This is a genomic window from Leptospira perolatii, assembly GCF_002811875.1.
In the GTDB taxonomy this organism is placed as follows: domain Bacteria; phylum Spirochaetota; class Leptospiria; order Leptospirales; family Leptospiraceae; genus Leptospira_B; species Leptospira_B perolatii.
The window spans coordinates 1-57,671 of sequence record NZ_NPDZ01000012.1 but is presented as its reverse complement, the minus strand read 5'-3'; the positions used below and the strand labels follow the sequence as shown (position 1 = coordinate 57,671).

The following is a 57,671-nucleotide window of genomic DNA, read 5'->3' as shown; positions in this document are numbered from 1 at the left end:
CGCGATGACTATAATCGCGGAGAGAAGAATCGTAATTGTTAAAAGAAGAACTCTTTTTTGATTCACGATTTACTCCATCTCAAAGAACGGAGAAGATGCTAACTTCAACGGGACCTGAGTCAACGGAAATTTAAAGAAGAGTCCTGAAATCGCTCCTTTACGAACCATTTATTGATTGCGGCCTAAATCCAATCCCGAATAACCTACAATCCAGGTTATCAAGGTATTAATCTTTCCTAAGACGATGAAAATTTCGGAAGAAATGGTTCAAAAACACGGGATTCGTTTTCAGGAATCCATGATTATTTTCGATGAGAATGAGCCAGCAGATCAAATGTATCTGATTCTTTCCGGCAAAGTAGGAATTCATAAGAAAGTAAAAGAAGCCTTCAAATTATTAATCGAACTTAAAGAAGGTGATATGTTCGGAGAAATGGCTCTGGTAGACAAAAAGCCTAGAAGCGCCAGAGCGATTGCAAGAACAGACGTCTTATTATTCGCGATTACCGAACCTGTCTTTTACTCTCTAATTCAAACTAACCCATCCTTTTCTTTAAAAATGGTAAAAATGCTCTCTTCTAGGTTGAGAGAAACAAATCAAACTATAGCGAGTTTATTGCGAGCAGACAGAAAGAACTTGGTTACATCTGCTCTTATCACATTTTCTCAAACGAGAGGGGAAAAAGAAGACGGAGTTTATAAGATTCACCTGGCTTCGTTTATCAAATGGGCAATCTTAAGAGTTGGTTTGGAACACCACGATCTAGTGTCTTCTATCAATTTACTGGTTCGGGATAAGTTGGTTGAACAACCCAAAAATGATCCAAGCAGTATTTTAATCCGAGAAACCCTCTTCAAATATACGGTGGATATTTAGCCTTTGGTTGGTATCTCTTCCACCTACCGCAGCTCGGAACGGTTGGATTATTTAGACAATCTCCGATCCTTCGCTCTGTTACTTGGTTTAGCTTTTCATGTAGCGATCGTATATGCAGCAGAGCTAAAGTATCCGCTCAGAAACGACGATCGATCGGTGGGCTTTGATGTATTTGGCGAATGGGTTCACCTTTTCCGTATGCCATTATTTTTCTTTCTTTCGGGATACTTTAGCGAAAGGACTTTTAGATCTAAAGGATTTCAGGACTTTTTAAGGCTTCGGGGATTTAGAATCATTATCCCTTTATTTAGTGGAGTATTATTATTCGCCCCCATGCAATATTATATTCCAGCTATACAGAATGGGTACACAGGATCTTATCTAGAATTCTTTTGGTACGAATTTCTTGCCGGTAACATAAGGCCTTCTCATTTATGGTTCTTACTCTATCTCGTGCTATATACTTTTTTGTACGTGGGTGTGAGACCGACCATTGTTAAATTCGGATCCTTGATTTTACCAGAGAGACGATACGGATCTTCGGATATTTCTGCTCTGTCCAGAAAAAGATGGGAAGCACTCTTGATACTAAGCATTTGGAGCACATTTTGGACTTGCCTAGTAAATTACTTTTTCCTAAAAGATGATCACTTCCTAACGATCGAGCCAGTGCAATTCATTTACGACCTAAGCTTTTTTACTGCAGGTGCATTTTTCATTCAGAAAGAAAATATATTCCTAAAAGGTAATACAAATATCTTTGAATTGGCTTTACTTGGATTCTGTGCGATACTAGTATTCGGAGCTTTTTTTTGGATCAGCAGAATCGATCCCTTTTGGTCCTACTTCGGATATACAGGAGCCTGGAGAAGAATCCTTCATCTTTTCTTAAAATGTTTGGGCGGATGGCTTTGGATTTCCTTTTTCGTACGATTATTCCAGTCCAACTTTTACAAGAAGAACGATTTTACTATTTATCTGAGAGAATCGAGTCTTCCGGTTTATTTACTGCACCACCCTATTTCTCTTTCAGTCGGCTATATGATTGTTCAGTCCGATTGGCAGATTTCCGGAAAGTTCCTACTCCATCTATTTCTGACCTACTTTTTAACTTTTTCAGTTTATCACTTGATGATACGAGATTCTAAAATCTGGAACACGGTCTTAGGAAATGCGAAGCCGAAAGCTCCTCCAGTTGCTCCTACTTAAAACTTGAATTCGAAAAACGAAGTGCCCAATTTAAAAAATCCCTTGCCAACGATTGGTTCAGCAAAATCATGTCTCTTACCGGGCCTGTAGCTCAGTTGGTTAGAGCACACGCTTGATAAGCGTGGGGTCATGTGTTCAAGTCACATCAGGCCCAGGGAATGGGGCGTTAGCTCAGCTGGGAGAGCATCTGATTTGCATTCAGAAGGTCATCGGTTCGATCCCGATACGCTCCAATTTTTTCTTCCATTCCCTCTTTCCAACCTAAAGGTTTCTTTTTTCTCAACAGAAGCCATTCCTTCCATTTGTTAAGAGCCTATTTCGTAGGAACTCCTACAAAAATCTCACAAAACGAATTTCAGTTGAAAACTAGAGCACTTTCTGATATCAGCTTTTTGATCTGAAACGGCGGTTCGGTTTGCAGTACCACCGCACCGGCCCCCGCCCAGTGTGGGTGGGGACTTTCCAAGTACCGCACATGGCTCGCAATTTTCTCGCTTGTATTCTACTCCTCGGCATCGCTCTTCCGAATGAGTTGCTCCCTAAAACGCAGACTCTGAAAAAGCATAGGCGAGATAAAATTCTTAAGACACCCACGATTATAAAAATCGATACAAAGGAAAAGTCCGTTCATCTAAACGGAGTAAAAATCATGGATCTAAATATCCAAAGCATCACTCAAATACTCGGAAAGTTTGACCGGACCAAAACACACCAATACGATTCTTATATAGAGGAGTTCCCGCTTGAAGACGGAGATTCTCCTTCTATCTACCCTATCAAAATAACAGATTATTATTATATATACGATCGACTCGGCATCATGCTTTATACTTCCAATGGTGAAGAAAAAAATAAAAAGCCTAGCTGCATGGCGATCTTTTTCGGTAATAAAAGACTCTTCACGCACCAAAAGGAACCACACTACAAACCGAGAAATCCCTTTACCGGAGAACTTGTAATCAACGGAAATCATGTAAGCGCCGAAGCGAAGATTTTACCTACGGACGTGGACTATCGTTCTCGAAAATTCGAAAGATTCGGATTACTTTTTTCTCCTACTTCGATCGCGATGATGATTGATTCGTTATATTCGGAAGGCTCTGAACCCTATATGCAATTGTTCTTAGACAATCAATCCCAGCAAAGATTGAGCTACTTTAAACTCTTTTTGTAAGATAGAGAGCATATCTAAAAAAGGCTGGATATATTGCCAATCTGTGTAGGAATTCCATCTTATGGTTAAATCCTTTTTCTTTTTCAGGTTGTTCCTTTCAATCTCGGTTCTCACTCTATTTGCAAACTGCGAAGATGTCAGACGTATACTCGTTGCCAAGTTAGGAGACGCAGGTAAATACGAGGCGGAAGGAAAGGAATCGGGTTTAAATCCGATTTATACCCTCAAAGACGAGAAAAGAAAAAGAATCAAGATAAAACTAACGACAGTAGGCGAAGGGTTAATCCAACCTACTGATTTATTGTTCGTACCAGAATCGGAACTTTTTCTTGTGGCGGAGAAAACTGGCGACTTGAAATGGTCGGACCCTAAAAACGGAAGCTCCGGCACTCTATTAAAACTTTCCAATGTAAAAACCGATGCCGAAGAAGGATTTTTGGGAATCGCTTTGCATCCATCTTTTCCGAACCATCCAAAAATCTACTTCAATTATGTAATCGAGAAAAACGGAAAAGATATGAGTATCGTTTCCGAATGGATTGTTGAAAATCATAAAGACATTAAACATGCAAAAATTATAAATGAGAGAATTATAATGGAGCTGGAGCAACCCTACTCCAACCATAACGGTGGTCAACTTGCCTTTGGCCCGGACGGAAAATTATATATTGGCTGGGGAGATGGAGGTTGGAAAGGCGATCCAAAAGGAAATGGGCAAAACCCGAAAACGATGCTAGGCTCGATGCTAAGAATCAGTGTGGATTCCAAGGATCCGGGAAAGCAATATTCCGTTCCGAAGGATAATCCTTTTGTAGGAGATCCAACAAAACTCCCAGAAACTTTTGCCTACGGTTTCCGAAATCCTTGGAGATATTCTTTTGATCCAGCCGGAAAGCTAATCCTAGCCGATGTAGGTCAAGATCTGTATGAAGAAATCGATGTTGTAGAGGCCGGCAAAAACTACGGGTGGAATAAAATGGAAGGCCTTCATTGTTTTGAACCCAAAGATAACTGCGATTCGAAAGGATTGACGGATCCAATTTACGAATATGGTAGAGAAGACGGTAGTTCGATTACGGGCGGTTACGTGATTACGAATGATCGAATTCCTGAACTACAAGGACACTATATTTTTGCGGATTTCGTTTCAGGAAGAATTTGGGCGATCGCCATACCGAAAGTAGGCGAATCCAAAGCACAAGTCGATGCTCTTACCTTGGGCAAATGGCCAATCTTAGTTTCTACTTTCGGAAAAGATTCTCGAGGAAACGTTTACGCGGCAGACTTTGGATCCGGAAAAGTTTATCGAATCGATCCTGATAAATAGAATCTCTAAATAAGAAAACCAAAGATGTATACACCCGAAGCATTCAAGCTCGAAAAAACAGAATGGATCCAAGAAATCGTTCAAAACTATCCTTTTGCATTAGTTATATCCACGATAGGCAAAGGACTCGAGGCCACTCACCTGCCCTTGTTAGCTGATGAGCAGTTGGAGTGCCTGCTCGGTCATATGATAGACGAAAATCCATTGTTGCAGGAAAATTCAGAAGTACTCTGCGTCTTTTCAGGTCCCCACGCATATATTTCGCCTAGCTGGTACGAAACAAGCAAAGCTGTTCCAACCTGGAACTATATAAGCGTTCATATCAAAGGAACCATGAATATTTTGAATGCAGAAGAAACGGAAAAAGTTTTAAAACAAACCGTGGAGCATTTCGAAAAAGCAGATTCACCTTACAAATTTGATACTCCCGATGCAGAATATAGAAAAGCTTTGGCGACTAGAATCAAAGGCTTTAAGATTAGAATTCATTCGATTGAAGCAAAAGCAAAACTGAGCCAAAATCATTCTCCGGAAAGACGAAAGCTCGTGATCCAAAAATTAGGAGAAAATCCTACTAGCGAAAATCTTGATCTAGCTCGGTGGATGAATCGCTTTAAAGAATCATGATAATGAAATGAAAATCGCAGAACATAAAACATCAGATAGCAAAGTCGAAAAAGCATTCTTCGCGTCCATTAGCCTACTCTTCTGCGTTCTATCTCATTTGAATTGTCTGACTTATGCAGTCGCCGAGAAAGTAAAAAAATCCGATGTAATGGAGTCCGTAAAATTCCCCTTTGATACCGATCGTTTTTATATCGATCAGGGCTCGCAAAATAAGCTTTTCGTAAAGTCTGCACAGGAGGGGGTTTGCCAACTATCCGAATTTAAAAAGGAAATATCTAGTAGTTCGAGCTGGTTCGATTCTTTCCTTACCACTTTGGATAAAACACAAAACTTGGAAAGCTGCTCAAAGAGCGGCTTTTTGGAAGTTAAGTTGCAGGAGTTTCGACGATCTTCCGGAATACTAGTACTCGGAAGCCCGAGGCAAATCTTGATCCTTCCTAGGCCCCTGTCGTCTAAATCTTCTTTTCCTTTAGGCTATTGCGAATGCGAGGAACTCCAAAATTTAACAATAGAGCGAATCTACCAAGATCCAAACGGAGATATTTTCCTGATGAACCGAGAAGAGGTCATCGGGATTTTGGAACTCCAAGGAAATCCACAATTCGAGATGGAAAAATATATTTTTCGATCGAATGACCGCCCAATTCAATACTCGATCAATCAAAAAAGAATCCACCAATATACTACGGCGGACCAAATTCAGTTTTACCGTAAACCGATCTTTATTTTACAAAATAATGATTCAGAACAACGAATTTATAAATTTGCTATTCCTGATATAGCAGAGTATAATGGCAAACTTATAATCAAACTCTCTGTAGAAGATAAACAGAGCACTACTATGCCTGAACCATTTCGATATAAGATTTATCGTGGAGCATTGTATCCATTTGCAGTCATTGGAGATATCGTGCTTTCTCCCATTTATCTAGTCGCTGGAATTTTCTTTCTACTCATGATTAAATAGATCTTTGGGTTAGTGGGACAAATGCAAACAGTCCCAGCAAATCGGCACAGTCACATACAACTCACTTATTTTTTTATTAATTTCTTATATACATTCAATTTTCCGAATAACTACTACAGAAAATCTAGTCTATTCAAATTAGCGCAAAGTATGCCTATTTAGAAAAGTGCGTTGACTGCAAAAAAACCATCCGATAGAAACTCCCATGCTTCAGGTCGGCATATCGAAACGATCACAAAAGTCTCGATGTCGATCTGAATTATTTAAAAAAGTGAAGAGTGAAGAATAACATGAAAATCTGGAGCAATAGTAAATCAAAGCTCAGAACAAAAATCAAATCCTTCGATAGGTCAGGTTTGATACTAGTAGCAGTAGCTTTGACAATAGTCGGGTGCGAGCAATCCAAGAACCAAACAGGATTCCTAAATGGAAGCGGACAGGAAATAGAATCGACACGGATAGGTAGAAATAATTCCGTATTGCAGATTGTCGATGGAGGAGTTCCCGCTTTCAAAGGCGGCGGTTACAAAGGAAAAAGTAGTCGCAGTCCAATACCGGTTTCCACGCCGAGATTAGAAATGAATCCGGAACTTTGGATGACCTCTGGTTATTCAAGTAAATCTAATATACAGTTGCGTAATATTTGTATACCCGGAACCCACGATTCCGGAACTTACGGAATTCAGGGGGTGGACGAGAACATATCTCAAACTCAGGAATTAACAATTGGAGAGCAACTTTCCGCGGGTTATAGATACTTTGACCTAAGAATCAAGAAAAACAACGGACAGTTCGTGCTGCACCACGGACCGAGTATTTCTGTTGCGGCATCTGTAGTTTTCCAAGATTTAGCCAATTTCGCAAATGCGCACCCTCAGGAAGTCCTGATTGTTCATATTCAAAATGTGGATAGTATGAGCGACAGCGAACATTACGAATTAAAAGACCAATTAGTGATTCCGTATCTGGGAGCAAGGATGGCTCCTCGATCCTTAGGAAACGGAGTTACCTTCCAGCAACTTTGGAGCTCCAACAAGAATGTGATGCTTCTCTGGGGCGGAGGTAATTACGCTGATCTTTCTAGTCTGTATTGGAACCAAGGCGACACCATGAATTCGGACTGGCAGAATACGGGAAGCGAAAGCACTTTGATCAGCGGGCTACGAGATCGTATTAAGGACAATCGAAACGGTAAATTCTACGTCGCCCAAATGATTCTGACTCCGAACGCAAGCCAGATCATTTTCCCACCATACTTCGGAAGTATCGAGGATCTTACAAACGACAAACTGGACCACGCGAGCCTTGTGTATGATCTCGACATGTATGCAAAAAAATCGGGACAAAGAATCAATATCGCAATGGTCGACTTTGCAGGACACAGATTTGGTCAATATGCATTCGAAGCGTGCATGGATGTGAACGATCTAGAACCAAGATTTTTCTCGCTGCACAACAAGCTTGCACCAAGTCTTTGTTTGGACGTAAACCAAGGCAGCACGGAAAATAATGCAAGAGTTCAGCTTTGGACCTGCAATAATACCAGCGCTCAGAAATGGTGGTATGAACACGCATCTAGCAGATTTAGAAGTAAATTAAATACTAATAAATGTTTAGATAATGGAGGAGAGAATTGGAATACAGGTAAAATAGTGCTCTATGATTGCTTAGATTCGGATAATATGCGATTCGATTTTATGGATGATACAATTCGAGTCAGGCAGAATTCCAATTTTGCAATTGATGCGAGTAGCAATACTAGCGGCTCAATAGTTTACCAATACAGTTTCCACGGAAGGGATAACCAGCGCTGGGACAAAAGCTACGAATCTCCATACTTTGCTTTGATCAATAAGGCGAGCAATCTTTGCTTGGATGTCAATCAAGGTGATATGACAAACAACAACAAGATTCAGGTCTGGAACTGCAACGGCTCGGATGCACAGAGATGGTATTACGATTCTTCCAACAAATTCATAAGAAGCAAGGTGAATCCTTACAAATGTTTGGATAATGGCGGTGAAACTGCAAACGGCGGAAAAATTGCGATATGGGATTGTTTGGATATGGATAATATGAGATTCGATTTTATCGATGACACAATTCGAAACCATATTAACAATACGTATGCTGTGGACGCGAACGGAACTAGCAGTGGCTCGAAAGTGAGTCAATGGCAATTCCATGGTGGAAACAACCAGCGCTGGAGCATAGGATACGATCAATAAAATGATTTTTAGTGGTGCGGTCTAAAAAAGATCGCACTACTTCATATCACCTAAATTTCTTTCACAAATAAATTAGCCCGACCCTAAGGCATTCGCCTTTCTTCTTCAAAACCGCTCCATTTTGTAATCGTTGAATTAACCATAAACCTCTTCGAAAATTTACATTTTACCAATAATCAAAGTTGAAAGATTCTCTGAAGAATCGAGACTGGAACCTCCTCGTTTGGATCATTTCGAGTAAAATGATTCGCACTTATTTGTTTCTAAACAACGCTCTATGAAAAACATAATTTCCCGCTATTTCGAATGGCTCAGAAACGACGCTCCGGAAGGGAGTGTTGAAATTTATCCGGAAACCGATTCTGAATATCGTAGTAGCATAGACGGAATTTATATCATCGGAGATTTAACAGGAATCCCTTTGCTAAAGTATTCGGTAGACAGTGGCTCGAAAGTAATTTCGTTATTAGATCCACCTTCTGTCAGAGCAAATACATCGACTTATGACCTAATCATTATAGGAGGAGGTCCTGCAGGAATCTCAGCTGGAATAGAGGCGAAAAAGAGGGGTTATAAATTCGTAATATTCGAAGCGAATCGTGTATTTCATACTGTTTCAAGTTATCCAAAAGGTAAACCAATCTTTGCGGAACCGGAAAACCTTGTCACACATTCAGAATTGCTAATTAGAAATGGAACAAAGGAAAGCCTGTTAGAGGATCTAAACAGAACATTCAACGCATTTCAATTGCCCTTAAAAGAAGGAAAACTAGTAACCAGAATATCCTCGGTTTCCTCATCTTCCGGAAGATTCGAGATCGAAACGGAGGACGGTTCACGATTTGCGTCTAACAATATCATTCTTGCGATAGGAAAGTCAGGAGACAGCAGGAGACTCGGCGTCCCCGGAGAAAATCAGCCCAACGTTTTCCACCGTCTCTTAGATCCTGCGGACTTCGAAAACAAGGACGTACTCGTAGTTGGCGGAGGTGATTCGGCTGTAGAGGCATCCATTTCAATTTCCGAATATGCAAAATCAGTAAATCATTCGTACAGAGGAGATAGACTCGCTCGAGTAAAATCGGAAAATCTTAAAAGATTCAATGATGCTACTCGTTCGGGAAAAATTAAATATTTTCCTGAAACAATAGTTTCAGAGATCAAACAAAACGAAACGATTCTGAAATCGAATAAACTGACAAAATCGGTCGGTGTAACAGACAATTTAGTGCTCATCGGTTCCGAACCTCCGATTTCCTTTCTCAAGAAAATCGGGTTGAAGATACAGAATGCTAGCTCTTTGAAAGATTGGATCGGATTTTTCTCGATGATTTGCTTTTCCCTTTTGGTATATTTCGGCAAAGCGAGTTTTTACGCCACGGGTTGGTATACAATTGTCGCGAATGCAGGACTTGTAGGACTTACCTCGGGCCTTTTAGTTTATTTATTCTTAAAATTGAAAAATGGAACCATTCGATTCTCTCTAGATTGGAAAACCGGGCGCAATGTTTATTTAGGATTTGCTTCCTTATATTTCGCCTCGGTTTATGTGTCTTCGAAATATTTTTCTTGGAATCTGTTCGGTAAGTATCCAGGCTTTCACTATACGTTACTCTATTCTTTGACAATCCTAGTATTCGGAATTCGAAGAGTCTTCGTCCGACCTACGCAATATATCAAACTCCAAACGACTACTTTAATCCTGGTCCAAATGATTCCGTTATTTCTCTTACCGGAAATTATTCTTCCGGTATTGGGAGAGAATGGCCTCTTAGGAAGTTCGGATAGTTTTTTACTGACTCAAGTATTTCCAGGAGGAGCGTACTGGAAATCATACGGATTCATACTAGCATGGCCTTTGAACATGGGAGTTCTTTACGACGGATCGATCACGGATTTCTGGTTGATATACGGTCTGACCTTTACATTTATCGTGATTCCTATATTAGTGATTCGTTATGGAAAGGGTGCATATTGCGGGTGGATCTGTTCATGCGGCGGGCTTGCAGAAACTTTAGGCGATGAATCTAGGACCAGAATGCCCCACGGAAAACTAGCTTACAAAATCGAGCATTCTGGCCAATGGATCCTTTGGATCGCTTTTCTACTAACTGCCGGCAAGCTTTTCGGAAGTCGAATTCCGGAATTGCATTGGTTATCAATCAGCGTAGACCGGTTTAAATTAGTGTATGATATCATAGTAGATATAGGGCTCGCTGGAGTTATTGGATTGGGGGCTTACTTTTTTCTTTCAGGAAGAATATGGTGCAGAATGTTTTGCCCTCTAGCCGCACTCATGCATATTTACGCTCGGTTTTCAAATTACAGAATCTTTGCGGATAAAAAAAGATGCATCTCTTGTAATATTTGCACGAAAGTTTGCCACCAAGGTATTGATGTAATGAGCTACGCAAATCGTGGGAAGCCGATGGATAGCGTTCAATGCGTTCGATGTTCTGCTTGCGTAGTGAATTGTCCCACAGACGTTTTGTCCTTCGGAAGGCTAAAAAAGGGAACTCCGATTTACGAAAAAATATCCGCAAAGAAATGAAGAGAATAGAATAATAATTTTTTATCTAGTATTTGGTTAAAAGATTCCGATTCTTTAGTATGAGCTCTTTTTTAGATCATGCATTAGATAGATTGAAAGTATGCGGCCCCATCACTGCGAAAGGGATGTTCGGAGGCCACGGACTATATTCCGGTTCTATAATTTTCGGTATGGTAGCTAACGATTTACTATACTTTAAGGTCGGTGCCGGTAACCAAGCAGAGTATGAATCCGCAGGAATGTCTCCTTTTACGTACGAAGGAAAGGGCGGCAGACCAGTTCGCATGTCTTATTGGCAAGTCCCCGAAGAAGTATTAGAAGACAACGATGATCTGCGTTTTTGGTTCAAAAGGGCTGTCGCCGAAGCTCAAAAGGCTGCTTCCGAAAAAGCCAAATCCGCAAAGAGCAAAATTCAAATAGGTAAAAAACCCGCAGTGAAAAAAGCTTCCACGGTCTCTAAGAAGAAGGCAGCGCCTAAGAAAAAGGTTACCGCAAAGAAAAAAGCCGCTCCAAAGAAAAAGGCGCCACTGAAGAAAAAACCTGCTCCGAAGAAGAAAAGCGGATCACGTAAAAGATAACGTCGAAAACATCGAATAACGCAGAAATTTGACATAAAGCGCCGACCCACTTGGGAAGGCGCTTTTTTAATGTAATGCTCTCATTTTGATTTACGTCTATTAACAACTAGTATTATACAATGTGGGCTATTGAATCCATTTTAGTAGCTTAGTCTTTGATCCTGTATAGCTAAAAGTTAAAAGGAGTAAGGTATGCACCGAATCCACGGAACGTTTCTGCTGATACTTTACTTTACACTAAGCTCAGTTCTCTCTGCTTCAGACTTACTAAAAATTGGATCTGATTACCGACAATCCGATCTAACCGACTTCGTGCAAAAGTACGAAGATAAATCGCTCTCGCTCACTCTCGCAAATATTTTGAGACAAGGCGAAAGTCTGCCTTTTGAAGAAATGCAGAAAAGAAATTTGGGCTACACCAAATCTGCATACTGGTTAAAATTTCGCGCACAAAACGAAGACGCAAATGCAAAGCTCTTCTTTTTAGAAATCTCCTATCCATTGTTAGACGAAATCGAACTTTTTCAAAGAAATCTTGAATCGGGCAATGTTCAGTCCTTCAGAGCAGGCGACTCCATTCCTTTTTATCAAAGAGCTATCTTGCATCAAAACTTCGTTTTTCCAATTTCTCTTCGGCCCGAAACCAAATATGAATTTTTTTTGAGAGTCAAGACAGAAAGCACGATGCAAATTCCAACCACACTCTGGTCAGAAATAGGCTTCGTCGAACACACAATCGCTGAACAAAAAACTTTCGGGCTTTATTACGGAATTATGCTAGCAATGCTTGCATATAACCTGTTTTTATTCTTTGGAACCAGGGATCGATCCTATGTATATTACGTTTTATTTTTAGTTGGATACGTAATGTTTCAGGCCTGCCTAAACGGTCTTGCGTTTCAATATTTATGGCCTGAGCTTACTTGGTGGGGGAACGCCTCTCTCCCTTTCTTTATGTTTTTTGGTGGCTCATGGGGTTCGCAATTTTCCAGAGAATTCTTGAGGTTGCGAGCGGACTCTAAATCGTTAGACCGTGTGCTTTTTTATTACTTTATCTTTGGTCAGGTTATGGCGGTGATTTCACTGTTCCTTAGCTTTGCGGTGGGAATAAAAGTAGCGATTGCATACGTCGCGTTAATGGTCGTGCTTTTGATTACTTCTGGGCTGGTCTCCATCTGGAAGGGATATCGAGCCGCACGATTCTATCTGACTGCCTGGATTTTTCTCCTTATCGGAATTGTAACCTATATCATGAAAACGTTAACAGTTCTTCCTTCTAACTTTGTAACAGAGTATGCAATTCAGTTTGGATCCTCCTTCGAGGTTATTCTGCTATCTTTGGCGCTCGCAGACCGAATCAACATATTAAAGGAAGAAAAAGAAAGGGCGCAAAAAAGCCTGATTCAGAATCAAAAGGAGGCGCTCGAAAAGCAAACCTCCATGTCCAAATCCTTTGAACGATTTGTCCCTAAACAATTCTTAAATTTTCTAGGAAAAGAAGATATTATCGAGATAAAATTGGGCGACCAAGCCAGACGAGAAATGACAATCGTGTTTTCGGATATTCGACATTTTACAAGACTATCCGAAAAGATGGATCCAAAAGAAAATTTCGATTTCTTAAATTCGTACTTAAAGCGAATGACTCCTATCGTGATTCGAAACGGCGGATTTATCGATAAGTATATCGGTGACGCCGTGATGGCACTTTTTCCTGAATCAGGCGAGGATGCCTTGATGGCCGCCATCGAAATGCAATCGGAAATACGTCTCTATAACCATCACAGATTGAAAGTTGGATACGAACCCATCCGTATCGGAGTTGGAATGCATTCAGGATTACTAATGCTCGGAACTATCGGCACCGAGGAGAGAATGGAAGGCACCGTAATTTCAGATACAGTGAATCTCGCCTCGCGAATCGAAGGGATCACGAAAAAGTTCGACGCTTCCATTTTAATCAGCGAGAAAACATTACACTTGATTCCGGATCCTACCAAATACGCGATGCGATTGATCGGTCGAGTTAGAGTCAAAGGAAAGGAAGAGGACGTTGTAATTTACGACGTCTACGAAGGACTTTCGGATTTTATAATGGATTTGCGGCATTCTACAAAATATGAGTTTGAAAAAGGAGTAACCAATTTCCTAATTAAGAATCTGCCCGAAGCGGAAAATTGCTTTGAAAAAGTGATTTCAATGGATCCCACCGATTATGCTGCGGAAGCTTACCTAAAAGCGATTCGAAAAGTTTCATCGCTAAGAAAATAGTTTTGCTTTTAACATTTTTGCGGCCAAGGCATATCCTCCATCTGCTCCGTCTACAAAATGAACTTCTTTTTCTGATCCGGCATGCAATAAACAAGTAATCAAAGCACGATCGGACACGTGGATTCCAAAGAATAGGCTTCCTTTCTTTTCTGCCTCTTCCAAGAACGCCTCCAACTTGACTCGGTCTCCAGTCGCGCTGGCAAAAACCATCTTGAAAGTTCCGTCAAATTTTCTGTAATCCGATGAAATGACTTGATAGTCTTTCAACTTATTTAGTTTATAATGAAATACTTTTATTGGCAAATTCCATTTCATTGCCAAATTCGCTCCCCAAACCTCGAATCGAATCTTCCACAACAGTAGCTTTGAAAGTAACCAATTCCCCTTTGAACTCGCCACAGCTTCCTTTATCAATTTTTTGGGAGAACTTTCTACACTCAGATTTTCAACTCTTAATGGATGGTAGTCTATTTCCGAACCATAAACCGAATTGAAAAATGAAAGCAATTCTGAGAGCATTTTAGTTTGTTTTCCCTCAGCCAGACGAACGATTAAAGAAACGGTCTCTTCCTTGGGACTCGGGATGTCTTTCCAGCGGCAGGTAAATCCGGAAAAATCCGCAGGTGTTTCTACTATTATCTCTTCTCCCAAGAGGTACCTAGAATTGGGTTTCTTAATCTCGACTTCGGCAAACTCAGATCCTGATCCGGACAAAATCGCTTGAGTATAATATTCTGAAATTCGCACCTTACCGAGAGAAAGATCGTGACTTTGATCGTAGATCTCCCGCACAGGAACGATACCGACACGTAGATCGAGATTGAAATATTGTTTCACGAAATTTCTAGTATCCGCAAGGACTTCGCGAATCGGTTTTTCCTTTTCGCCTGGTAGTAAAATAGTCACACCATCACCACCGAAGAAAAATGGGTACTCCATGTCTTTTAACAAATTGGAAATTCCCATAAGAGTAAGTCCGCCTGCGATATTCACGTCCTTATATCTACCTTCGGAAATCGCACGAGTTGAATTCACAATGTCCGTAACAACCACGAGCCAATCTTTTGGAACCGGGTTCAGTTTTGTCGAATCGGTCACTTCCAAAAAGTTTTGGATTTCCGGTAATGATTTATAAAAATTCAAGTTAGTCTCCCCACGGTTAGTCATAGTACTAAATTTTTGACTATCTTAGAAAGACTTGAGTTTCAAAATACTGTGCTTTCTGCTAATCTATACCAAAAAAGCGAATTTGTAACCATAGAATCACGAATTTTGTTGGTAAGTAGAAGTGGTTTTATGATGATTCGGGACAAAGTGCAAATAAATCGAACAAGTCTACAATCGCGTCTCGATTCAAATGGATACTCAGAAATCTCGCATTATAGGCGTTAAATGCTCACTTCGGACAGCAGATTAAATTCTACTTTCAGTAAATTGAATGTTACGAAGCATCCTTTGGAATTCGAATCCAAGGTGATTGAAAAAGGCTCCCATTTATTCTCATTGAGCGACAGATATGAGTCAAAGATTTTTAGTAGGATCAGTTTCTTTACTTTTTTACTAAAAATATTGAACAATAAACCAAGATTAAAGGTGCAAGCCTTTCGATTTGCCGACTTATTTCCTACACTTAACTCCAATCGGTCTCTGCTTTTACATATTCGTTATTACTTTGTAGATTCTTCGACTGAACTCTCCTCTCTCGCTCGAATCCTATTAAAAGTAATGATCAAACTTCCGATTCTTTCCTTTTTTGTAGCAGTAGTTACCAGACTGATGATGCGGATTCTTTCTGGATTTTTTATTATTGGAAGGGATTATAAACATTCAAAAACTAAAATATTTAAAATGTTAAATAAGGGGATAACCAACACAATCGATATTTTGGGAGAGGCGGTTCTATCAGAAATCGAATCCGTCCATTACAAAGATAAGTATCTTAAACTACTGCACGATTTATCGGGAGATCCGCAAATCAAACCTCTTTCCAAGAGCGATGCCTACCCCACTGCAAAAGGTAATATATCCATAAAATGCTCTTCTCTATATTCACAAATTGATTCTTTCGCCTTCGAAAAATCTGTGGAAGAACTATCGAATCGCATTACTCCGATCCTGGACTTAGCGGTTAAGAATGATATATTCGTAAATTTTGATATGGAGCAGTACGATTTCAAAGAAATAGTGCTCGCAACGGCAAAAAAACTTTTCTCAAAAGAAGAATACTCCAAATACCCATTGTTCGGCTTAGTAATCCAGACTTATCTAAAAAGCTCGTACGACGATTTGGTTCAAGTGATCGATTTTTCCAAGAAACGAAAAACTCCGATTACCGTCCGATTGGTGAAAGGAGCTTATTGGGAATACGAAATTATACAAGCAAAACAAAAGGGCTGGCCAGCACCAGTCTTTGAAAACAAATATGAAACCGATTTAAACTACGAGAAATGCACGAAGTTGCTTCTTGAATCCAGACCTTTTATCATCCCTGCCTTTGCCACTCATAATATTAGAAGTATTGCATACGCAATCACTATGGCGGAAAGTTTAGGAATATCAAACAAAGATTATGAATTTCAAATGCTCTACGGAATGGGAGATACTTTCAAATTTGCGCTTAAGAATATCGGGGCCCAAGTCAGAGAATACGCACCGATCGGCGAAATGATTCCAGGAATGGCCTACCTAGTCAGAAGATTGCTAGAGAACTCCACAAACGAAGGTTTTTTGAGGAATATTTATTCTAGTCACTTAAATCGCTTAGAACTTTTGCGATTGTACGAAAAAATAGAAGAAGTGTAATCAATGTTAAGAGAAGCGTTTGAAAACGAACCACTTATAGACTTTTCCAAAGAGGAACAGAGAATTTTGATTTTGAACTCGGTGCAAAATCTAAGAAAATCTTTTCCGATTAAAGTAAAGCCGGTTGTTTCCGGTCGATCTTACAGCTCAGGTCAATCCATAAGTGTTCCTAACCCGGCGAAATTAGGAGAAATTGTTTCTAGTATTGAATACGCGGATCGTGATTTGACAGAGAAAGCGGTCCAAGCGTGTGAGGCTTTCTCTGAAAACTGGAAATTAACTTCGGCAAAAAACAGAATCGAAATTATCATGAAGGCCGCGGACCTCCTTCGAAAAAACAAAGCAGAACTGATTGCCTTATTAATACTGGAAGTAGGAAAAGGAGCAAAAGATGCAGACGCTGAAGTTGCCGAAGCAATCGATTTCTGTACTTTTTACTCCAAGGAAATGGAATCACTGTCAGGTCCCCGGACAAGAAATTTTCCTGGAGAAGATAACTCTTATATTTATCGGCCCAGAGGGACAACCGCAGTTATCGCACCATGGAATTTTCCCCTAGCAATATTATGCGGAATGACCGTAGCTCCACTTCTGGCCGGAAATACTGTGATAATGAAGCCAGCAGAACAATCTTCTGCGATTGCATTCCGATTATATAATATATTAATTGATGCTGGAGTTCCAAGCGAAGTTCTGCACTTTCTACCTGGGAACGGGGAAGTCATCGGAGCTTATTTAGTCACTCATCCAAAAATTCACACTATCAATTTTACTGGTTCAAGGGCAGTCGGCCTAGGGATGCTGCAGAGCGCCTCCCAAACAAACGCAAATTTTATAAAACGTGTCGTCGCCGAAATGGGGGGAAAGAATGCGATCATCGTGGATGAGGATGCCGATTTGGATGAAGCTGTTATTGGTGCCTTAGTTTCAGCATTCGGATTCCAAGGGCAAAAATGTAGTGCGCTTTCCAGACTTATTGTATTAGAACAATGTTATAAAACCTTTATAGAACGGTTTAGCGAGGGATTGAAATCCTGGAAAATCGGTATGCCAGAAGATCCATCCGTCAAGATAGGACCGGTGATAGATAGAGACGCCAGAACTCGTTTAGAACAAGTGATCGAAAAGAATAAATCGAAAATTTATTCTCAGCAATCCATCCCCCAGGAAACGGCTGATTCGGGGTTTTACGTAAGTCCTACAATTTTTACGGAGGAAAACACGCGGTCCGAGTTGGGCCAAGTCGAATACTTCGGTCCGATCGTTACCGTGTTTAAAGCTAAGTCCTTCGATGAGGCTTTGCATAAAGCAAACGAGGTCGACTATGCTTTAACGGGAGGAGTGTATACCCGAAATCCCAATCACATTGAGAAAGCAAAGAAATTCATGCAAGTGGGTAATCTCTATATCAACAGGCAGATCACGGGTGCAATAGTCGACAGACAACCGTTCGGAGGATTTAAACTTTCCGGTGTGGGTGCAAAGGCAGGTGGCCCCGACTACTTGAAGCAGTTTTTAGAGCCGATTTCTATAACCGAAAACACAATGCGAAGAGGATTTGTTCCAGAAGAATGATTGTCGGTCACCCACGTGCCAAAACCTTGTTAAAATTCCTTTTTTGTAATCCTATTGGATCTGATCGTTAATCGAATTAGATTCCATTAATATAGGAATTGAGGAAACAAAATCGGCACATACTATCGCAATGTCATCCTCAGGTTTTCGACCGGCAGTAAACGTATGAAGGTCAAGCATCATCGCATCTAGGAATTCCTCAGCTGGCAAATTTGCTTTTTCTAAAATAAATTGATAAAAACGGGCATCCCCATAACAATCCCCGAGTTTATTTTTTGCTTCTATTAAACCGTCGGTATACAGAAGGATTTTATCATTGCCGTGAAGTCTGAACGTATCAGCGCGATATTTCCAATCGGGCTCTACTCCTAAGAAAAAGGTGTCCACAGTGCTTAGCCCGAACACTTTCCCTTCCTCTTTTCGGATGATCAATATCGGCTGGTGACCGGCACTCGAAAAATGTAATGTACCTTCCCCATCCAGAATGCAGTAAAACGCAGTAACAAAAAAATCCTGTCTTTCCAGCATTCCATGTAATGCAGAATTGATTTCTCTTAATAATTGATCCGGTCTCTCGCATTCAAAGCAATGATTTCTAAATGCGGTCTTGGTCATCATCGTAACAAGAGCTGCCGCTACTCCGTGTCCGGAAACATCAGCAATAAATAATCCTGTTCTACCATTTCCGAGATCGACTAGATCATACAAATCCCCTCCTACGGTTTCAAGAGAAAGATATTTTGCAGCGACCTGCAATTCTCGACTATGGAAATGACTGATATTCGGAAGAGTATCGAGTTGTAGTCGTCTAGCCAGAGTCAGGTCTATTTTTAACATTTGATGAAGCTTACTTAAGTTACGTTTATGTTGTTTGGTTTCTACAAGATGCCTGGTCAACTGAGAGCCCATTCTTTTTACGCTATTCGATGCCCTTACCAACCAAAAATGCAAAAAGAAATAACCTGCCATGAAAACGGAAAGTTGCACCCAGTGAGCTTGAAGGTAATCGTATTTAAAAAGAAATAACGGTACTAAGAAAACCGAATAGTATGTTACGATCCATATATTCAAAAATAGACTTGTTGCAAGCCCAAGAACAGGGAGTTCAATCCCTAAAACAAAGATAACGATCACCGCAAAATAATCTGGATCAAGATAAGAAAAATATCCATAAAATATGGGCAATGGCATTGCGAAGGCAAGTGACCGATTTGCCCACCTAACAGCTGTCCAACGACCTGTAATCATTTTATAATTACAGAAAAAAGTAATAAAGACTGTATAAGTAAAGTTAGCGATTACGAACGCTGGATGCGGAGTGTTACTCTTTACCAGGTACGTTAAAACCAACCAGAAAAAAACTACACCGAAAGAGCCTTGCAAAAGAGATCTTGTGACCTCGCTCCGGGCAGTTTTCTTGATATTGTGAGCAAAAGTCGGCATATTCGCCTGAGTGATCCTAGTAATAACCTAACACAGCATTCCATGATGCCGAACACTTTAAATGACGGCCGGAATGACAGAAAGCCCACAAATATTCTGGTTTCCGAACAAATCTCCTCTATTTGACGAAATAATTCTGATATGCCGGAGAATTTTATCATCATAGCGAACAAGTGTTATAGAAAGTAGGAACTAGCAAGAGATCAAAGATCTTCAAAGCATTTTTGCGGATATTCAAGGTCGGAATATTCGACTTGATGAATATCTTACTATTTCAGTAATCTCCTGACGTGGAGAATCATCCGATCGAGAAAACGAAATCGAAGTTAAGCATCTTTTTTTCACTGGTTTCACTAATTGCTTTTATAATAAGCCTCGGGAATATAGCTCAACATTCTGAAATTGCTGATTCTTTTTACAGTACAGATTCGTTTTTCTTTAACAACGTGTTGGAAGAACTCTACCAGGCTTTCCAAAACGGAAATCTTCTTTCTGGATTCGAGGGATGGACCTGGACACCAGCGCCATATTTTTTTCCCGATATACTTGTTTATTCAGTTCTTTGGCTAATCGGTAAGCCTTTCGGCGCTCCCACAGAACTAATTTTTCTCTCGTACGCATTTGTCCAGTGGACATATCTAATTCTAGGCTGGTTTTTTCTATTTAGAATATTATTAAATACGAAAATAGAATTAACTGTTTTTCATTTTCTTTCTTTTGGATATTCCTTAGGAGCAATTTTTTTAATTCAGGGAAAGGATCTGTACTTTTTTTTGCCTGGCTTTCACACTGGAACCTGGGCCATTCTACCCTGGGCGTGGGGAGTTTTTGTTCTGGCAAAAGAACGTAAAAGGCTCCTGCTTTATTTCTTTGAATACGTATTAGTTAGCCTTTCCGCAACCTCAGATCCCCTCTTCTTTTCTGCCTACTTTTTGCCCATTCTGGCAGGATCTATTCTTTTACATCCGAGTAATTTTTTCACTCTCACCAGATCTAAATTCATCAAAGAAACAAAGAACTTTATTCCATCCTTATTAGGGCTACTGACAGCCCTATGGATTTATTCTTTATTAGAGAAAAATAAAACAATCTTCTTCCCTCTGCGCTATATTAGCAGAAGCTCGAAGGAGCTAATCAAGTCACTATGGAATCACCTTGTCCCAGTATTACAGGAAAGTTTTTTTCCCTTTTTCAGCTCTCAAAAGGGATTCATTATCGTATCGATTTTTGTGATCGGCATCTTCTTACTTTCCCGAATGAGAAAACGAAACCATGAAGAGGAAAACAAGAAATACCTGATTTACCTAGCGGTATTTTCAGGTGTCGCCTATCCTGTATTACTAGTAATTATGGGAATTGCCATAGGGGTAGGAAGGGCCGAATGGCTACCAGATCGATATTTTGGAATTTGCATAGGTTCACTTTATGCCTTAGTAATGTTTTCTTTGAGAACCAGCAGAGTTCTTTTAACGATCATTATGAGTTTATTCACCATACTGTCTGTTTCCACAATCGTACTAGACGTAAAATCGCATCCATTGAAGTTGCAATATTACCCGTCCTGGGTGCAATGCCTGGATGAAAATGCAAAACGAAAGAATTGGCAAAAAGGTATGAGTGGCTTTTGGGAATATGGCCCAGGCGGCAATTTTAGCAAGGCACATTTGGAAATAGACCCTTTTCATACCGATTTGACGGTAAGGCCTTGGCAGAACACGTTTAGATGGTATGAAGGGAAAGGGCCGTATTCATTCGCGATATTTAATGAACTCGAGTATAAACGCCTCGAGTATTACTTTGGACCACCGAAAGCAATCCTGAATTGCGAAGATAAAAAAATATTTGAAATACAGGATCCAGCAGGAGACAAAAGTAGCCGCTTTTTAATGGAGAAAAGGAATGAGATACAGCTTTGGAAAAAATTAACGGGAAGACTATAAAAAGGACTGAATATGGACTGCGAGACAAATTTAAAAAGGATAGAAGATATTCAGACTAATTTCCGTATCGCCAGGTAATCCTCTTCTATTCGCGTGCGTCAAATATATGTGAAATTATACATTCATATAATGTAATGTTTTTTCTTACGCCAAAGCACAAAATTGCCCTCATTTTTTCAATAGGTCTCTTTCTTTCGATCTCGTGCTCTGGAGATCGACCTGAAGAAACCCCAAGAGTCGTCAATGGAGTCTTAGACCTTCGAGGAAAAGGTTTAAAAGCTTTCCCTTTGATTTCGTTGGATGGAAATTGGGAATTCCAGAATGGATTAATAAAACCTGAAGAATTCGATGCAAAAATCGGAATAAATGTCCCGAGATTCATTAAGGTCCCCGGTGCCTGGAACTCCTTTCTAGTGAACGGGCAAGAGCATGGCGGAGAGGGAACGGGCAGCTACAGACTTACCATTTGGCTAGACCCGGGCGACGAAATCTTTGCAATTCAGGTAAACGATGTCTCGACAGCATATCAAGTCTTTCTAAATAACAAACTTATCTACGAAAATGGGAAAACTGGAGAAAGTCGGGAGAAAATGACACCCTCCTATAAACATCCTGTGATCGTTTTTCCCTTAGAAAAAAGAGTAAATTCGGAAAGTATAATACTCCAATTTAATGTATCGAATTATTATCATATTACGGGAGGACTTAGGAAATCGATTCAGTTTGGTCAGGCAAAGTCTATCATATCAGCCAAAGAATGGGAGGCCTCCCTAGGGTGGTTGATATTTGGCTCTACGTTCGTGATGGGGTTATACCACTTGGCTCTCTTTTTTATGAGAAGAGTAGATCAGTCGGCTCTATGGTTCGGTCTGTTTTGTATGGATGTGAGCATCCGAACCTTTTTCACAGGTAGTGTTTTTGCCTATGAGCTTTTCAGCGATTCATACTGGATATTAATTCACAAACTCGACATACTAAGCTTTGTATTCGCCTTACCTCTTTGCACACTTTTTCTGAGCAGCATTTTCCCTCGCGAGTTTCATAAGAACGCACTCCTGATTTTCATATTTCTCGGCTTACTGTTCACCGGAATCGTGGTGGTCTTCTCCTCCTCTACATATATGTTTCTTATCCAAGGCTACCAGCTGATTGTCGGATGCTCAATTCCGTACATGCTCTACGTAATCATTACAGCCATCGTTAGAAAAAGAGAAGGCGCGATCTTGTTCCTCCTCGGTGGTTCCATTCTTTTAGTAACCACCGTTAATGACATTCTGAACCAAGGTTTAGTCATCAAGACTGCATATCTTGCAAACTGGGGGCTACTAGGTTTTCTCTTTTCCCAAACTACTTTGCTTTCCATTCGATTTACAAACGCTTTCATTCGATTGGAAGAATTACAGAAATCCCTTGAACACAAGGTTATGACTAGAACGCGCGAACTCGAAGAAGCTAAAAAAATCGCCGAGAACGCAAACTCGTTGAAGGATACTTTTATTTCACTAGTCACTCACGATCTAAGATCGCCAATTGCAAATGTCATCGGTGTTCTTCAATTGATTCAGCGAGATTACGAAACCTTGGATGACGAATCATTGCTTGGATGGTTGGAAAGAACTGAAAAAATTTCCATCCAATCTTTAGAAATGATTTCTACCTTACTAGATTTGAACAGGCTTAGATCAGGATCCTTTCCGATCGAAAGAGCAACCATTTACGTCTATCCGGAAATTGAAAACGTTTTGAGTAAATTATGGAGTCAAGCAAAATCAAAGAATATTAATATAACAAACCATGTGCCGGTCGACTTGCAAATGTACACCGATAGAACTCTTTTCGCAGAGATATTCGTGAATTTGCTATCCAATGCAATCAAGTTCTGCAGAGAAAACGACAGTATAAAAATCGAGTGTACTCAAAAATCCGATTCAATGGAATTCTTAATCTCGGACACCGGTGTCGGAATACCAGGGGAACTAATCCCGGTCTTATTCTCTCCGGAAGTTAAATCCACTAGATTAGGCACCAAGAACGAGACTGGAACTGGCCTAGGATTGCCATTGGTTTATAGCATCATTCAAGCTTTTAATGGAAAGATCTCCGTTCAATCCGAAATCGATCGAGGCACAACTTTCCTTTTCTCAATCCCGCAACACTACTAATGTCTCGCGTGGGTCACCCAAAAGACCAGGCTTCACCACCGGTCCAGCTATTCGTCCCAAAACTCTTTCACCAGAAATAAAAATTCTAACAATGGGCGCAAAAACGCTTGCTTTACTTTTTATATAACTATATGGTTATATAATCAATGAATCATGTATTTATCGTCTTTGATGAGCCTAAATAAACACTGAGGAGCATAACAATGAATCGGGAATCTTTGAAAGTCGTAGCTAAAGGTGAGCGAGAACTAGAGATTACACGAGTCTTCAACGCGTCCAGAGACTTGGTTTTTGACTGCTTTACAAAACCTGAACTATTGAAACGCTGGTTTTACGGACCTGACGGATGGTCTCTTTCGGTTTGTCAAATCGATCTAAGAGTCGGGGGCACCTATCGTTATGTTTGGCGTTCGGAACACGATGGAACTGAAATGGGAGCAGGAGGAGTATACAGAGAGGTGCAAGCTCCGGAACGTCTCGTATGTACAGAAGCTTTCGACAAAGCTTGGTATTCCGGAGAATCTCTTCTTACCTCGATCTTCGATGAACAAAACAATCAGACTTTTTATACTCTAACGATTCTCTACGAATCGCAAGAAGCTCGTGATCAGGTTGTACAATCTCCAATGGAAGAAGGTCTTTCTCAGGGATATGACCGATTGGCAAAACTTCTGACTCATTTGGTAGCCGAGAAAATGGGGGGAGAAAGATGAACCTATCGGCATTGCTATCGAAGAATACGCTTCAGAGTACTGGAGCAATTCTTGCAGGCTTAGTAGCGATATTCGTTCTTTCAATGGGAACGGATATTTTGCTACATAGCGCCGGCATTTATCCAGCGTTTGGCGAGAGAATGTCCGATCCTTTGTTTGTGCTGTCCACTGCTTACAGAATATTATTCGGAGTGATCGGAAGTTACTTCACGGCTAGACTCGCGCCATCTCGACCAATGTTTCATGCGCTTCTACTTGGAGGAATTGGAGTAGTAATCAGTATCGCTGGTGCAATCGCAATGTGGGAAGCAGGACCTCCTTGGTACTCGATTGCTATCATTGCCATTTCTTTACCGTGCGCATGGGCAGGAGGAAAAATCGAAGAGGTCTACGGCGGAACAAAATAGGCTTTATGACAATCCATTGCCTTTATAAAATTACCTAGCAAAGGTCTTTGGATGAGCGATTTTAAGATAAAGGAAAAGGTATGGCTTTTTGCTGGTGAGGCCGCGTGGCATTTCGTGACCTTGCCCACCAAGATTGCTCCAGAAATAAAATTGCGGACAGAATGGTCAAAAAAGGGATGGGGCTCGGTCCGTGTAGAAGCAAAAATCGGAGATATAATTTGGAAGACTTCCATTTTTCCTGAAAAAAAAACTGGAAGTTACGTATTACCGATCAAGGCAGAAGTAAGAAAAAAAGCAAAAATAGAAGCAGGAGATACTGTTACAATTCAGCTTACCTTAATAGAATCTTAAACTTAGAATTCGTCGGACCAACCAATATCATTTAAGAAATCGTCATACGTTCCATCAAAAAACCGGATTGCATCGTTATCAAAAATGATCAATTTGGTGGCCACGGCTCTCAAGTGCATTTCATTGTGCGTTACCATGATAACTGAACCATCAAATTCATCGATTGCTTCAATCAAAGAGTCACAGGATTGCATATCCAAGTGGTTCGTCGGTTCATCCAAAAACAGTAAATGACAAGGAGTCACTAAAATCTTTCCGAGCAGAACTCGGCTCTTTTCTCCACCCGAAAGCACTTTGATCTTCTTGAGAGCTTGGTCGTCCGAAAACATCAGACCACCTGCAATCGTCCTCGCTAACCATTCCGTACAGGACTTGTCGGCGCTCATGATTTCTTCCACAACAGTGTAGTTCTCGTTCAAATTCAGCTTATTCGTTTGGCCAAAGTAACCTTCTTTTAAAGCAGGATGCTTTTGCACTCTTCCAGAGCTAGGCTCTAATTCACCTGCTAAAAGTTTTAGCAAAGTAGACTTTCCTTTTCCATTCTTTCCAATAATGCAAATCCGATCTCTTTTACCCACGCTCAGTGAAAAGTCCCGGATTAAAAACGGCTCTTGTCCATTATAGGAAAAAGTAAGATTCTCGGCGGATAACATCTGATTGGCGGAGAACTGAGCTGAGTTAAAGTATAACTCCAAATCTTGAATCGTTTCCAGGGCTTTCATCTCACCTTGCTTCTCGAGCTTCTTTACCCTGGATTGTGTTCTGCTCGCAAAACTTGCCTTCGCTTTGAACTTAGCGATAAAGATCTCTTCTTGTTTTCTCTTTTTCGCTTCGTTTAATCTGGTTCTTTCGTAGATTTCTTCGGCTTGGTTGATCTGGTTATAAAGCTTATCGGTATCGCCTTGAACTTTGATTGCTTTGGTTCTATGAATTGCTGCAGTGTGAGTCACCACGCTATCCATAAAACTTCTATCATGAGTTACTAATATGATTTCTCCTTCCCACTCTCGAAGGAATTCCTCCAACCACCGAATCGTAACGATATCCAAATAGTTGTTTGGCTCGTCTAACATCAGCATGTCAGGGCCAGAAACAAGAAGCTTTGCCAGATTCATTCGAATCTGATATCCGCCGGAAAATTCATTCGGATTTCTCTCCATATCGGCTTGGGAAAATCCCAAACCGGAGAGCACTTTTTCCACCTGCCAAGTCTCGTACTCTTCTCCTTCTGGAAGTCCGAGAGAACATTCCTCCAAAACCGTAGGTTTAGAAAATTTCAAATGCTGTTGCAGGTGTCCGATTTTATATCCTTTCGGAACTGAAATCGTACCTGAGTCGGGCTCTACCGAACCTAAGATCATTTGGAAAATTGTGGATTTTCCGTGTCCGTTTCTTCCGACTAATCCTAACCTCTCCCCCCGATTTACGCTGAGATTCAGGTCGTCGAACAGCACGTTAGAAGTATAGGATTTATAAAGATTTGAAATTTTGATCATGACAGAAACTACGCGATTGGATGGATAAAGCCAGGTTTGGAAAAAGGGCCAGGATTTCACTCAAAAATAAAGACGTTTCACGCCCTTCCTATCCCTAACGCAACGACTGCAAGAAAATCTATACTAGTCCAACGGACTCCCGATCTTTTGCGAAGAATCTTCGTTTCTTAATTTTACAAAAATGCGATATGTAAACCATGCTAAAACTCCAAGAGCCGCGAAGAAGCAAACGCGTATGATCCAGGTGGACACAGGTGGCTCACCTATGGAATATCCAAAATTTTCGTTCTCTTTCTCTGAGCCAAGAGTAGCATTGTTTTCGATAATATTTTCCGGAAGCGTGCTAGCAAAATCGAACTGAGGAGGAAATGCGTATGGATTTCCGTAAAAGATTTTCAGATCTTTTGCAGACTCTAATTCTTCCTGCTTCAAAGGAAAAACGATTTCTTCCTGCAAAATAAACACCTCTATCTTTTCCAAGGTTAACGGAGAATCGTCACCTTCTGCGATTTCCAATTTAATCTCCGAGGATAACGGATTAGAGAAAACTAGATTTACATTAGAATCGTTTTTACCTTTTCTAAAAATCATTTGTTCAGCAACCCATTCGAATTTTTTGGAATCGCTTTTGGAAGAAACCTCTACCTTCCTTTCGAATTTATCTTCTTTAATAAAAAGAAGCATTCTGTGAATCGGAACCTTCATCGGATTTCTAAAGTAATAGATACTAGATTTCGTATCGCTATCATAACCAGTTTCTATTTCACTTCTTTCTATCGTCCTTTTGAATTCTACTCTCTCGGAGATAGGCGAATAGACCGCTTTAGAAAACTTTAAATCTAGATCTGAAGTCACTTCAATTCTTACGTAAGTTTCTTCCTGGGTTTCGAATCGAATTTGATTCGATTGATTCAGTTCGTCGTTTCCTGAATAACGATAAATCGTGAAAGTAGAATCATATCTCCAATGCTCAGGACTCTTTCCTAGAGAAATCTGCCCTCTAACCTCGTACTCGCCTAGGCCCTCCGCAAGAATAGCAGTATATTTTGTTTTAGGCGGTAGATTCGGTAACTTTAGAACATAAGTGTAATTGAATGATTGGTTAGCAGGATTTTTTTTCTTGAACAATAGTTTCGCTCCGACCTCTCCACCTTGGTTCACCTCCTCCACAGTTCCTCTCGAAAAAAATGGGACTGCACGTCCGTTCAAAACGACTCTCCGATCGTTCACTCCGGAATGTCTCACTATATCCTCATCCAACTTGATCTTTCTATAATAAATTCCGTCTGAATCAGTTTTTTCCTTCGGAGACTTAATTTCCGCGGTCTTGATATCCTTATAATATTTGTATCCTTTGGTATTAATCTCCTCTGCATACAAAGAAGGGGAGCCGAAAAGATAAGCTGAGAATCCTAGGATCAATAAAGGAGATCCTATATTTCTAGAAAAAGATATCTTGTCCCTGAATTTCTGATAAAAGAGGCTGGTCAGCACGAGAGCGGCTCCGAGAGAAAAACCCGCAATAATTCTAACGAGCAAACTCATGGTCCAAATATCATAAAAATATAACTTTAGAACCAAAACAGAAGTGATCACGATCCCTGTAACTCGAAAAGACTTAAACGAATACTTGAATCCGGAAAAAAGAAAACAGAACGAATATACGCCAAGAACATAGGAATAACTTAGATTTCGATAGTGCTCGTCCTTAACAGTATATCGGACATCAACTAAAGTCCCCAGAATCAGAGTAAATATTCCTACATAAACCAGCACTATATCAAACATCGAAGTTGTTTCCTTTTTTCGAATATAATACGAACCTAAAAGAAGTAGAGACGCAAAAAAGTATAAACTGAATCTCTCGTTTAGCAAAAATAAACGATCCAGATCTTCCAATTCAGTCTCAAAGTATAGCCGGTACAAAGCCAGTACCCATAACAAGACGGAAAGGATTTTTACATGCAAGCGTTGCACCTGCGCGCTCAAAATAGAAACTACACCGGCTGATGCAATCCAAGAAAGGGTCAACCAGTAACCTTCCGAAAAATCCGTCAGCCCCGCCAAGGTAAAGCCGCACAAAAAATAAAGGCTCATTAATTCAAAAACATTCTTCCCTGGAAAGGAAACAGAAAGATCTCGATTTTTATAGAAGTCCAGAAGTACAGCCAAGGCTGCGGCTGTAACCAGATAGAAGTGCGGAGTCAGGTTAGGATGAAAAGTTTCCACTTGGAAATACCCCATCAGACCGTAAGAAATATGATTTACCAAAGTAAAAATCGGTAGAAAAATCCAGTTCAATCTTGGAAAAATCGCTCCGGATTGATCTACACGATCCTGCAGATTTGGGAATATAAAGAAATCACGATATATGAATAGAAAGTAAGTAAGAACAATGAATAAGAATGGAATCTCAAAACTACTCTTGCGAAGATTTTCAAAAGCCCAAAAAGAGTATAAAATAAAGTTAGAAAGTAGTAGCAGAAAGGAAGAAACTCTCCACGGAAGCTTTCTACCGATCGCAAAAAAAACCACGTTGATGAATAGCAGATACAAGAAGAGGAACTTATACGAATTCTCTCCCTGTGAAATCAGAACGGGAGAAAATAGAGAACCCAATAATCCAAAAACATATAATATCTCTTTTCGAATCCAGTAGGCTAAACCGGAAGAAAATAGACTTAGTACGATAAGATAGAGAAATGTCTCGGAAAGAGAAAATAGATCGTAATAGTAATAAGCTGCGAAAATGCTCAGATAAAGAACTGAAAAACCAGTCCCCGTCACAGATTCAGGCAGAACTCTATATCTCTTTTTAAAAAGTTGGAGCCCAAAAAAAGAAATTAAACTACCGATCGCAATTCCGATCAAAATCCTACCGGATTCATTTACCCAGCGATTGTCGAATGCATATTTTATGAACCATATGCTCGCCAATAAAATGGCGACCAAACCCGCCTTTCCTAAAACATTCCCTCCCAGAAAAAATTCCCACTCGGGACCTTTGACCTTTGCTCGAATTTTCTGAACAGGACCAGTCCAAATTTGTTCCTTTTCTTTTAAGGTCGTTTGTATAGCTTTTGGTTCGGCCTGGATGCTTTCTTCCTGTTTAAGAAATTGTAGGACCTCCTTCTTTAAGGAGACAATTTCCTCCTGCAACTCTTCCAGACGCGCCAGTACCTTTTCTAGTTCCAATTTCTACCTTCCCGCTACGGTCAAAGATTAGGAAATTTTTTGCCTATAAATATCTAGAGAATTTCTAGGTCATGTCTATGAGAAAAAGATAGATTCGGTCGCTTTTGGCCGATTTTTTAAAATGGGCTTTGTTCTAAACTGCAGCCTTGTGATTTTCTAAACCTAGCCTTTGCTTTTCTTTTTGAAAAGTACGAATCAAATTCTACTTGGAGAGAGTCTTCTTCAAGGATCCAACGGTCAGGAGAAAGAACCTGGTGGACGTAATCTTTACAGTAAGCTTCCGAAGCATTAACTACGAAGATACAAGAGCAGCCTTCTTTTGCTGCAAATGAAACATACAGATTACTTAAAGAATCCGGAATGATCCTAAAATGGAAAATTCCATAAATAGAAGCGATGCAAACTAAGGAAGTAATGCTAAGCAAAGCAAAAACGCGAAGCAATATTGAACTTTTTTTTCTATAAAACATTCTTAGCTCGATGAAAAAATACTTAAAAGAAACTTGAAGAATCTGTTACTGAAACCAAACGATTTAGAAATTCCTTCATAGGAAAAGTTCCTCCTCTATCATTTCCGTATCTGATTACCACTAGTTTTCGGATCGGATCGACTACCAAATATTGTCCCCAATGTCCCGAGGCAAAAAAAGATTCGGGAGAAAGACCGGAATAATAGAGCTTAGATTCATCTTGATCGAATCGATTCAAATAAACATGCCCACCCATCGACGGAAATCCGATCCAACGTAAAAACCACGAGAGCTTTATTCCAGGTTGAATTCGAAACGTATCTTGGATCCAGTTTTTTGGAAAGAGACCAGAGGACTTCCCCCAACCTTCTCGAATATAGAATTGGCCGATTTTTGCAAGATCTCTTGGAGACAAGAAGGCATAGGAAGAAGCGATCGGAACTCCCCTCCCGTCAGTTTCCCAAATGAAAGAACTGATATTCATAGAACGAAAGAACTTTGTCGGGTAGTCTTTCCCCACTGCGCTTGCTAGCAAAGAAGATAAAAGATTGGAATCTCCGCTTGAATAGGAAATATTTTCCCCCGGAAGGTTCGCAACTTTGACATGAGAAATATATTCAGTCATATCTTTATTCGCTTTTCCATATAAAACTTCCAGAATATCCGACTGGATCGGCGCCCATTCGTATCTTTCTTTCCAATCCAAACCGGAAGAAAAAAACAATAGGTGGCTTACTAAAAGCTGATTCGGCAAAGAATCTGCGGCTTGTTTTAGATAAAAACTCACCGGAAAATTCAATCGAACCCGTTGGGAGGCAACTGCCTCTGCCAGCACACCGTTTAACAAGAATTTGGAGATGGACCAGATCGGATGCAAGGTATTAAAGTTGAACTCGCTTGCATTTACTTCTAAGATAATTCTATCTTTGTAAATTACTAAAATAGCATTTGTTCGAACACTCCCCTTGCTTTCGGAAAACACTCCTTTTGTAAATCTGTTTGCAACTGATTCCAATTCATGATTATTACTAAATTCTGATATATTTACAGAATAGGAATATGTCGTTTTCCGACAACCAAGCTGAAAAAGAATTACAAATAAAATCAAATTCCGTGCGATATTCATAAGCGAATCCGATGCCTTGATCGATAAACAACCGAATCAAGTCTCAATAAACAAAAATTCGATGAAGAATATTAGCAAAACTGAACCAAGTTGCAAGCACCTATTCCAAAATCAGGTGGGGCCCCAAAAACCCGAGCTGGAATAGTGACCGCAAACTTATAGGTGCTGGATTTCCGCCGGCTGGTTACGCCAGTTATTATTTAATCCGTCCATGTAAACAACCGGAGCTTCAGCAAGTTCCCGTGCATCCATATTATCCAGGGTAGCCAAAACAATACTTACATACGCCCCACCGATTGCTTCGACATAGCCTTCTGAATGAGTTCTAACACCGCAGGTTTTGCAAAAATGATGAGTGACACTCTTCGTGGCGAATTGATAAGAACCCAGATTTCCTTCTCCACTGATTAAACGAAATGCCGAGGGCTTCACAATCGAAGACCAATTTCGAACCTTGCGACAAAAAGAACAGTTGCATCGTCCTGTTCCCTGGCTTACATCCAATTCCACATCGAACTTGATCGCACCGCAGTGACAGCTGCCTGAATATTTTTTTAAGCTCATATAACCTTCCTTTTTGCGAAAAGGAGCAGCTGCGCTCGAGTTATTTGATATGGATCCCACTTCCAATTCGCCAAATTTCATAGATTCATTATAAAGAATAAATATGCCAAATTCTGTCATATTTGTTTAAAAAGAAGAAAATTGATCAGATTTTCGAATCCGAAACGAAGGATATCCGACTGATTCAAAAGTGAGACAGAGAGGATCAAAAAAAATTGCTTTTTCGATTTTTTTAGGAGAGAGCGATCACCTAACTTAACTTGCTTTCAAGAATGCGGAAGCATCCGAAAAAATTCGGACCAATTTATTTAAGAATAATATTCCGCACTTTTAATCCTGTTGTAGCAAAATTTTGACAAAGAAGCTGGAAAATATGTGGACAGAAAAAAGCGCCTCTTTTCTTGTTATTAACCATTGTTAATTAACGTAAGTTAATGGCGTTCATATGCGTTAGACGCGCGTTAGTGGGGAAATTAGTTACGGAGTCATTACGTATTCTTGTTTCAGTTTCTCTCTGATTAGCTTTGTCGATGCATGTCATAAAACAGAAAAATAATCTTTGAGCAAGCCAAATTGCTGATAACTTGCTCAAAATGCGTAAAGGTAAAACAAAATGAGTTTACAATTAGATAATACAACGGAATCCGCTCCACCTGCCCTAGCGAAAAGTGTCATCGCCACAACTCTGAATACAGAAACCTTGCTTCAGCTTATGAATCACGAAATTGGCGCAATTCACATCAAAAACTATGTACCGAAAGAAGTTTGCGAAGCTGTCGTGCCAAAAACTCTTGAGCATCCTGCAATGGGCCACTATCACAAACTTTATACGAGCAGCGTTGGCCGAATTCACATGCCTCACATCGATACCCGTTGGGATGCAATTGAAACGAAAAAATACCACGACGGTGCAATCGCAGCAATTGAAGAAATTAGAGAATTATTCTTTCCTTACATTTCTCCGATTGATAAGCTTCGCTTGCTGTTACAAGAATACTGGCCGGCTGGAGCAAATCTAGCACGCTTCCGAAATAGAGCCTGTTTCGTTGGTGCCTGCAGAGTCATGCAACCAAAGAAATCTTTCTTTTATCCTCACAACGATCACATTGTTCAAGAAACGGATGCTCCGGAAATCGAAGGTCTAATCGAGCAATTTGTGGCCAATGCTTATTTGCAAGTTCCAGAAGAAGGTGGAGATCTCCATTTATGGCTTCGTAATCCAACACCAAAGGAAAAAGAAGCGATACTCGATGTAGAAGGTTTACTCCCGGAAACAATCGAGCCTCCTCGATTAGTCATTCATCCGGAGCCCGGAGACTTAATTATCTGCAGCTCAGTCATGCTTCATGCAGTTACCCCTGTCGAAACAACTCATAGAGTTTGTATGGCTTCTTTTATCGGATGCAAAGGTCCTGATCAGCCTCTTATGTATTGGAGCTGAGGAGCAACTAACATACGTTATTTGTTCCGTCGACTAATCGTTTTGATAAGGGAAAATATATGAAACAAAAAATAACTCGAGCTTCAGTGCTCGCTGGATTGGGTGCTGGTTTTCTTTGGGGTTCCTGGGCATATTACGTCCATGCGGAATATGGCATTGCGGTAGCCGGCAAAGCTGCCGCCACGCAATTTGTAGGAAGCTCGATACTTGGCACAATCATGACCATGATCATGGATTGGGTCTTCGTAGTAGAGGGGGCGTCCCCAATTCTGAAAAAAGCCGGATCAATTTTCCTTCCGGTTATCTTTGCCTTTTCAGTACTTTTCATCGTTCACCTTTTTAATGGTACACCTAACATTCTAAAAACCATACTACCATCTCAACCGGTTGGTTTGGCTTGGACTGTGGCATATACTTTTAAACTGTATCGGGGTGCTGGCCGTGAATACCCTAGTAGACCGATTTCATAACTTTGCTGAGGCTTATCCGGATCGAATTGCAGTAGTCGCACCGAATCAATCCTTAACTTACGACCAGTTAAGGAAATCAGTGGACCAACTCGCGGATAGGCTTGAATCCTTTTCGATCGGTAGTGGATCGATCATAGCGATTTATCTTCCTAGGGTAGCAGAAATCATAGTAAGTATGTTAGCCGCAGGTAAACTCGGAGCAGCTTATACCATATTAGAAGATGAAGATCATGCTGGCGGAAGTAAAGAAAAAGTACTAGAAGTTAGCGCTAAGATTGTCTTAACTACCGGTGAGCACACTGAGTTCTTTCTTCAAAGAGGTCAAAACACTTTAGATATTTTTGAAGTATTGGGAAATACTTCGAATACATTCTCACTCGCTCTGACTGATTCCAGCGCAAGGACTCGAACAAAAGATGGACTCGTCCTAGAAGGCAAAATCTCTGAAATAGCAAAGGCGATCGGAATTCCAGGCACTTCCGCAGATTCGAGCAAAGAAGAAAATCTGGTTTCGGATGACGCCGCATACATACTGTTTACCTCCGGTTCTACTGGAAAATCAAAAGGTGTCATAGTAACTTATTCTAATATAGAGCATTATGTAGTTTCTCTTCTAGAACGTTTAAAAATAGACGACCCCTTATCATACGCGCATGTTAGTTCACTTTCGGCCGATCTTGGAAATACATGTCTGTTCCCTCCACTTTGGACTGGAGGAACAATTCACTTGGTCGATAACTCTGTTCGCCGGGACCCCACTTTACTATTAAGTTATATTGAATCAAATCAGATTGATGTTTTAAAGATTACTCCGTCTCACTGGAAAGCAGTTTTTGCGACAAAGAAAAACCGCAATTTTGCAAACCCTCTCCTCAAATATCTGATTTTTGGAGGCGAATTACTTTCGCGGGATCTGGCATTATCTGTCATCGATTCTGAGATTGCTTACACACTTGTGAATCACTACGGCCCAACCGAAACAACTATCGGTGTTGCGGCTAACGTATTTTTCGAATCAGCGAGCACTGGACTTTTGGGATCCGAGTCGGTAGCTTTGGGAAAACCTCTTGGTTCCACAAAATTTTTAGTTCGAACAACAGACGGAGAGTTTAAAGATCACTCCGCAGTAGGAGAACTTTTTATAGGGGGTCCTTCTGTAGCCGAAGGTTACCTGAAAAATCCCGAGCAAAGTGCGGAACGATTCTTAACAGACATAGAAGGGGAAACCCGTTTTTACCGCAGCGGAGATATGGTTCGTGTGGACGAGAACGGGGCGCTTGAGTTTCTCGGACGTGTAGATAGACAAGTTAAAGTAAACGGCTACAGAATCGAACTTGAATTTATTGAGAATGCAGCTCTCAAACTGGAAGAGGTCATCGCAGCAGTCGCAATGATGCTGCCGGGAGATTCAAACTCCTCCCTTAGCTTAGCCATTCAAACAAAAGATACAATCTCGACCGCGGAACTTCGTGCCAGATTAGCGAATCACCTCCCTAAGTATGCACTTCCCGGGAGAATCATTTCTTCGCCTAACGCATTACCCACAAACAGTAATGGGAAAATCGATACGATTGCGATTCGAGAGTTATTCACCTCTGAAATCGACGAAGAAGGCGATTTATCAATTGATAGCTCGGAAGCTAAAACGGACCAAGATCTAATTAGCGAAATATCCAGAATCTGGAAGCAGTGCCTCGGCAGAGGAGGGTTCCATGCCGATTCAGACTTTTTTCAAGACTTAGGAGCAAGTTCTCTAGACGCAATTCAGGTGATTTCCGAACTGCAGGCGCGTGGACATAAGATTTCTACGAATGATTTTCTCTCTAACCCTACTGTTCATGGACTCATCCTTAAGTTAAAAACCGCCGATAGAGATGAGCTTCAACAAATTCCAAGCCAAAGATTATTAAAAAGTAATATACTTTCCCCCTCCCAAAAATGGTTTTTCGGACAAAAATTTTCAGATCCGAATCGATGGAATCAATCCTTACTCTTAGAAATCAATTCAAAAGCTCAATCACAACGGCTGATCGCTACGCTCGAAAGAGTTATGGAGTTGCATCCGTTGCTTCAAACTTCCTTTGACGAGCTCGATGGACAAGTCGTCGCCGAATTCGTTCCGACCAGATTTGAATGTTTCAGTGAATCATACTTACCTGAAAATAGAACTGAAAGTACTTTCGAAGATCATATTCTGTCCATTTCAGAAGACTTACAAAATCAAATTGATATCGTGAGTGGCAAGGTATTTAAGGCGCACATATTCCGTGATCCGGTGGAGGGTGACAAACTTTTACTTATCGCGCATCACCTTTCAATCGACGTTGTGTCCTGGAGAATATTGCTCGCAGACATTACGAGAATCTATGGTCTTTTAGGGATCGGCCAAGATATCATTTTTACGGGGAATTCTCCGACATTCTGGGATTATTACTCCAAAACAAAATCCCGGCCAGATAAGACCAACGAGATTTCGAACGACACACTGGTTTCCGAATTCAACTCAGAGAATTTAGAGAAGAATACTCATACGATTTGGGTGCGATTTACTCGCGAGGAAACCGGAAAAATCATACAAACAATTGCGCAAAGATTCGGAGCTAAGTTTCACAACGCACTATTAGGACTTTTCGTTCATAAACACCTCTCTCACGAATCACTTAATAAAATTCTAATTGATGTCGAAGGACATGGCCGAGATGGCCAAGGATATTCAGTCGATTCGTCGAGAATTGTAGGATGGTTTACCGAAGTATCCCAAATTTGCATTTCGATAGAAAGGGAAGGTTTCGATATTACGATTCGGCAAACTGAAAAGGAATTAGAAGACGCTCCGATCTTAACAAAGGACATTGACTCCAATTGCGACCCTGCTGTTGCGAAACTATGCTACAACTTTCTAGGCAGATCAGCATTTGCAAGTAATGGAATTCTGAATCTTACTCCAAGCAATCGCCAAATATCCGTTACTCGAGGATCGGAAAACAATCGAGTCTATGACTTGAAGCTAACCGCAAGAATTGTAGAAGAGCAATTAATTGCAGATCTTGCATTTTACCCAAGTACGGATTCTAACGAAAAAATGCTTAGATCCATGAGAGACTGGACTGAGACGATTCTGGATCTGGCATCGATAAGTTCGGAAGTTGATTCTAAGATTTTCTTAGAAAAAAGCTCCAAATCAGGACAGCTCACCTATATTCCTGCTCACTACGATCTCGCGAACTCTTTGCCTCTTCGACGACAATATTCAAGTCTGCTTATGACAGGTACATCCGGATATGTGGGGATCTATCTACTTTATCTTTTCTTAAAGGAAACGGTGTCTACAATCTACTGTCTCATAAGGGACTCTTCTCAGGAGTCTGCTTTTCAACGACTTTCTTCTATTTTTTCTTGGTATTTTCCCGAAGAAAACCTAAATCAATATTCGGACAGAGTTAGAATGATCCCTGGAAATGTGTCTCAGGTTAACTACGGCTTGACTTCCGAGGACTATTTCGAACTAACCAATCGGATAGAAGCGATTTATGACTTGGCAGCCGATACGAGATTATTCGGAATCGGAGAAGTATTCGAAAAAGCTAATTTAATTCCTGCAAAAAATGCCATTTCGCTAGCAAGTACAGGCAGACCGAAAGATTTGCATTATGTTTCTACTCTTGCCATCTGCGGAATTCATAATGACGAAAAATCGTTTCGCTTCTCGGAAGCGGATCTGGATTTCGGTCAAGAATTTCAAAATGAATACGAAAGAAGTAAATTCCTAGCAGAGAGTTTAGTAAACGAATTCATCGTTTCCGGAGGCACCGGGTTTATCTACAGACTTGGAAATGTCTCCGGTCATTCCCAAACAGGAAAGTTCAGAAAAGATCCTAGACAAAATCGACTTGTTCAAACCCTCCGAGCAATGGTGAAAGTAGGCAAGTATCCTAAAGATTTGAGCGAAAGCTTCGTACTTTCATCAGTAGACGAAGTTGCAAAGGGAATTTTTGAGTTAGGATTAAGCACGTCCGTTCAAAGCGGAACCTATCACATCGACGGCGAGCAGCCGATCGCATATCAAGAAATCGTAAATCAACTTTTAGCACTTGGAGTGAGGTTAGAACCTTCTGAGAAAGAAACTCTATGGGAACTTTTGGCGGAGCATTCTACTGGGGACAGAGATATTTCACTAGGGCATTTCTGGGCAGCACGGAAAGCACGTAACGTAGAATACGATCACAGTAGGAGCTCCAGAATTTTAAAGCAATTAGGAGTGACGATTCGCCCTTGGGACTCTGGGGCCTTAGGCCGTTTCTTGCAAGGATTGATATCATTAGGAGAATTTGAATTTGGATCAGACAAAGAGCACAGTTCTAGATAAGGTTGAGGCCGTAAAGATTCTGAAAAAGATCGCGGTCATTACCGGCGCGAGTGCTGGGATCGGAGAATCGACTACTAGGATCTTAGCAAAAAACGGATATAGAGTGATTGCTACCGCTAGGAGGGAAGATCGCTTAAAAACATTGTCAGAAGGCCTTGTCGAATCAGGTCTCGAAGCATCATATATTGCAGGCGATATCCGAGAGGAGAATTTTATTCATAAAATTCTAAATAACGGAATTGAGAAATGGAATCGACCTGCGGATGCATTTATTTTATGCGCGGGCAGAGGCCTACCCGGAACGCTTTTGACCTCCGACCCGAAAGGTTGGCAGGATTTAATAAATACCAATTACATTTCCGTAATGCACCAATTAAGATCAGTAGGCACTCACTTTGCCGAACTGGCAAAAAATGAAAACTGCTCTACTGTCAGAGATATTTTAGTCATCGGGTCTACGGTGGGTAGGCAAGTCTCTGCGGGTAATCCTGTCTATGGGTCCACAAAATTTGCAGTTCATTCATTAGTGGAATCATTGCGAGGAGAGCTATGCAATCTTGGAATTCGAGTAACTTTGATCGAGCCCGGATTCGTGAAATCTGATTTTCAGGAATCGGCCGGATACGATATGAAATGGTTCCGGTCCATCGAGAACGAAATAGGACCTTTGCTAACTCCCGACGATATCGCAGAAACGATTCGATTTGTGATTCAACAGCCACCTCACGTTCATCTGGACGATATTCGAATTCGTCCGACAAGACAGAAAGTATGATAAACGAAGCACTCAATGCTGATCCAAAGTATAAGATCGCGGTAGTTGGCATGGGAGCCAGCGGCATAGTCGTGTTCATGCAGCTGGTAAATGATATAATCGACGGATCCAGATCCGAACATGCAAAAATCATTTTATTTGAAAAAACGAATAGACTTGGAGATGGAATAGCTTACGGCACAAAAGAGGAGTGCCATCTTCTCAATATGAGAACTTCGAGCATGACGATGTTCGATGACAAACCATCAGATTTTGCAAACTGGTTAGAAGAACGAGGAATCTCTTCCGGCACTGAAGCACAACCTTATATTCCAAGAAAGTATTTCGGAGACTACTTGCGTGATTGCTTTCTATATAGCTTTGAAAAAGCCAAAACCCACCGAATAGATGTGGAAATAGTACACCAGGAAGTAATCGACTGCATAAAAGCCGACAGTTTGCATGACTCGCTCCCCTCCATCTCTCTGGTTCTGAACGATACGAAGATTCACGTAAATGATGTAATCTTGTGTCCTGGTGATGTCCCTTCTTCTCTACGTCCTATCCTAGGACGCGACTTGGAAAAAGATTCCAGATTCATTCAATCTCCATGGAACAGCTCCGCACTAAAATCAATTCATCCCGATTCTACAGTTTCAGTCATCGGAGCCGGATTGACTTCCATGGATGTTTTACTCCAACTGAGAGAAAGAAAACACCAGGGAAAAATTTTTCTTATAACCAGACAAAGCGGCCTTCCAAGAGTTCAACCTCTTCCTAGAGATTACGTAAATCATACTCCGCAGATTTTAACAATTTCGGAAATATTAAGAAAAACGAATAATCGAACCAAAAAGCTAAAATTGTCGGAAGTGCAAGAAATGTTTCTAAAGGAATTCGAGCTTGGTTTGGGCACGAAATCTACCTGGAAGTACGAACCGGACAAATTACGACTCGAATTTGGCAAAGACCAACTTTCACGCGATATCGATGACTCTAGAAAAGGAAAGAATTATTGGTACCCAATCCTTTGCTCCACTTGGCCGATCATGGGAGAGCTCTGGAGGTCGATGCAGGAAGACGACAAAGCAATTTTCATGAAAGAGCATTATGCCTTCTGGGGAATGCATCGTCACTGCATACCTTTGCAAACTGCAGAAAAAATTTATGACCTGTTGGAAAAAGGGCAGCTGGAACTCTACAGTGGACTGAAGGAGTTCCGGATTCCTATAGATCGATCCCCTATACAATTTTCTCGCAAAACTCCGGATGGATCCATAGTTCAGCATGAATGCGATTATGTGATAAATTCCACAGGAACCGGATACGACTTAAATTATACGACCTCACTTCTCTTAACAAACATGTTAAGTCGCGGCGATATTTCTAATCACAGTTTAGGCGGAGTAGATGTGGATTTCGAAACCTCAAGTCTTCGCAGATTTGATGGAAAAATCTTGGAGCATGTTTACTGCATTGGACCTTTAACACGAGGAGTTCATTTTTATACGAACGGAGTCGAGGCTATTCGGATACAAGCAAAGCAATTAATAAGAAATTTATTGAATTCGAACAACCGGCAACTTTCTCCGGTTGCTTTAGAGGGAGTGGAACTTTGAATCACCTAGTCGAGTTGCTTGAACTTCGTAACAACAAAAGTCCGGATAAACTTGCGTATTGCTTTTTAGAAGATGGAGAAAGCAAGGAGTCTTTACTTTCTTATTCCGATCTATTCAAATCGATAGAAAAAATTGCAGGAAATATTCAATCCATTACAAAATTGGGTGATCGAGTGCTACTACTCTACCCACCTGGCTTAGAGTACATCATTTCATTCTTAGGATGTATTACCGCCGGAGTAATTCCAGTACCTGCATATCCGCCTCGCAATAATCATCATGTCGATCGAATTAAAACGATTATTAAAGATGCAGATGCGACTGCGGCTCTGACAGTAGATTCCGCGAGAGAGAAGATTTCACAGATTTTAACATCCGAGAGTACGCTTCGAAATGTGGGCCTCTATACGTATTCCGATCTATGCCAAGCCTCAGGAAATCTGAAAAGGCATCTGCTACAATCCGAGAGTGTCGCCTTTTTACAATACACTTCCGGATCGACATCGGCACCGAAAGGAGTAGTCGTCAGTCACGGAAATCTATTAGATAATCTTAAATCTCAATATCAATTTTCTGGTATAAAAGAAGACTCCAAAAGTTTATTTTGGCTACCTCCCTATCACGATATGGGTTTGATCGGTGGCATTCTCGGCCCGCTGTATTGCCAAATTCCCGGTTATTTGATGTCTCCTTTTCATTTTATCCAAAGACCAATGCGGTGGTTAGAAGCTATCACAAAATACCAAATAACCATTTCCGGCGGACCTAATTTCGGATACGATTATTGCGTTCAATCTTCTACATTAGAAAAACTTAAAAAACTAAATTTAGAATCCTGGAAGATAGCGTATAACGGTGCAGAATTTATTCGTCATAGTACTCTCAAAAGCTTTTCAGAAACTTTTGGAGTATGCGGATTTCTACCGAGCACATTTCGCGCTGCTTACGGGCTTGCAGAATCCACTTTAGCTGCTGCTTGCAGTATTCCGGTTTTTGGCAAATTTCATTCTTCCGATCTTGAACAAACTGATACAAAACCTGCAAAAGTAAATGAGGACGCAGCTAGTCAGAATGAAGATCTTTCAATACTAATCGGAATCGATAGTTACTCCGAGGGTCAGAGACTAGCAATTGTAGATCCAATAACCAATGTAAGATGTGAGGAAGGAAAAGTCGGAGAGATTTGGCTTCACGGTCCAAGCGTGGCGCTCGGCTATTGGAATAATCCGACTCAAACCGAATCGACCTTTCATGCAAGAATTCAAAATGAAGAGCCTGCGAATTATCTGAGGACCGGTGATCTTGGATTTATTTCGTCAGGCGTACTCTACGTAACCGGTAGGATGAAGGAACTTCTAATATTAAGGGGAGTAAACTACTACCCTCACGATTTCGAAAATGTAGCCGCATCTAGTCACGAGGCTTTACATCCAGATTCCATTATCGCTTTTTCAGTGACTGTCAAAGAAAGAGAAGAGCTTGTAATATTGGCGGAAATACCTCGACAGTGGACTAACTCGATCGAAGAAATCTTGCAAAGCATTCGACAAGCTGTTTCCAAAAGTTTCGAACTGCAACCGTATTCGATTCTCCCTGTAAAAAGAGGAAGTCTACCTAAAACGAGCAGCGGCAAAAAACAAAGACTGAATGCGCGGAAACAGTTCCTTGCGAATGAACTAACTTTAATCGAAAGTTCGTTGTCATCTAACCAGAGTCAGGCGAATCAAAAGTCGGAGAAGGCGGTCCAGCCTGAGCTCCCGAAGAATTCACGATCACCTCTGCAAACTGCGCAAGATACAGCTCAGTCAAAATCAGAAGCTTATCCAAAGCTGACAAAAGTAGCTCGTTCAGAAATAGAAAACTGGCTCAAAAATTATGCGGCGCAGCTACTGGGAATTTCTTCCGATTCGATACAAACCAGCACACCTCTCGCCGACTACGGACTAGATTCGATTAAGGCGATACAAATTTCTGGAGAACTCGAGGAGAAGTTGGGAATCCCAATCAGTCCGACTCTTGCTTATGAATATCCGACGATTGAACTACTCTCGGAGTATTTATCGGGAGCTGCGAAAAATCCTTCGAACTCACAACGAACTAACGGACACGAATCAGCTGTTCCTATAAACGGAACTTCAAACAAATCCAGCGCTCCACCTAATACGAGTAATGTGGAACCAGTTGCAATCATTGGTATGTCATGTAAATTCCCCGGGGCAAACAGCCTGGAAGAATTCTGGAAACTATTGTCCGAAGGCAAAGATGCAATTTCAGAAGTTCCTTCCGATCGCTGGGATGTGAACGAATATTATGACGCAAGCGGCGTGCGCCCAGGAACGATGAATACTCGTTGGGGCGGCTTTATTCATGATGTGGCTGAGTTCGATCACGAGTTTTTTGGAATCTCTAAAAGAGAAGCGGAATGCATGGATCCACAACAAAGAATCCTTTTGCAAACTAGCTGGGAAGCATTAGAAAATGCTGGAATAGCTCCCACTACTTTAGCACTTTCTCGCACGGGAGTTTTTATCGGTATCACTGGAAACGATTACGGACTGTTGCAGTATAACCAATCAGATCTGGAGAACCCATACCTGCTCATGGGAAACTCCTCAAGTATTGCCGCGAATAGACTTTCTTATTTTCTGAATCTAGCAGGTCCTAGTATTTCACTAGATACTGCCTGCTCTTCCTCACTCGTTTCCGTATTGATGGCTTGCAAAAGTCTACAATCCGGAGATTCAGATTTAGCAATCGCTGGAGGAGTGAATCTTATCCTAACTCCTGAAATCACGATTAATTTTTCTCGAGGTGGATACATGGCGCCCGATGGAAGGTGCAAGTCTTTTGACAGTAGTGCCAACGGATTCGTACGAGGAGAAGGAGCCGGTATCGTTGTTTTGAAACCTCTCTCTAAAGCGATCTCGGATGGTGACCGCGTCTACGCGGTGTTACACGGAGGTGCCGTAAACCAAGATGGTCGTTCCAACGGACTCACTGCACCGAATCCATTGGCTCAGGAAGCTGTATTACAAGAAGCTTATAAAGCTACTGGAATACATCCAGATTTTGTGGACTATGTTGAATGTCATGGCACCGGAACTGCTCTGGGAGACCCGATCGAAGTAAACGCATTAGGTAAAGTGTTCCGCAGAAATGACCAAGGAGCCTCCAATCTTTTAATCGGCTCGGTTAAAAGTAATATCGGACATTTAGAAGCAGCCGCAGGAATTGCAGGGCTGATCAAATTGTCTCTCTCGCTGCTCAATCGCGAGATTCCTAAAAGCCTACATTTCCAAAATCCAAATCCGAGAATCGACTTCAAAAGATTGGGGATCCAAGTCAATCATCAGCACAAGCCGTGGCCAAAAAGAATCGGTGAGAACTCTAGTAAGCCTACAGTCGCCGGAATCAGCTCTTTCGGTTTTGGGGGCACCAATGCTCACTTAGTTTTATCGGGGGTTGAGCCAGATTCAGAGATTTCAGTAGATTACAGAAAGCCAATTTCTTCTGCGGTGATCCCGTTTTCCGCACAAAATGTAAAAGGTTTAAGAGAAATATCCCAAAGGTATTTGGAGCATCTGCAAAAAACAGAATCCTGGGAACCGCATGATATCTGTTATACGGCCGGCGAAAAAAGGAGCCACTTTTCCACCCGGGCAGCAATTCATTTTACGTCTCGCGAAGAACTAAAGACAGAACTCAAAAATTTAGCCGAAGGAACTGAGACAGCAAACATACGAATCCGATCAGGATCCAAAAACCATACTCGCAAGGTTGTTTTCGTCTTTTCCGGGCAAGGCGGACAGTGGCCGGGCATGGGTTTGGGACTCGTAAAGAGTCAGAAAATCTATCGCGAAAAGTTAGAAGAATGTTCAGAGGTGATTCGCCAAAAGTACGGCTGGAATTTAATGAAGGAACTTGAGGCAACTTCGGAGTCCGCGCCGATAGTTAGCCAAGTAGAAATAGTACAACCAGCTATTTTCGCACTACAAATATCTCTCGCACACATGTGGAGAAGTTGGGGCATAGAACCGAGTGCAGTGGTCGGGCACAGTATGGGAGAAGTCGCTGCGGCCTACCTTTCTGGATCTTTAAGCATCGAAGATGCAGTTTCCGTAATATGCGAAAGAAGTTGTCTCGCCGCTTCCTCTAGCCAATCGGCTGGCATGGCATTCATAGAGCTTTCCATGTCTGAATCCGTAAAATTAATCAAACCATACGAAGATAAAATTTCGATTGCGGCCGCAAATGCACCTCGCGCCACATTATTGTCTGGAGATCTATCCGTACTCGAAAAGCTTCTACTGCAAGTGAAACAAGAAGATGTATTTGGAAAATTGATCAAAGTTTCGTATGCCTCCCATAGCCCACAGATGGAACCGATCAAGGAAGAACTTCAGAAAAAGCTAAAATTCTTGAAACCGTCCGAGTCTGAGATCACATTCTATTCCACCGTAACCAGCACTGAGTTTGACGGAAGAAATCTGAACTCTGAATACTGGGGAAGAAACTTGCGCGAGCCTGTTTTATTCAACCAAACCATCCAGCAACTGATGCAAGATGGCCATAATGTATTTTTCGAAATGAGTCCTCATCCTGTCCTTACACAATCAATCCAGCAGATTATACAGGAACAAGGAAGGAAGGCAGTGGCCATTGAGTCTCTTCGAAGGGATCTGAGCGAAGATAGAGCGATGAACGAGTGTATTGCGAACCTTTACACCGAAGGGCTGGATCCAGCTTGGGGTCAGATTTATCCAGAGTCAAAGTTCTACCCTAACCTGCCGACCTATCCTTGGCAAACCGAAAGGTCTTGGTTCCACGTTCGAAAGAACCTTCCAATCAACGATTTGGAGACAAAAACCCAGGCATTGCCCGGCGCCAAACAATCGTTCGCTGCATATCCAGAATCGAACATTTGGGAAACCCGGCTGAACGAAGAATCGACCAGCCCTCTATCGCAATATAAGAGAAAAGGTATTTTGTCCGCAGCGGGCTGGATAGAAATTGCTTTGAAGGCAGCGAAAGAATCTTCCTCTCACCCACTTGAAACACAATCTGCTACACTTGAGTTAAAGAATCTTAAGTTCCACCAGATTAATTTAGATCAGCCAAGCTACATTCAAACATTCCTAAGCAAAGGTAATTGCAAGATTTACAGTTCAGAATCTAAAAAAGAATGGGTAGAAAATTTCAGCGGATTCGTACCCTCCTTAGACTCTAAGGCTAAAAATAGCAGTGATTTCAAAACGAAGAATGAAAATCATTTTTCTTCGTCAGATGTAATCGAAAATACAAGTAACTGCACCCAAGCTATAGAGCTCAAAGAATTTTACGAAAACCTGAAAAACGAAGGCATTTCCTTGGGTGCCGAATTCGAAAATTTAATGGAATTGCGAAAAGGGAAAGGAATAGCATTAGGAAAAATTAATGCTCAAAAACTCCAATTCGCATCGTTTATTGTACCTCCTCAAATTTTAGAATCAGCCTTCTTTGTATTCAAAGCGTCTTCTTCCAAACTATACAAAAAAAATTCAGGCGACTTGAGGACTGTTTTATTCCCGGCTAGCATTGGCTCTTTCCTTGTGTTGGATAGCTCCTTAGAATCCGATTTTTTATGGTGTTACGCAAAACTTCAGGAAGAGAGCCAAGAAAGATTATCCGGAAATCTTGTATTCTTCACTTCTGAAGGAAAAGTTTGGGCAGAAATCGAGGACTTGGTTCTCGGAGAGTTTCAGATTTCAGAAGCGAAAAACGAAGGCAGCGAGACTGAGGCAAACAACCCGAAAGTCGAGATTTCAAAAAGCAAAATCAAACCGATCGATAGGTTCTACCAGGAATTCGGTACAATCCAAAAAGAGAACCAGCTAGAATCGATTATAAGCCACCTTAGGACATCTATCGCCAAATCATTGTTAGTTTCCATATCCGAAATAGATATGGAACAGCCACTTGTATCAATCGGAATAGACTCTCTTGTGGCTATGGAAATCCGAAACAAAATCGAAGTTACGACCCGGGTTTCAATTCCATTAATAAAATTGATAGAGGGAGCAAGTATCAAGGACATCGCGATATTAATCCTGCCCAAAATGCAAGCTGCACTCAACCAGCAAACCGATCCACATACTGCATCCGAAGGAAAAACAATCCAGGATCCGTTTACGGAAACCGCAATAACTTCGGCAGTTGTAGCGGAAACATATCGTCTTTCTCCACAACAAAGACGTTATATCGCTGATTTTACTTTAGACCCGGAGCGGAGCTGGTCCAATATCATCGTGCAATCTCCTTTTCCAATTGTATGCGAAGATTCTGTATTTGAAAAAGCGTTTCAGATCGTGTGTGAACGACACGAAGGACTGCGAACATTATTCCCAACAATCGGTTCTGAAATTCGCCAGAAGATAGTATCCGATGGCGTACTTCGGCTAAGACAAATTCATCTGGAGAATGAAGACAAAAACCAACTCGAAGAACTCTTCTCTAATTTACGCGAGGAAGGAAACAATCTCGTTTGGGACTTTCAGAACGGTCCGCTTGGACACGTAGTGCGGATCACGACACCAGATAAAGATTATGTTTTCCTCATGTATCACAGAATTCTTTTGGATGCGAACGGAATTACTTCACTCCTGTATGAGTTAATGAAAGTAACTCAAGAAGTTCGAATCGGAAGGGTAAAATCCCAAAATTCCGGAGTTATCAAATATCGCGATTTTTCGGAATGGCTGAATGCGTTGGAAGCCAAAGGAACTTTCGACTCGAGCCGCGAATACTGGAAAGCCGAACTGCAGAGCCCTCTCCCGGATCCTTTCTACTGGAATCGTTCCCCTGGTAATTCAAGATTTAGAGAAGGTGGAGTTGCGAGCAAGGAGCTCCCACTTTCTATTTATAATGAACTAAAGATGAAGGCGGCGAAGAATGCTTGGACTTTGTCTATGACGCTATTTTCCATTTATCTGATTTCCTTACGGGAGGCTGGAGCCGGAGATGATCTGATCATTGATACATCTCTAATTGGAAGGGGCAGAAAGGAAATTAGCAGTATTCCTGGATTTTTTACAAACGTCGTACCCATCAGAATTCGAATGAATGCAAAAATGAAATTCAGCGAACTTGTTGGTGAGGTGACTAGGAAAGTAGGCCAATCCCAACAGCATCAATACTTTCAATATAATCGAATCGTTGATGAATTAGGAATAGATAGAGAAGAAAAAATATTTCCGATTTCGGGTTTGTTTTTTTCCAAGGTGGATGTACCGACCGCTTACGAAAATCCAACATACGATCGGATTTTGTGGAAGAAAAGCGGAACCGAGACAAGATACGGGAGCATGTTTCATGCACTGTGTCATCCGGACTGCATTCGACTGGAGATGAAGCACCGCTTGAAATTCCTACCTCAGGAAATTGCGATCTCAGTGGTCGATTCTTTCTCCCGAATTATGGAACAAATTAGTAAAGATGATGCAGTTCAAGAAATCGGAGATTGTGTCACCAAATCGACATAAGGTGAAATGAGCATTAGAAAAGGAGAATATATGAGCGAACAACTGATGCCAGAAGTGGCGGATGCCGGAGACTTTTACGACCAGGGAGACGAACTGTTAAGTCAAATCTGGGACGATAATATGCACTATGGATACTGGGAAAGCGAGGAGGACGATAGCGATGTATCTGTAGCTACCGAGAGATTTACGGATCTGGTGTTGAAATATTTAACTGTTCCGTCCGGTGGACATCTTTTGGATATCGGATGCGGAGCAGGAAAAGCAGCTGTCAGGATTGCGCAAGATCTAGGTGTAAAAGTGACCGGAATCAATATTAGCAATGCGCAACTGAAAAAAGCGGCAAAAAGGGCCGCAGACGCTTCTCTCTCCGATAAAGTTACTTTTGCAAAAGTAGATGCGATGAATTTGCCGATGGAAAACGGCTCTTTCGATGCAGTGTTAGCTTTGCAATCGATGATGCACATGTCCGACCGTGAGAGAGTTTTAAAAGAAGCCGCAAGAGTCATGGTTCCGGGAGGAAATTTCGTAGTAACCGATTTTTATCTGCAGGCTCCGATGAGCAAGGAAAGGTCCGCTGCATACCAGACCTATGCGAATCTTGTGCAATTGAACAAGAAACTGCTTACAGTAGACGAATACCGCGAGCTGTTAGAAAACGCAGGATTTAGTGTATTAGAGATTTTAGAAATTCCCGACGAGAATTGCAAAAAGCGGACACTTATGCAGATTGCGGATCGAATCTCAGAAGTTACATCTTCTCAGGATGCATTCCCTGAACCAATGATGGAAATGTTTTCCATGTGCTGCATGGAGTTCGCGCTGACCCCAGAATGTGGTTTACTACTGGCTTCCGCAATTCGAAAGTAAGCAAGAGCAGATCAGAAAGTATCGAAGATCGAGTTGAAATCTCAAATTCGATCATTCGTATTTTCTAATTTGTGAAATCGATACAAGAGGCAGAAATTGAAAACCGTTTTGCTGTATGCAGATTCTTTATCATGGGGAATCATACCAACGACAAGGAACAGATTGACCTTTGCTGAACGTTGGCCGGGAGTCTTAGAAAACGCTTTAAATTCTAAGAACCTATCCAAGAAAGTCCGCATCATAGAAGACTGCCTGAACGGAAGACGCACGGCTTGGGATGATCCCTTCAAACCCGGAAGGAATGGATCGAAAGGAATTTCGGAGAAGATCGAAATTTTTTCTCCGCTTGATCTTGTCATTGTCATGCTCGGAACAAACGATTTCCAGTCGATGCATGAACTCAATGCTTGGCATTCCTCGCAAGGCTTGGCTTCTGTGATTGGCCAAATTCGAAGTTCTCCGATTGAACCGGGAATGAAAATACCGCCGATTCTAGTCGTCGTACCCCCCGCGTTAGGCGAGCCAAAAGGACCGATTGCACCAAAATTCTTAGGTGGGAATAAAAAATGCGTCGGTCTTGCAGAGGCATTTCGAAAAGTCTCCAACGAACTCGATTGCGAATATTTTGACTCAGGAACCGTAGTCGGATCCAGCAAAATGGACGGAGTGCATCTGGATCAAGAAGACCACAAGACCCTCGGACTTGCGTTAGTGGAGATCGTTTCCAAACTATTGGATCGATAGTAATTAGAATGCAAAGAACCGATTATTGGCTACCGAAAGCGTTACCTCCTCCGTTACATTCTTTCGATATCCATATTTGGTGTTCTAGTATCAAATCGTCTCTTACTAAAATCGAATCAATGAGTCTGGATCTTTCGGCCGAAGAAACCGCAAAAGCAAACTCATTCGCAAGCATTCAAGCAAGGAATCTCTTCATTGTATCCCGGTCTCAACTTCGTCGATTGCTTAGTGTCTATTTAGGAATTCCGGCAAAAGCGATTGCATTTTCCGAAATTGGAAACGGCAAACCGGTGCTCAATAAATCGATAGGTTTGCGACTCCATTTTAATTTGTCCCATTCAGGAGATCTGATCGCTTTCGCATTTACTGCATTAGGTGAGATCGGAATTGATATCGAGAAAATTCGAGAACTAGAAGATCCTTTGAATATTGCTGAAAAGTTTTTCTCGAAATCGGAATATAACGAAATTGCGAAGAAGCCTGGCCACCAAATTTTTCCCCAATTCTTCCGACTTTGGACTGCAAAAGAAGCATATCTAAAAGCAGTCGGAATAGGGATCAACCAAGACTTGAAGGAATTTAGCATTATCTGTTCCGAGTCGGAGAGAAATTCACATGTTCAGGTAGATAATGCAAATACAGATGACAGGAGCTGGATGCTAACTTCTTTCTGCCCCTCCCAAGGATACGCCGGGAATTGGTGCGTGGCTTCGACTCCTCGCTCAGTTGGATATTACTTTTTGCGTTGATATCGATAACAGCTCAAGACCAGGAACTCTCCTCAAGAGAAAACCTTCGACATTTCCGCGTTTCTTGGAGAAACACCATGGATTCTTTTATAAGCTTTAGAAAAAGCGAATGCAGAAGAATATCCTACATTCCTAGCAACTTCTTCCAATGTCGTATTCTGCTCCTTCATCAAAGAGTATCCCTTTTCTATCCTTAGTCTTGCCAGATAGTCCATTGGAGTAAAACCCAATACGTCCCTAAAACGATTCGCAAGTGAAGCTCGCGAAATGCCTACAGAGTTCGCGAGATTCTCCAAAGTCCATGAATAAGAAATTCTTTTATGAATCGATTCTAATGCGGACAGAATTTTCTCGTCTTTAAAGGCGTTCCGCCAACCGGGCGAAGAAGTTGGATGAGTTTCCAACCAATGGCGTATTACATAATAAAGAAGAATATCTGTCAGTCTTTGTAGTATCAAATCCGATCCTATACCGGAATCGATTTCTTGAGAGATGAGCACGAGAGTAGTGTGCAAAGGATGATGCGAAGGAATTTCTCCAGAACGAACTAGGATATGATCGGGGAGCTCGTAGAAAAAAGGGTGCTGCGGAAGTTCAGGCACTTCATATCGAACCGAAACAAAGGTTGTAATCGGAGTCTTGTTAGGCGGTTGGGGCTTCTCCGCGATCTTACGAAATGTATCGATATCAACTGCTTTTTCATTCGGGGTCGATACTAGATCGTGATCAAATCCCTTGGCGATAAAAAGAATATCTCCTTTTTCAAGTGATATCGACTTCCCTTTGAATCTAGCAAAACAAGAACCCTGAGATAGAATATGAAAACCGCCACTCTTTTCGCAGGGAAATTTAAGCCCCCACGATTTGTACATCGATGTCCTTGCTAGCAGATCGCTCTTCCAAGCCGCACAGTTCAAAATTTCAGATAACAAGTCCATATTTCTCCTCGGAATCAAGTCCTGAATCGGACTGATATTGCACCCGGTTTGATCCTCCGAGGCCCACAAATTCATAGATTAGCCCATATTATCTAAAAGTCTATTAATTTATACGATTGGATATTCATTTTATATTCGGGGACATAGCCAAATATCGAATTACTGGTATCATAAGAATCGGAGGAACAAAAAAACTATGAAGATATTTGTATACGGCGGAACAGGACTGGTTTCTGGATTTGTAATAAAACAACTTTTGGAGCAAGGACATGAAGTCTATGCCGGAACTCGCAAACCCGAATCGGTGAAGGAAACACCAAACCTACATTGGGTACATGTAGATAAGGATAAATCAGGCAGCGGATTGGAAACCTTGGACAAAGTGGATCGCGTCTTTCTTTTATCACCACCAGGTTACACGGATCAGTATTCGATTCTATACCCTTGGATAGAGAGAGCAAAATCTAAGCAAATCAAGAAAGTCGTACTTATGTCTGCGATCAGAGTCGATCACGCACCGGACGACGCTCCATTTAGAAAATTAGAAATTGCCTTAGAAAATTCCGGATTGAATTACACAATCCTACGCCCGAACTGGTTTATGCAAAACTTCCAGACATTCTGGATTTCGGGAATTCTTAAAGATCGCAAGATTTACTTCCCAGGTGGAAACGCAAAAACCAGTTTTATCGATGTAAGAGATATTGCATCCTCAGTGGTCTCTGCACTTCTAAATGATAGCTTGAACGGAAAAGGAATCACGCTCACCGGAAAAGAATCTTTGAGCCACGAAGAAGTCGCAGAGAAAATTTCGAAGGCCACCGGTATTTCCGTCGGATACGTTGATATCACTCCCGCAGACTTCAAAAAGGGATTGGTTTCCGCCGGAGTGCCAGAAGACTATTCGGACTTTCTAGTTTATATCGCAGGGATGTTGAAAGAAGGATATGTAGCTCCTGTCTTGAATTCCGTGAAAGAAATTACCGGAAAAGATCCTATTTCCTTTGAAGAATATGCAAAGGAATACAAAAAGGTTTGGCTAAACTAATACTTGCTTAGCGAACAACACTTTCGCCCGTCTAGGAAAAGACGGGCATTTGCTTTCAGAAAAATTTCTATTTGAATGTTACTTCTGATTCAAAATAAAATTCGAAAGACCTTCTAAATTTTGGGAAGTCGCATCGGGAAGTAGACCAAGTTCTTCTACTGGTAACTGAAATCGATTCACCCAATATGTGGTGTATCCAAAATTCTTGGCCCCGTAGACATCCCATCCGCCGAAGGCGACAAATAGAATCTCTTCCTTCTTTAGCCCCAATTTCCTTCTACCCAACTCATAGGCAATCGGATCCGGCTTATAGCTTCGGTCAACTTCCGTACTAATAAGTTGCTCAAAGTAGTGGGATATCCCCGCATGATTCGCATTGTCTTTTAACATTTTGCCACTGAAATTCGAAAGCACGATGATCCGAAGACCGGACTTTTTTAGTTTTTCGAGAGTTTGTATTGCATCAGGCCAAGGCTTGAGAGTAAGAAAAGTTTGCAAGAAACGTGATTTATTTTCCGAGGACAATTTCAATTTCATAAAGTTCGCAGTGTAGACGAGAGCATCCTCCGTTAAGCGCAAGAAATCCTCATGCCGATTCGTGACAGAAAGCAGAAAACAATATTCGAACTGCTTTGCCCGCCATATTCTAGCGAACTCACTCCCTTTCCCCGGAAAAACTTTCTCTAACTCGGAAACGACAGAATTTGCATCAAAGATTACAAAATAGTCAAATATGACTGCTTTAAATCGAGCCAGATGATTTTCCGGTTTCTTTTCTTCCGAACCAACCCTAAGAGAAAGTAAAACCAAGAAAATATATAGTAACTTTTTATAAATCATTCGTTCCAACCTTCCCGGATCATTTTAAAAAGTGAAACCAAAGTCGCTTTAGGATTCGAAGAATCGATCGCGCGATAAAATGCATCCAGAAGAAAATGGGCGATCGCCTCAGCCTGCGTTCTTTGCAATTTTCTGGAGGATTCTTTTTGTAGAATATCAGCAAGAGATTTTTCATAACGCATCAATATCAGCCTTTCATAGTTTGAAAGCTCAGGTGTAGATTTGATCAACTCTCGGAAAGACTGATAGTTCTGCAGATATTCGGGTATAAATGCGGAACTCTTTAATACATGTTCCTGTAATGCATCTAAGATCGATGTCCCCTTCTTTCGGTGTAAAATGGCGTCGATAAAACTTTTTTCCCGTTCCTCATCCTCGTCGAAAACGAAAGATTCCTTTGTAGGAAAATAATTGAATAAGGTCGGCACCGAAACTTCCGCCTTTTGTGCGATTTCGGCGACGGTCACATTGGCAAACCCCTTCTTGATAAATAGCCCAGTGGCAAGATCAGAAATCCTTTTCTTTGTCTTAGCTTTCTTCTCTTCACGAAGTCCCATAAATTCCGCCCTTTCGGCAGCATCTCAAATTTTCCTTTTTTTGCAATTTTTTAATTCACTATATTTTTTAAGTTGATTAAAAAATATAGTTTATTTATTAAAATATTTAAGTAACTTAAATATTTTAGAGGTAATTCTTATGAAGGACGAAATGCTCTTAGATCCTACAAAAAACGCGGAACCAACCGAGAACTGCTCCGTGCTCGTGATAGGCGGAGGACTTGTCGGCTCCTCGGCTGCGCTATTCTTGGCCCAGAAAGGAGTTCGTGTTATACTGATCGAAAAACACGCAGGGAGTTCGCCCCACCCACGAGCGATCGGATTTACACCCAGGACCTTGGAACTTTTTCGATCTGCCGGTTTAGCGGAAGATATTCCACAAATCCGCGGATCCAAAAAAGGAGTTCGCCGAATTCGAGTGGAAAGTCTTGCCGGGAAATGGTTCGAAGAACAAGCCTGGTCTCCTCAAACAGAGGAAGAGACGAACCTAGAATACTCTCCGTGCGGGGCGTCCGCAATTGCCCAGGACCGCTTAGAACCGATGATCCAGAAGCAGGCTCAGGAACTTGGTGCAGATCTTCGATTCAGCACCGAGCTAGTACGCTTTGAGCAGACCTCCGACGAAGTAATCGCATTTGTGAAAGACTCCGAAGGAAACCAATATTCGATTCGAGCAAAGTATATGATCGCGGCTGACGGACATCGGAGTCCAATCCGAGAGACCTTAAAGATCGGACGCAAAGGGAAAGGATATATGAACACAGGAAGAAGCGTACTATTCAAGGCTTCACTGAACGAATATCTTGAGAAAGGATTCTTCCAATTCACGATAGACCAACCCGGATTCAATGTCTTTCTCACTACGTACAACGATGGAAGATGGGTACTCTTTTATCCGGACGATGCAGAAAGAACATTAGAAAAATTAGAATCGGATATCTCAAGAGCGATCGGTCGAAAAGATGTTCCGATGGAAGTCGTAACTACCGGACGTTGGGAGATAAGTGCATTAATTGCTGACTCTTTTTCTTCGGGAAGAATTTTCATCGCAGGAGATGCGGCGCACACTCTTCCCCCAAATCGAGGTGGATACGGAGCAAACACCGGAATCGAAGATGCTCATAACCTTGCTTGGAAACTAGAAGCAGTTCTGAGCGGACAATCAAAAGTAGATTTATTGAAAACGTATGAGGAAGAAAGAAGGCCGATCGCTTGGCTTCGCTATCAGCAGATTTTTGCTAAGAACGATTACAAAGCCTACGCTAGCGAGGAAGATCTCTCCGTTCCAATCTTAGATAGTAGGGCAATAGAGTTCGGACAACTTTATCGTTCCTCCTCGGTATCAGAAGTGGAGGATGGACTCCCCCCTGCCCTACGACCAGAACAATGGGCCGGGCAACCAGGCACTCGCGCTCCTCATTTTTGGATCAAAAGGAATGGGGAAACAATTTCCACTTTGGATCTATTTCAGAAAAGTTGGGTGTTGCTCACCGAAAGTTCTGATTGGAAAGATCTCGCTACTGAATTTTCTTTGCAGTCGCCATTCCGGATCGAGTTTGTTCAATTCGGTCTGGACGCTCTTTTAACTGATGCGAACGCATTTCAAAAATGCTTCGGAGTCGAAAGCGAAGGAGCTGTACTTGTGCGCCCAGATGGCTATATAGCATGGCGCTCTCTCGACTTCCCTACAAATGCGGCTGCTTCCTTACAAGATGCTTTGTCAAAGTTCGCGCGAATTTAATTCTTCCTTATAATAATCTTCGAGTTTTAAGGTTCCGTATTGCGGACCGATGATATCTAAGGTATGAACGATATTCCCGAATTGCATAAATTGAAAAACCCTCTGATTGAAAGGTCTTATCAATTGAATGAGGATCCGGTTTAGAAACACAGGTATGTGCAGTGGCTTTTTCTTCTTCCCACAGGTTCTTAATGCGAGCTCAGTGATTTCGTCTCGGGTAAAAATATCAGGCCCTCCGATATTGATTTCCTTAAGATCTCCCTCGAGCGCCTCGACCACAGCCTTTGCCACATCCTTTTCATGAATCGGATTAATCTTCGGTTTCCCGTTTCCGATCACGAATCCGATTCCTTTTTTTGCTAAGGTGAGAAACTCGAGGAGAAGCGAAAAAAATGCGGTCGGTCTTACGATCGCATAATCTATCCCGGACTCCTTAACTGCTTGAGAAAAACGATCGTGACTTTTAATATACTCCGCTTCTTGTATTCCATCCACACGCAGAAAAGAAGTGTAAACGAATTTCGAAACTTTAGCTTTAACAGCTGCATCAAGTATGTTTAAATTTCCCTGAAAATTAATTTCTTCGAAAGTCCTTTTCTCTCTAAAATCTTTTAAATTCATACTGGCTCCGGCACAGGAAATTACCGCATCGATTCCACTAACGACTAATTCGATACTTTTAGGGTCGAGCATATCGCCTAATACCGAATCGTCGAACAGACCGGATATTACTTTCAATTTCGTGATAGAACGGGAAAAGACCCGAATCCAATACCCTTTTTTTCTTAACTCTTGGACTACAAATCGCCCGAGTCCCCCGGTAGCCCCAACAACCAAGATTCGTTTCATATGACCTACACTCCAAAAATAGACTCTAACGTCTACTTTTGAATTATCAGGATCCGATTGATCGGTCAACAGAAAAATAGACTTAAAAGTCTATTTTATTTTCTTTTTTCTTTCCTAAAACATGAGAGAATATAGACAGTAATAAAAGGAGCAATCGAAGTGAAGGCCCGGGCAAAAATCGTTCAAACTGCTGACCAATTGTTTTATGAGCGCGGTTTTGCGAACACAGGAGTAAACGATATACTGGAAGAATCCGGAGTACACAAAGCCAGTTTTTACAAATATTTCCGGGAAAAGAGCGATGTAGGCTTAGAATACATTCGGCTTAGACGAGAGCGACACGCTCAGTTATTTAAGGAACTGACATCTCGCTTCTCCGAGTTTGAGCGAGTTGTAACGGCTTGGGTGATCGCACTTAAGAAAGAGGCAAAAATGCATCGCCTGAAAGGTTGCCCGTTTGCTGTGTTCTCGAACCAAATACGATCTTCGAATCTTTTCTCCGACAAAAAGCAATTACATTCGGCGGAAAATGAAGTTAGCAATACCATCCAGGATTGGGAGGAAATTTTTTCCGCGTATTTAAGGACCAACCCGATTCAAAAAAAATCAGTCTTATCCGAAAAACAGATTCGATCCTTTGCGAAAAAAATTATTATACTGTATGAAGGTTCTGTTCAAGTATACTTCATGACCGGCAAAGAAGAATATCTGGATGAATTTCGATCCGGCCTACTTCTCTTAGCAGAATTCTATAAGAAGGCTCCTTGAACTGCAGGGATATCCGAGACAAGCGAAACAGAACAAAAAGCCGAGCCACCGGCTACCGTGAAAACAAAAAAGCCAGGCTTATCACCTGGCTTTCGTAGTGTTATCTTCTACAAACACAACAGCGAATGAATTGTTTTCTGATCATCTTGTATGGATGTTCATAAGCGGCATTTGTTAGATGCCTTGTTGGCGTTCTTGCCCTTAAGGAAAAGTAAGTTTCCTTAAGGTTTTCGTAATATGGTCAAGCCTCACGAGCTATTAGTATCACTCGACTTAATATGTTGCCATACTTACATCTGTGACCTATCAACCGGGTCATCTTCCCGGGCTCTTCAGGGGATTGCTCCCAG

41 protein-coding genes, 2 tRNA genes and 1 rRNA gene (1 of these 44 running past the window's edge) are annotated in these 57,671 nt (G+C 41.3%); 31 read left to right on the top strand and 13 right to left on the bottom strand.

Features of this window, described 5'->3' with window-relative positions:
- Positions 1–66, bottom strand: partial view of an SMP-30/gluconolactonase/LRE family protein gene (locus CH373_RS15630; RefSeq protein ID WP_165778854.1) — the 5' portion only. 1,026 nt of this gene lie to the left of the window's left edge; only the first 66 of its 1,092 coding nucleotides appear in the window; the start codon lies at positions 64–66; its stop codon lies off the left edge, out of view.
- Positions 67–244: 178 nt separating this feature from the next.
- Between CH373_RS15630 and CH373_RS15625 the strand changes: the two genes are divergently transcribed.
- From CH373_RS15625 to CH373_RS15570, 12 genes are all read left to right on the top strand, one after another.
- Positions 245–877: a Crp/Fnr family transcriptional regulator gene (locus CH373_RS15625; protein ID WP_100714697.1), complete on the top strand. Its 633-nt coding sequence runs from the start codon at positions 245–247 to the stop codon at positions 875–877.
- A 3-nt stretch (positions 878–880) separates the two neighbouring features.
- Positions 881–2,086 carry an acyltransferase family protein gene (locus CH373_RS15620; RefSeq protein ID WP_243393437.1) on the top strand — a complete coding sequence of 402 codons (1,206 nt, stop codon included), beginning with the start codon at positions 881–883 and terminating at the stop codon, positions 2,084–2,086.
- A gap of 80 nt (positions 2,087–2,166) precedes the next feature.
- Positions 2,167–2,240: transfer RNA gene (locus CH373_RS15615), tRNA-Ile, on the top strand.
- A 6-nt stretch (positions 2,241–2,246) separates the two neighbouring features.
- Positions 2,247–2,319: transfer RNA gene (locus tag CH373_RS15610), tRNA-Ala, on the top strand.
- A 242-nt stretch (positions 2,320–2,561) separates the two neighbouring features.
- Positions 2,562–3,260 (top strand): DUF7738 domain-containing protein, encoded by a 699-nt coding sequence (locus CH373_RS15605; protein ID WP_100714696.1) that lies wholly within the window; start codon positions 2,562–2,564, stop codon positions 3,258–3,260.
- Positions 3,261–3,321: 61 nt separating this feature from the next.
- Positions 3,322–4,587, top strand: coding sequence for a PQQ-dependent sugar dehydrogenase (locus CH373_RS15600; protein WP_100714695.1), 1,266 nt, complete (start codon positions 3,322–3,324; stop codon positions 4,585–4,587).
- A 24-nt stretch (positions 4,588–4,611) separates the two neighbouring features.
- Positions 4,612–5,214: an FMN-binding negative transcriptional regulator gene (locus CH373_RS15595; RefSeq protein ID WP_100714694.1), complete on the top strand. Its 603-nt coding sequence runs from the start codon at positions 4,612–4,614 to the stop codon at positions 5,212–5,214.
- 7 nt (positions 5,215–5,221) lie between these two features.
- Positions 5,222–6,181, top strand: coding sequence for a hypothetical protein (locus CH373_RS15590; RefSeq protein ID WP_100714693.1), 960 nt, complete (start codon positions 5,222–5,224; stop codon positions 6,179–6,181).
- 290 nt (positions 6,182–6,471) lie between these two features.
- Positions 6,472–8,409 carry a ricin-type beta-trefoil lectin domain protein gene (locus CH373_RS15585; protein WP_100714692.1) on the top strand — a complete coding sequence of 646 codons (1,938 nt, stop codon included), beginning with the start codon at positions 6,472–6,474 and terminating at the stop codon, positions 8,407–8,409.
- Between the two features lie 277 nt (positions 8,410–8,686).
- Positions 8,687–10,960, top strand: coding sequence for an NAD(P)-binding domain-containing protein (locus tag CH373_RS15580; RefSeq protein ID WP_100714691.1), 2,274 nt, complete (start codon positions 8,687–8,689; stop codon positions 10,958–10,960).
- Between the two features lie 59 nt (positions 10,961–11,019).
- The gene (locus CH373_RS15575; RefSeq protein ID WP_100714690.1) at positions 11,020–11,538 is read left to right on the top strand and encodes a TfoX/Sxy family protein; all 519 of its coding nucleotides are present in this window, start codon (positions 11,020–11,022) and stop codon (positions 11,536–11,538) included.
- Between the two features lie 192 nt (positions 11,539–11,730).
- A complete protein-coding gene (locus CH373_RS15570) occupies positions 11,731–13,809 on the top strand; it encodes a 7TM diverse intracellular signaling domain-containing protein (RefSeq protein ID WP_100714689.1) in 2,079 nt (692 codons plus the stop codon).
- On the opposite strand, the gene CH373_RS15565 is transcribed toward CH373_RS15570, so the two are convergent.
- Positions 13,798–14,952 (bottom strand): DUF3095 domain-containing protein, encoded by a 1,155-nt coding sequence (locus tag CH373_RS15565; RefSeq protein WP_243393436.1) that lies wholly within the window; start codon positions 14,950–14,952, stop codon positions 13,798–13,800. The two genes, CH373_RS15570 and CH373_RS15565, sit on opposite strands and share 12 nt — an antisense overlap.
- A gap of 249 nt (positions 14,953–15,201) precedes the next feature.
- Here CH373_RS15565 and CH373_RS15560 point away from each other — a divergent pair, with 249 nt between their 5' ends.
- Together CH373_RS15560 and CH373_RS15555 are read left to right on the top strand one after the other, a co-directional pair.
- A complete protein-coding gene (locus CH373_RS15560) occupies positions 15,202–16,611 on the top strand; it encodes a proline dehydrogenase family protein (RefSeq protein WP_100714687.1) in 1,410 nt (469 codons plus the stop codon).
- Between the two features lie 3 nt (positions 16,612–16,614).
- Positions 16,615–18,186 carry an aldehyde dehydrogenase family protein gene (locus CH373_RS15555; protein WP_100714686.1) on the top strand — a complete coding sequence of 524 codons (1,572 nt, stop codon included), beginning with the start codon at positions 16,615–16,617 and terminating at the stop codon, positions 18,184–18,186.
- A gap of 51 nt (positions 18,187–18,237) precedes the next feature.
- Here the strand turns inward: CH373_RS15555 and CH373_RS15550 are convergent, their stop codons facing one another.
- The gene (locus tag CH373_RS15550; RefSeq protein ID WP_100714685.1) at positions 18,238–19,629 is read right to left on the bottom strand and encodes a PP2C family protein-serine/threonine phosphatase; all 1,392 of its coding nucleotides are present in this window, start codon (positions 19,627–19,629) and stop codon (positions 18,238–18,240) included.
- 290 nt (positions 19,630–19,919) lie between these two features.
- Here CH373_RS15550 and CH373_RS15545 point away from each other — a divergent pair, with 290 nt between their 5' ends.
- The 5 genes from CH373_RS15545 (at position 19,920) to CH373_RS15525 (ending at position 25,202) form a co-directional block, all read left to right on the top strand.
- Positions 19,920–21,569 carry a hypothetical protein gene (locus tag CH373_RS15545; protein WP_100714684.1) on the top strand — a complete coding sequence of 550 codons (1,650 nt, stop codon included), beginning with the start codon at positions 19,920–19,922 and terminating at the stop codon, positions 21,567–21,569.
- Between the two features lie 287 nt (positions 21,570–21,856).
- On the top strand, positions 21,857–23,731 hold the full coding sequence (locus CH373_RS15540; RefSeq protein ID WP_243393435.1) for a sensor histidine kinase: 1,875 nt from the start codon (positions 21,857–21,859) through the stop codon (positions 23,729–23,731).
- 203 nt (positions 23,732–23,934) lie between these two features.
- Positions 23,935–24,444, top strand: coding sequence for an SRPBCC family protein (locus tag CH373_RS15535; protein WP_100714682.1), 510 nt, complete (start codon positions 23,935–23,937; stop codon positions 24,442–24,444).
- A complete protein-coding gene (locus CH373_RS15530; protein WP_100714681.1) occupies positions 24,441–24,851 on the top strand; it encodes a hypothetical protein in 411 nt (136 codons plus the stop codon). Before CH373_RS15535 ends, CH373_RS15530 begins: the two co-directional genes overlap by 4 nt.
- A 51-nt stretch (positions 24,852–24,902) precedes the next feature.
- A complete protein-coding gene (locus tag CH373_RS15525) occupies positions 24,903–25,202 on the top strand; it encodes a DUF1905 domain-containing protein (protein WP_100714680.1) in 300 nt (99 codons plus the stop codon).
- A 2-nt stretch (positions 25,203–25,204) separates the two neighbouring features.
- Here the strand turns inward: CH373_RS15525 and CH373_RS15520 are convergent, their stop codons facing one another.
- The 5 genes from CH373_RS15520 to CH373_RS15500 form a co-directional block, all read right to left on the bottom strand.
- On the bottom strand, positions 25,205–26,698 hold the full coding sequence (locus CH373_RS15520) for an ABC-F family ATP-binding cassette domain-containing protein (protein WP_100714737.1): 1,494 nt from the start codon (positions 26,696–26,698) through the stop codon (positions 25,205–25,207).
- A gap of 123 nt (positions 26,699–26,821) precedes the next feature.
- Positions 26,822–29,893 carry a DUF2339 domain-containing protein gene (locus tag CH373_RS15515; protein ID WP_100714679.1) on the bottom strand — a complete coding sequence of 1,024 codons (3,072 nt, stop codon included), beginning with the start codon at positions 29,891–29,893 and terminating at the stop codon, positions 26,822–26,824.
- A gap of 116 nt (positions 29,894–30,009) precedes the next feature.
- Positions 30,010–30,363 carry a hypothetical protein gene (locus tag CH373_RS15510; protein ID WP_243393434.1) on the bottom strand — a complete coding sequence of 118 codons (354 nt, stop codon included), beginning with the start codon at positions 30,361–30,363 and terminating at the stop codon, positions 30,010–30,012.
- A 22-nt stretch (positions 30,364–30,385) separates the two neighbouring features.
- Positions 30,386–31,489, bottom strand: coding sequence for a serine hydrolase (locus tag CH373_RS15505; RefSeq protein ID WP_100714678.1), 1,104 nt, complete (start codon positions 31,487–31,489; stop codon positions 30,386–30,388).
- A 156-nt stretch (positions 31,490–31,645) separates the two neighbouring features.
- Positions 31,646–32,053: a GFA family protein gene (locus CH373_RS15500; protein ID WP_100714735.1), complete on the bottom strand. Its 408-nt coding sequence runs from the start codon at positions 32,051–32,053 to the stop codon at positions 31,646–31,648.
- 613 nt (positions 32,054–32,666) lie between these two features.
- On the opposite strand from CH373_RS15500, the gene CH373_RS15495 reads away from it, so the two are divergent.
- The 9 genes from CH373_RS15495 to CH373_RS15455 all read left to right on the top strand — a co-directional run bounded on the left by CH373_RS15495 (position 32,667) and on the right by CH373_RS15455 (position 50,580).
- The gene (locus CH373_RS15495) at positions 32,667–33,494 is read left to right on the top strand and encodes a 2OG-Fe(II) oxygenase (protein WP_100714677.1); all 828 of its coding nucleotides are present in this window, start codon (positions 32,667–32,669) and stop codon (positions 33,492–33,494) included.
- A gap of 59 nt (positions 33,495–33,553) precedes the next feature.
- The gene (locus CH373_RS18585; protein WP_125170026.1) at positions 33,554–33,964 is read left to right on the top strand and encodes a hypothetical protein; all 411 of its coding nucleotides are present in this window, start codon (positions 33,554–33,556) and stop codon (positions 33,962–33,964) included.
- Positions 33,936–38,330 (top strand): AMP-binding protein, encoded by a 4,395-nt coding sequence (locus CH373_RS15485; RefSeq protein WP_165778853.1) that lies wholly within the window; start codon positions 33,936–33,938, stop codon positions 38,328–38,330. Before CH373_RS18585 ends, CH373_RS15485 begins: the two co-directional genes overlap by 29 nt.
- Complete coding sequence (locus CH373_RS15480) at positions 38,299–39,105, top strand: SDR family oxidoreductase (protein WP_207761484.1); 807 nt, start codon at positions 38,299–38,301, stop codon at positions 39,103–39,105. Before CH373_RS15485 ends, CH373_RS15480 begins: the two co-directional genes overlap by 32 nt.
- A complete protein-coding gene (locus CH373_RS15475) occupies positions 39,102–40,703 on the top strand; it encodes an FAD/NAD(P)-binding protein (protein ID WP_100714674.1) in 1,602 nt (533 codons plus the stop codon). The genes CH373_RS15480 and CH373_RS15475 overlap by 4 nt, the downstream gene beginning before the upstream one ends.
- Positions 40,700–48,220: a type I polyketide synthase gene (locus CH373_RS15470; protein WP_100714673.1), complete on the top strand. Its 7,521-nt coding sequence runs from the start codon at positions 40,700–40,702 to the stop codon at positions 48,218–48,220. The genes CH373_RS15475 and CH373_RS15470 overlap by 4 nt, the downstream gene beginning before the upstream one ends.
- 30 nt (positions 48,221–48,250) lie before the next feature.
- The gene (locus CH373_RS15465) at positions 48,251–49,087 is read left to right on the top strand and encodes a methyltransferase domain-containing protein (RefSeq protein WP_165778852.1); all 837 of its coding nucleotides are present in this window, start codon (positions 48,251–48,253) and stop codon (positions 49,085–49,087) included.
- Positions 49,088–49,183: 96 nt separating this feature from the next.
- Positions 49,184–49,831 carry an SGNH/GDSL hydrolase family protein gene (locus tag CH373_RS15460; protein ID WP_100714671.1) on the top strand — a complete coding sequence of 216 codons (648 nt, stop codon included), beginning with the start codon at positions 49,184–49,186 and terminating at the stop codon, positions 49,829–49,831.
- A gap of 8 nt (positions 49,832–49,839) precedes the next feature.
- Entirely contained in the window at positions 49,840–50,580 is a 741-nt protein-coding gene (locus CH373_RS15455) for a 4'-phosphopantetheinyl transferase family protein (RefSeq protein ID WP_100714670.1), read from the top strand.
- 32 nt (positions 50,581–50,612) lie between these two features.
- Here CH373_RS15455 and CH373_RS15450 read toward each other — a convergent pair whose 3' ends face one another.
- Entirely contained in the window at positions 50,613–51,518 is a 906-nt protein-coding gene (locus tag CH373_RS15450) for an AraC family transcriptional regulator (RefSeq protein WP_100714733.1), read from the bottom strand.
- A gap of 196 nt (positions 51,519–51,714) precedes the next feature.
- On the opposite strand from CH373_RS15450, the gene CH373_RS15445 reads away from it, so the two are divergent.
- Entirely contained in the window at positions 51,715–52,566 is an 852-nt protein-coding gene (locus tag CH373_RS15445) for an NmrA family NAD(P)-binding protein (protein ID WP_100714669.1), read from the top strand.
- Positions 52,567–52,644: 78 nt separating this feature from the next.
- Here CH373_RS15445 and CH373_RS15440 read toward each other — a convergent pair whose 3' ends face one another.
- Positions 52,645–53,406 (bottom strand): haloacid dehalogenase type II, encoded by a 762-nt coding sequence (locus CH373_RS15440; protein ID WP_100714668.1) that lies wholly within the window; start codon positions 53,404–53,406, stop codon positions 52,645–52,647.
- A complete protein-coding gene (locus CH373_RS15435) occupies positions 53,403–53,963 on the bottom strand; it encodes a TetR/AcrR family transcriptional regulator (RefSeq protein ID WP_100714667.1) in 561 nt (186 codons plus the stop codon). The genes CH373_RS15440 and CH373_RS15435 overlap by 4 nt, the downstream gene beginning before the upstream one ends.
- Positions 53,964–54,102: 139 nt before the next feature.
- Here CH373_RS15435 and CH373_RS15430 point away from each other — a divergent pair, with 139 nt between their 5' ends.
- Entirely contained in the window at positions 54,103–55,704 is a 1,602-nt protein-coding gene (locus tag CH373_RS15430; protein WP_100714666.1) for an FAD-dependent oxidoreductase, read from the top strand.
- Here the strand turns inward: CH373_RS15430 and CH373_RS15425 are convergent.
- Entirely contained in the window at positions 55,684–56,553 is an 870-nt protein-coding gene (locus CH373_RS15425; protein ID WP_100714665.1) for an SDR family oxidoreductase, read from the bottom strand. The two genes, CH373_RS15430 and CH373_RS15425, sit on opposite strands and share 21 nt — an antisense overlap.
- A gap of 159 nt (positions 56,554–56,712) precedes the next feature.
- On the opposite strand from CH373_RS15425, the gene CH373_RS15420 reads away from it, so the two are divergent.
- Positions 56,713–57,321 (top strand): TetR/AcrR family transcriptional regulator, encoded by a 609-nt coding sequence (locus CH373_RS15420; protein WP_165778851.1) that lies wholly within the window; start codon positions 56,713–56,715, stop codon positions 57,319–57,321.
- Between the two features lie 237 nt (positions 57,322–57,558).
- Here CH373_RS15420 and CH373_RS15415 read toward each other — a convergent pair.
- Positions 57,559–57,671 (bottom strand): 23S ribosomal RNA (locus tag CH373_RS15415); the annotation flags it as partial.

Excerpts from the sequence above, each read along its gene's own strand:
- CH373_RS15625 (WP_100714697.1), top strand. The coding sequence starts at position 245 with ATGAAAATTTCGGAAGAAATGGTTCAAAAACACGGGATTCGTTTTCAG.
- CH373_RS15605 (WP_100714696.1), top strand. The coding sequence starts at position 2,562 with ATGGCTCGCAATTTTCTCGCTTGTATTCTACTCCTCGGCATCGCTCTT.
- CH373_RS15600 (WP_100714695.1), top strand. The coding sequence starts at position 3,322 with ATGGTTAAATCCTTTTTCTTTTTCAGGTTGTTCCTTTCAATCTCGGTT.
- CH373_RS15595 (WP_100714694.1), top strand. The coding sequence starts at position 4,612 with ATGTATACACCCGAAGCATTCAAGCTCGAAAAAACAGAATGGATCCAA.
- CH373_RS15590 (WP_100714693.1), top strand. The coding sequence starts at position 5,222 with ATGAAAATCGCAGAACATAAAACATCAGATAGCAAAGTCGAAAAAGCA.
- CH373_RS15585 (WP_100714692.1), top strand. The coding sequence starts at position 6,472 with ATGAAAATCTGGAGCAATAGTAAATCAAAGCTCAGAACAAAAATCAAA.
- CH373_RS15580 (WP_100714691.1), top strand. The coding sequence starts at position 8,687 with ATGAAAAACATAATTTCCCGCTATTTCGAATGGCTCAGAAACGACGCT.
- CH373_RS15575 (WP_100714690.1), top strand. The coding sequence starts at position 11,020 with ATGAGCTCTTTTTTAGATCATGCATTAGATAGATTGAAAGTATGCGGC.
- CH373_RS15570 (WP_100714689.1), top strand. The coding sequence starts at position 11,731 with ATGCACCGAATCCACGGAACGTTTCTGCTGATACTTTACTTTACACTA.
- CH373_RS15560 (WP_100714687.1), top strand. The coding sequence starts at position 15,202 with ATGCTCACTTCGGACAGCAGATTAAATTCTACTTTCAGTAAATTGAAT.
- CH373_RS15555 (WP_100714686.1), top strand. The coding sequence starts at position 16,615 with ATGTTAAGAGAAGCGTTTGAAAACGAACCACTTATAGACTTTTCCAAA.
- CH373_RS15550 (WP_100714685.1), bottom strand. The coding sequence starts at position 19,629 with ATGCCGACTTTTGCTCACAATATCAAGAAAACTGCCCGGAGCGAGGTC.
- CH373_RS15535 (WP_100714682.1), top strand. The coding sequence starts at position 23,935 with ATGAATCGGGAATCTTTGAAAGTCGTAGCTAAAGGTGAGCGAGAACTA.
- CH373_RS15530 (WP_100714681.1), top strand. The coding sequence starts at position 24,441 with ATGAACCTATCGGCATTGCTATCGAAGAATACGCTTCAGAGTACTGGA.
- CH373_RS15525 (WP_100714680.1), top strand. The coding sequence starts at position 24,903 with ATGAGCGATTTTAAGATAAAGGAAAAGGTATGGCTTTTTGCTGGTGAG.
- CH373_RS15520 (WP_100714737.1), bottom strand. The coding sequence starts at position 26,698 with ATGATCAAAATTTCAAATCTTTATAAATCCTATACTTCTAACGTGCTG.
- CH373_RS15510 (WP_243393434.1), bottom strand. The coding sequence starts at position 30,363 with ATGTTTTATAGAAAAAAAAGTTCAATATTGCTTCGCGTTTTTGCTTTG.
- CH373_RS15505 (WP_100714678.1), bottom strand. The coding sequence starts at position 31,489 with ATGAATATCGCACGGAATTTGATTTTATTTGTAATTCTTTTTCAGCTT.
- CH373_RS15500 (WP_100714735.1), bottom strand. The coding sequence starts at position 32,053 with ATGAGCTTAAAAAAATATTCAGGCAGCTGTCACTGCGGTGCGATCAAG.
- CH373_RS15495 (WP_100714677.1), top strand. The coding sequence starts at position 32,667 with ATGAGTTTACAATTAGATAATACAACGGAATCCGCTCCACCTGCCCTA.
- CH373_RS18585 (WP_125170026.1), top strand. The coding sequence starts at position 33,554 with ATGAAACAAAAAATAACTCGAGCTTCAGTGCTCGCTGGATTGGGTGCT.
- CH373_RS15475 (WP_100714674.1), top strand. The coding sequence starts at position 39,102 with ATGATAAACGAAGCACTCAATGCTGATCCAAAGTATAAGATCGCGGTA.
- CH373_RS15465 (WP_165778852.1), top strand. The coding sequence starts at position 48,251 with ATGAGCGAACAACTGATGCCAGAAGTGGCGGATGCCGGAGACTTTTAC.
- CH373_RS15455 (WP_100714670.1), top strand. The coding sequence starts at position 49,840 with ATGCAAAGAACCGATTATTGGCTACCGAAAGCGTTACCTCCTCCGTTA.
- CH373_RS15450 (WP_100714733.1), bottom strand. The coding sequence starts at position 51,518 with ATGGACTTGTTATCTGAAATTTTGAACTGTGCGGCTTGGAAGAGCGAT.
- CH373_RS15445 (WP_100714669.1), top strand. The coding sequence starts at position 51,715 with ATGAAGATATTTGTATACGGCGGAACAGGACTGGTTTCTGGATTTGTA.
- CH373_RS15440 (WP_100714668.1), bottom strand. The coding sequence starts at position 53,406 with ATGATTTATAAAAAGTTACTATATATTTTCTTGGTTTTACTTTCTCTT.
- CH373_RS15435 (WP_100714667.1), bottom strand. The coding sequence starts at position 53,963 with ATGGGACTTCGTGAAGAGAAGAAAGCTAAGACAAAGAAAAGGATTTCT.
- CH373_RS15430 (WP_100714666.1), top strand. The coding sequence starts at position 54,103 with ATGAAGGACGAAATGCTCTTAGATCCTACAAAAAACGCGGAACCAACC.
- CH373_RS15425 (WP_100714665.1), bottom strand. The coding sequence starts at position 56,553 with ATGAAACGAATCTTGGTTGTTGGGGCTACCGGGGGACTCGGGCGATTT.